The organism is Saccharopolyspora sp. NFXS83 (genome assembly GCF_026241095.1).
Taxonomy (GTDB): domain Bacteria; phylum Actinomycetota; class Actinomycetes; order Mycobacteriales; family Pseudonocardiaceae; genus Saccharopolyspora_C.
Genome location: NZ_JAPFGB010000004.1, coordinates 105754 through 163424, shown reverse-complemented (window position 1 = coordinate 163424; position 57671 = coordinate 105754). Strand labels below are relative to the sequence as shown.

49 protein-coding genes and 1 tRNA gene (2 of these 50 only partly in view) are annotated in these 57671 nt (G+C 70.4%); 23 read left to right on the top strand and 27 right to left on the bottom strand.

The window, feature by feature from the left end:
- Positions 1-1278, top strand: partial view of a tetratricopeptide repeat protein gene (locus tag OOZ19_RS06065; protein ID WP_266088998.1) — the 3' portion only. Its footprint begins 825 nt before the window's first position; only the last 1278 of its 2103 coding nucleotides appear in the window; its start codon lies off the left edge, out of view; its stop codon occupies positions 1276-1278.
- 9 nt (positions 1279-1287) lie between these two features.
- On the opposite strand, the gene OOZ19_RS06060 is transcribed toward OOZ19_RS06065, so the two are convergent.
- Positions 1288-2952, bottom strand: coding sequence for a hypothetical protein (locus OOZ19_RS06060; protein ID WP_266088997.1), 1665 nt, complete (start codon positions 2950-2952; stop codon positions 1288-1290).
- 226 nt (positions 2953-3178) lie between these two features.
- On the opposite strand from OOZ19_RS06060, the gene OOZ19_RS06055 reads away from it, so the two are divergent.
- The 5 genes from OOZ19_RS06055 (at position 3179) to OOZ19_RS06035 (ending at position 7067) form a co-directional block, all read left to right on the top strand.
- Positions 3179-3928 (top strand): thaumatin family protein, encoded by a 750-nt coding sequence (locus OOZ19_RS06055; protein WP_266088996.1) that lies wholly within the window; start codon positions 3179-3181, stop codon positions 3926-3928.
- On the top strand, positions 3928-4746 hold the full coding sequence (locus OOZ19_RS06050; RefSeq protein WP_266088995.1) for a glycoside hydrolase family protein: 819 nt from the start codon (positions 3928-3930) through the stop codon (positions 4744-4746). The genes OOZ19_RS06055 and OOZ19_RS06050 overlap by 1 nt, the downstream gene beginning before the upstream one ends.
- A gap of 207 nt (positions 4747-4953) precedes the next feature.
- Positions 4954-5124, top strand: a complete 171-nt coding sequence (locus OOZ19_RS06045) for a hypothetical protein (RefSeq protein ID WP_266088994.1) — start codon at positions 4954-4956, stop codon at positions 5122-5124.
- Between the two features lie 189 nt (positions 5125-5313).
- Positions 5314-5895 (top strand): chorismate mutase, encoded by a 582-nt coding sequence (locus OOZ19_RS06040; RefSeq protein ID WP_266088993.1) that lies wholly within the window; start codon positions 5314-5316, stop codon positions 5893-5895.
- Positions 5896-6194: 299 nt separating this feature from the next.
- On the top strand, positions 6195-7067 hold the full coding sequence (locus tag OOZ19_RS06035; RefSeq protein WP_266088992.1) for an SAM-dependent methyltransferase: 873 nt from the start codon (positions 6195-6197) through the stop codon (positions 7065-7067).
- Positions 7068-7733: 666 nt separating this feature from the next.
- On the opposite strand, the gene OOZ19_RS06030 is transcribed toward OOZ19_RS06035, so the two are convergent.
- A tRNA-Leu gene (locus tag OOZ19_RS06030) sits at positions 7734-7807 on the bottom strand.
- Between the two features lie 226 nt (positions 7808-8033).
- Between OOZ19_RS06030 and OOZ19_RS06025 the strand changes: the two genes are divergently transcribed.
- A complete protein-coding gene (locus OOZ19_RS06025) occupies positions 8034-8645 on the top strand; it encodes an ANTAR domain-containing response regulator (protein WP_184480794.1) in 612 nt (203 codons plus the stop codon).
- Here the strand turns inward: OOZ19_RS06025 and OOZ19_RS06020 are convergent, their stop codons facing one another.
- Positions 8646-8999, bottom strand: coding sequence for a PaaI family thioesterase (locus tag OOZ19_RS06020; RefSeq protein ID WP_416309403.1), 354 nt, complete (start codon positions 8997-8999; stop codon positions 8646-8648).
- A gap of 150 nt (positions 9000-9149) precedes the next feature.
- Here OOZ19_RS06020 and polA point away from each other — a divergent pair, with 150 nt between their 5' ends.
- Both polA and OOZ19_RS06010 read left to right on the top strand, forming a co-directional pair.
- Complete coding sequence (polA, locus tag OOZ19_RS06015) at positions 9150-11840, top strand: DNA polymerase I (RefSeq protein ID WP_266089148.1); 2691 nt, start codon at positions 9150-9152, stop codon at positions 11838-11840.
- Positions 11841-12171: 331 nt separating this feature from the next.
- Complete coding sequence (locus OOZ19_RS06010) at positions 12172-12585, top strand: VOC family protein (protein WP_266088991.1); 414 nt, start codon at positions 12172-12174, stop codon at positions 12583-12585.
- 174 nt (positions 12586-12759) lie between these two features.
- Here the strand turns inward: OOZ19_RS06010 and OOZ19_RS06005 are convergent, their stop codons facing one another.
- The 4 genes from OOZ19_RS06005 to OOZ19_RS05990 form a co-directional block, all read right to left on the bottom strand.
- Positions 12760-14826 carry a YhgE/Pip domain-containing protein gene (locus tag OOZ19_RS06005; RefSeq protein WP_266088990.1) on the bottom strand — a complete coding sequence of 689 codons (2067 nt, stop codon included), beginning with the start codon at positions 14824-14826 and terminating at the stop codon, positions 12760-12762.
- Entirely contained in the window at positions 14823-15461 is a 639-nt protein-coding gene (locus OOZ19_RS06000) for an ATP-binding cassette domain-containing protein (protein ID WP_266088989.1), read from the bottom strand. Before OOZ19_RS06000 ends, OOZ19_RS06005 begins: the two co-directional genes overlap by 4 nt.
- Before the next feature lie 29 nt (positions 15462-15490).
- On the bottom strand, positions 15491-16441 hold the full coding sequence (locus OOZ19_RS05995) for a GNAT family N-acetyltransferase (RefSeq protein WP_266088988.1): 951 nt from the start codon (positions 16439-16441) through the stop codon (positions 15491-15493).
- Between the two features lie 135 nt (positions 16442-16576).
- Entirely contained in the window at positions 16577-17365 is a 789-nt protein-coding gene (locus OOZ19_RS05990; RefSeq protein WP_266089147.1) for a class I SAM-dependent methyltransferase, read from the bottom strand.
- A 634-nt stretch (positions 17366-17999) separates the two neighbouring features.
- Here OOZ19_RS05990 and rpsA point away from each other — a divergent pair.
- Together rpsA and coaE are read left to right on the top strand one after the other, a co-directional pair.
- Entirely contained in the window at positions 18000-19508 is a 1509-nt protein-coding gene (gene rpsA / locus OOZ19_RS05985) for a 30S ribosomal protein S1 (protein ID WP_266088987.1), read from the top strand.
- A gap of 110 nt (positions 19509-19618) precedes the next feature.
- Positions 19619-20821, top strand: a complete 1203-nt coding sequence (gene coaE, locus OOZ19_RS05980) for a dephospho-CoA kinase (RefSeq protein WP_266088986.1) — start codon at positions 19619-19621, stop codon at positions 20819-20821.
- A gap of 72 nt (positions 20822-20893) precedes the next feature.
- On the opposite strand, the gene OOZ19_RS05975 is transcribed toward coaE, so the two are convergent.
- Positions 20894-21319 (bottom strand): DUF402 domain-containing protein, encoded by a 426-nt coding sequence (locus tag OOZ19_RS05975; protein ID WP_266088985.1) that lies wholly within the window; start codon positions 21317-21319, stop codon positions 20894-20896.
- Between the two features lie 187 nt (positions 21320-21506).
- A complete protein-coding gene (locus OOZ19_RS05970; protein ID WP_266088984.1) occupies positions 21507-22103 on the bottom strand; it encodes a ribonuclease FAU-1 family protein in 597 nt (198 codons plus the stop codon).
- A 166-nt stretch (positions 22104-22269) separates the two neighbouring features.
- Between OOZ19_RS05970 and uvrB the strand changes: the two genes are divergently transcribed.
- The gene (gene uvrB, locus OOZ19_RS05965) at positions 22270-24426 is read left to right on the top strand and encodes an excinuclease ABC subunit UvrB (RefSeq protein WP_266088983.1); all 2157 of its coding nucleotides are present in this window, start codon (positions 22270-22272) and stop codon (positions 24424-24426) included.
- 48 nt (positions 24427-24474) lie between these two features.
- On the opposite strand, the gene OOZ19_RS05960 is transcribed toward uvrB, so the two are convergent.
- Positions 24475-25278 (bottom strand): nucleotidyltransferase domain-containing protein, encoded by an 804-nt coding sequence (locus OOZ19_RS05960; protein ID WP_266088982.1) that lies wholly within the window; start codon positions 25276-25278, stop codon positions 24475-24477.
- 177 nt (positions 25279-25455) lie between these two features.
- On the opposite strand from OOZ19_RS05960, the gene OOZ19_RS05955 reads away from it, so the two are divergent.
- From OOZ19_RS05955 to OOZ19_RS05940, 4 genes are all read left to right on the top strand, one after another.
- Positions 25456-26013: a dihydrofolate reductase family protein gene (locus OOZ19_RS05955; RefSeq protein ID WP_266088981.1), complete on the top strand. Its 558-nt coding sequence runs from the start codon at positions 25456-25458 to the stop codon at positions 26011-26013.
- A gap of 365 nt (positions 26014-26378) precedes the next feature.
- The gene (locus tag OOZ19_RS05950) at positions 26379-28355 is read left to right on the top strand and encodes an ATP-binding protein (protein ID WP_266088980.1); all 1977 of its coding nucleotides are present in this window, start codon (positions 26379-26381) and stop codon (positions 28353-28355) included.
- Between the two features lie 18 nt (positions 28356-28373).
- Positions 28374-29870 carry an ABC transporter substrate-binding protein gene (locus tag OOZ19_RS05945; RefSeq protein WP_266088979.1) on the top strand — a complete coding sequence of 499 codons (1497 nt, stop codon included), beginning with the start codon at positions 28374-28376 and terminating at the stop codon, positions 29868-29870.
- A 367-nt stretch (positions 29871-30237) separates the two neighbouring features.
- On the top strand, positions 30238-30675 hold the full coding sequence (locus tag OOZ19_RS05940) for a hypothetical protein (protein WP_266088978.1): 438 nt from the start codon (positions 30238-30240) through the stop codon (positions 30673-30675).
- Between the two features lie 74 nt (positions 30676-30749).
- On the opposite strand, the gene OOZ19_RS05935 is transcribed toward OOZ19_RS05940, so the two are convergent.
- The 7 genes from OOZ19_RS05935 to OOZ19_RS05905 all read right to left on the bottom strand — a co-directional run bounded on the left by OOZ19_RS05935 (position 30750) and on the right by OOZ19_RS05905 (position 40679).
- Entirely contained in the window at positions 30750-31934 is a 1185-nt protein-coding gene (locus OOZ19_RS05935) for an acyl-CoA dehydrogenase family protein (protein WP_266088977.1), read from the bottom strand.
- Between the two features lie 43 nt (positions 31935-31977).
- A complete protein-coding gene (locus OOZ19_RS05930; RefSeq protein ID WP_266088976.1) occupies positions 31978-32964 on the bottom strand; it encodes a 3-hydroxyacyl-CoA dehydrogenase NAD-binding domain-containing protein in 987 nt (328 codons plus the stop codon).
- A 13-nt stretch (positions 32965-32977) separates the two neighbouring features.
- Complete coding sequence (locus OOZ19_RS05925; protein WP_266088975.1) at positions 32978-33715, bottom strand: acetoacetate decarboxylase; 738 nt, start codon at positions 33713-33715, stop codon at positions 32978-32980.
- Between the two features lie 56 nt (positions 33716-33771).
- Positions 33772-34968, bottom strand: a complete 1197-nt coding sequence (locus OOZ19_RS05920) for a CaiB/BaiF CoA transferase family protein (protein WP_266088974.1) — start codon at positions 34966-34968, stop codon at positions 33772-33774.
- 141 nt (positions 34969-35109) lie between these two features.
- Positions 35110-36003 (bottom strand): LysR family transcriptional regulator, encoded by an 894-nt coding sequence (locus OOZ19_RS05915; protein WP_266088973.1) that lies wholly within the window; start codon positions 36001-36003, stop codon positions 35110-35112.
- A 486-nt stretch (positions 36004-36489) separates the two neighbouring features.
- Entirely contained in the window at positions 36490-37467 is a 978-nt protein-coding gene (locus tag OOZ19_RS05910) for an ABC transporter permease (RefSeq protein WP_266089146.1), read from the bottom strand.
- 446 nt (positions 37468-37913) lie between these two features.
- Positions 37914-40679, bottom strand: coding sequence for an alpha/beta fold hydrolase (locus tag OOZ19_RS05905; RefSeq protein WP_266088972.1), 2766 nt, complete (start codon positions 40677-40679; stop codon positions 37914-37916).
- A gap of 593 nt (positions 40680-41272) precedes the next feature.
- Between OOZ19_RS05905 and OOZ19_RS05900 the strand changes: the two genes are divergently transcribed.
- Positions 41273-42244, top strand: coding sequence for a TerC family protein (locus tag OOZ19_RS05900; protein ID WP_266089145.1), 972 nt, complete (start codon positions 41273-41275; stop codon positions 42242-42244).
- Between the two features lie 75 nt (positions 42245-42319).
- Here OOZ19_RS05900 and OOZ19_RS05895 read toward each other — a convergent pair whose 3' ends face one another.
- The gene (locus OOZ19_RS05895; RefSeq protein WP_184480752.1) at positions 42320-42976 is read right to left on the bottom strand and encodes an RES family NAD+ phosphorylase; all 657 of its coding nucleotides are present in this window, start codon (positions 42974-42976) and stop codon (positions 42320-42322) included.
- 34 nt (positions 42977-43010) lie between these two features.
- Positions 43011-43595 carry a DNA-binding protein gene (locus tag OOZ19_RS05890; protein ID WP_266088971.1) on the bottom strand — a complete coding sequence of 195 codons (585 nt, stop codon included), beginning with the start codon at positions 43593-43595 and terminating at the stop codon, positions 43011-43013.
- A gap of 437 nt (positions 43596-44032) precedes the next feature.
- Here OOZ19_RS05890 and OOZ19_RS05885 point away from each other — a divergent pair, with 437 nt between their 5' ends.
- The 5 genes from OOZ19_RS05885 (at position 44033) to OOZ19_RS05865 (ending at position 49159) form a co-directional block, all read left to right on the top strand.
- Positions 44033-44785, top strand: a complete 753-nt coding sequence (locus OOZ19_RS05885) for an SDR family oxidoreductase (protein WP_266088970.1) — start codon at positions 44033-44035, stop codon at positions 44783-44785.
- Complete coding sequence (locus OOZ19_RS05880; RefSeq protein ID WP_266088969.1) at positions 44785-45549, top strand: SDR family NAD(P)-dependent oxidoreductase; 765 nt, start codon at positions 44785-44787, stop codon at positions 45547-45549. The genes OOZ19_RS05885 and OOZ19_RS05880 overlap by 1 nt, the downstream gene beginning before the upstream one ends.
- Before the next feature lie 175 nt (positions 45550-45724).
- Positions 45725-46324 (top strand): TetR/AcrR family transcriptional regulator, encoded by a 600-nt coding sequence (locus tag OOZ19_RS05875; RefSeq protein WP_266088968.1) that lies wholly within the window; start codon positions 45725-45727, stop codon positions 46322-46324.
- A gap of 52 nt (positions 46325-46376) precedes the next feature.
- Entirely contained in the window at positions 46377-47366 is a 990-nt protein-coding gene (locus tag OOZ19_RS05870) for an NADPH:quinone oxidoreductase family protein (RefSeq protein ID WP_266088967.1), read from the top strand.
- A 197-nt stretch (positions 47367-47563) separates the two neighbouring features.
- Positions 47564-49159 carry an AbgT family transporter gene (locus tag OOZ19_RS05865; protein ID WP_266088966.1) on the top strand — a complete coding sequence of 532 codons (1596 nt, stop codon included), beginning with the start codon at positions 47564-47566 and terminating at the stop codon, positions 49157-49159.
- Between the two features lie 147 nt (positions 49160-49306).
- On the opposite strand, the gene OOZ19_RS05860 is transcribed toward OOZ19_RS05865, so the two are convergent.
- The 4 genes from OOZ19_RS05860 to OOZ19_RS05845 all read right to left on the bottom strand — a co-directional run bounded on the left by OOZ19_RS05860 (position 49307) and on the right by OOZ19_RS05845 (position 53092).
- Positions 49307-50824: a sodium:solute symporter family protein gene (locus OOZ19_RS05860; protein ID WP_266088965.1), complete on the bottom strand. Its 1518-nt coding sequence runs from the start codon at positions 50822-50824 to the stop codon at positions 49307-49309.
- Positions 50821-51099: a hypothetical protein gene (locus OOZ19_RS05855; protein ID WP_266088964.1), complete on the bottom strand. Its 279-nt coding sequence runs from the start codon at positions 51097-51099 to the stop codon at positions 50821-50823. Before OOZ19_RS05855 ends, OOZ19_RS05860 begins: the two co-directional genes overlap by 4 nt.
- A gap of 83 nt (positions 51100-51182) precedes the next feature.
- On the bottom strand, positions 51183-52385 hold the full coding sequence (locus tag OOZ19_RS05850) for a CaiB/BaiF CoA transferase family protein (RefSeq protein ID WP_266088963.1): 1203 nt from the start codon (positions 52383-52385) through the stop codon (positions 51183-51185).
- The gene (locus OOZ19_RS05845; protein ID WP_266088962.1) at positions 52382-53092 is read right to left on the bottom strand and encodes a GntR family transcriptional regulator; all 711 of its coding nucleotides are present in this window, start codon (positions 53090-53092) and stop codon (positions 52382-52384) included. Before OOZ19_RS05845 ends, OOZ19_RS05850 begins: the two co-directional genes overlap by 4 nt.
- 298 nt (positions 53093-53390) lie before the next feature.
- On the opposite strand from OOZ19_RS05845, the gene OOZ19_RS05840 reads away from it, so the two are divergent.
- A complete protein-coding gene (locus OOZ19_RS05840; protein WP_266088961.1) occupies positions 53391-54299 on the top strand; it encodes a hydroxymethylglutaryl-CoA lyase in 909 nt (302 codons plus the stop codon).
- A 48-nt stretch (positions 54300-54347) separates the two neighbouring features.
- Here the strand turns inward: OOZ19_RS05840 and OOZ19_RS05835 are convergent, their stop codons facing one another.
- The 4 genes from OOZ19_RS05835 to fabG form a co-directional block, all read right to left on the bottom strand.
- Complete coding sequence (locus OOZ19_RS05835) at positions 54348-54800, bottom strand: MaoC family dehydratase (RefSeq protein WP_266088960.1); 453 nt, start codon at positions 54798-54800, stop codon at positions 54348-54350.
- Between the two features lie 44 nt (positions 54801-54844).
- The gene (locus OOZ19_RS05830) at positions 54845-55948 is read right to left on the bottom strand and encodes an acyl-CoA dehydrogenase family protein (protein ID WP_266088959.1); all 1104 of its coding nucleotides are present in this window, start codon (positions 55946-55948) and stop codon (positions 54845-54847) included.
- A complete protein-coding gene (locus OOZ19_RS05825) occupies positions 55945-57123 on the bottom strand; it encodes an acyl-CoA dehydrogenase family protein (RefSeq protein WP_266088958.1) in 1179 nt (392 codons plus the stop codon). Before OOZ19_RS05825 ends, OOZ19_RS05830 begins: the two co-directional genes overlap by 4 nt.
- 279 nt (positions 57124-57402) lie before the next feature.
- A protein-coding gene (gene fabG, locus OOZ19_RS05820) for a 3-oxoacyl-ACP reductase FabG (RefSeq protein ID WP_266088957.1) crosses the window boundary here: on the bottom strand, positions 57403-57671 show its end. The gene runs 484 nt beyond the window's last position; 269 of the gene's 753 nt are visible here — the last part of the coding sequence; its start codon lies beyond the right edge, outside the window — the gene reads right to left on this strand; the stop codon is at positions 57403-57405.

The window sequence follows — 57671 nt, the reverse complement described above, 5'->3', positions numbered from 1 at the left end:
GAACTGGCGCGCGAGGACCGGCGCCTGGCCGTGCTGTCCCGCGACGAGTCCCTGTCGATGACCGCCGTGCTCAACACCGCCGTCGACCGGCTCGACGAGCGCGCCCGCCTGCTATACGCGGCGTTCGGCCAGCACCCCGGTTCCGGTGACGTGGGCGTGCCCGCGTTCGTCGCGGCGCTCGGGGAGGGCGAGGACGACGTCCGCGACGGGCTGGACCGGTTGGTGGACGCGCGGTTGGTGCAGGAAGGCGCCCAGGGCCGGTTCTTCGTGGACGGGCTGGTGCGCGCCCACGCGCGTCGACTCGGCGCCGACCCCGCCGTGCGCGCGGGATTCCTGCGGTTCTACCTGGACATGGCGCTCCCGGCGGGCAACGCGGTGATGCCGCAACGCGGCTGGCTGGAACGGATCTGGCCGGACCTGGACTTGACCGGGTCGGTGTCCGCCCCGGAGGCGTGGCTGGAGGCCGAACGCGCCAACCTCCGCGCGGTGGCCGGACTGCTGCGGGAGGACGGCGACGCCGAGGTGTGCCGGTTGGCGGTGGCGTTGTGGCCGTTCCACGAGCGGGCCAAGCACCTCGACGACATGGACGCCGTCAACGAGCACGCCGTCGCCGTCGCCGACCACGGGCACCCGTTCGCGGCCGGACTCGCGCTCGTGCAACGAGGTTTCGCGTTCCGCCACCGCGGCGAGTGGGACAAGGCGGCGGAGCTGTTCGCCCGCGCCGAACGGATCGCGCACGAGCAGGAGCTGCCGGACCTGCGGGCGACCGCGGTCGAATCGCTCGGAATCGCCCGTCGCGAGCAAGGGGACCGCGAGGCGTCGCGGGAACTGCTCCGGCGCAACCTCGACATGGCCGCGGAGATCGACGATCAGCGCCGCACGGCGCTGGCGAAGATGCACCTCGGTGCGGTGGAGCACCCGGAGGCGGCCGTCGCGCTGCTCGACGAGGCGATCGAAGGATTCCGCTCGCTGTCGAAGCCGGACGTGCACAACGAGCACAAGTCATTGCTGTGGCGCGGAATCCGCTCGGTGGAGCTGCACCGACTGGAGCAGGCGAACACCGATCTCCGCGCGGCGCTGCGGCACATGACCGAGGAGAACCGCCAGTTCGAGATCGCGCAGATCCATCACGCGCTCGGCGTCCGCGCCGTCGCCGCAGGTGCCCAGGCCGAGGCGCGCGAGCACCTCGAACTCGCCGAGTCGATCCACCGCAGCTGGGGATTCCTGGACCAGGCCGAGCGAATCCTCGCCGAGCTGGGAGAACTTCGTTCGGAGTGATCCGCGGGCTCAGCCCACCTCGACCCCCGCGGACACGACGCGTCGGCCCAGCCGGAAGGACACGGTCGAGGGCAGGACGCGCGCCTCCGCGGCGATCCGGTGGTGCACGAACGCGGCGAACACCGGGCCGAGATCGTCCGGGCCGGTGAAGCGCACGAGGGGCGTGTCGCGACCGCCCACCACCCAGCGCCCCGCCTCGTCCCGCGTCACCGCGAGCGTCGCGGCCGGCAGCCGGGCGAGCGTGGCGCGGATCCACTGCTGCGGATCGGCGCAGCGATCGTCGTGGAGCAGGATCTCGGCCCACTCCAGCCAGCGCCGGGTCGGTTCGGACGTGGTGGCGACGAGCACCGCGTCAGCGGGGAGCCGCGCCGCCTCCCGCAGCGATTCGGCGGGCAACCGCGTCGCCACGGCCTGGTGCTCGTCGACTTTGAGGTGCACGACCTGGCTGCTCGGCTCGGTCGGCGCCGCGGGCGGGACGGGCACGGCGATCGTCTCGGCCTCGAAGAACGGTTCGTCGAGCTTGAGCCGCTCGTACACGGTGGACCGCAGCAGTCGAGCCGATTCGCCCGGGACCGACGTGGTGTGCTCGACGATGGAGTCGTAGCGATCCGGTTGGTGCGCGGTGATCGCCGACTCGATCTGGGTGGGCAGGTCGCCGTCCGGATCGAGCCGCGGTGCGGCACGCAGGAAGCGGGCGATCGGCGACACGGCGTCGACGGCCTCCACCGGAGCCGAGGCCAGCAGCACCGGCACGCCGAGCGCCGCCGAGTAGAAGGTGACCGAGCCGTGGTCGCCGATGGTGACGTCCGCGGCGACCAGCGCGGCCCGCCACCCCTCGTGCGGCGGCAGGACGGTGGCACCGGCGCGCGTCCACTCCTCGGTCCAGCCGCGGACCTGCCACGGCGTGTGCGCGGACCAGATGTTCGGGTGCAGCGCCACGACGATCCGGTACTCGTCGAGCGGCAGGCGCCGCGCGAGCCGGGCGACGAGCGTCGGGCAGCGGGCGAGCAGCGATTCCCCGCCCCACGTCGAGGAGACCACGACGACGCGGCGGTCCGGGTCGGCGGCGAACCGCTGCCGGTAGGTCTCGCGCAGCGGACGGCTCGCCAGCATCCGGTCGAAGCACGGGTCACCGGCGATCAGCGCGACGTCGAGGGCTTCCGGGCAGTACTCCCGCAGCCGCTCCCGCTGCTCGGCGTGGGACAGGACCGCAACGGACGGAACGAGCCGCCCGTCGTGCACCAGAGTGGATTCGGAGAGGCCGAAAACGGGATTCCGAGCCGATTCCCGGTGCCTGGCCCCGGGTGCGAACTTGTTGTACCCCATTCCGTGCGGGAGGACGATCAACGGAGCTCGGAGCGCGTGCAGCGGACCGCCGTAGCTCGCGGCGACGGCGAGGTCGAATTCGCGTTCCACCGCCTGTTCCCACGGGATCGGCTCAATTCCCCGCTCCCGCAGCAATTCTTCCGTCCCGGTGGTGAAAGCACTGGTCCGGGTGCAGGTGAAGGCGGTCTGCACCCGGTGGTCGCCGGACCAGAGCCCGAGCACGTCGAACAGCCGGGTCGCCGCGGTCACGGTGTGCACCACCACGAGCACCGATCGCTCCTGCGGAACGGTCCGCCATGACCGCCCCTGCCCGCCCACCAGCACATCGGCCCACGGCAACGACCACATGGCCGCGATCTTAACGTCTCATGATCGCCGGAGCCGCTGTTCAGCGGAGTCCGGGGAAAGCCCGGCGCGATCAAGGCGAAACCGGCACCCGGATTCCACGACACCGCCGCCCGGATGAATTCCGGTGCGGCTTCCGGCGCGAAATACGTGAAAACATTGGGCGAATCGACGGGTCGCACGCGTTTTACGATGAGATCGACATCCCCGGACCACTCCGAGAGGGCTCATGCGGAAAACAGCGTCCTTGCTCGCCGTCGCACTCCTGCTGCTGCTCGGCGGAGGCGCGGCGACGGCTCGGGGAACGTCGGCCGCCGACCGCACGATCACGTTCGCGAACCGCTCCGGCGAGACGGTGTGGATCGGCAGCAACGTGAACGCGGACGGCTCGCAGCAGCTCACCGACCTGCCGGTGCTGGCCGACGGCGAAACGGCGACGATCACCGTCCCGGAATCCGGCGAGCCGCAGCACTGGCGCGGCAAGTTCTTCGCCCGCCAGGACTGCTCCGGCGAACCGGGCGAGTCGTTCCACTGCGCCGTGGGGGATTGCGGCCCCGAAACCGGCACTTGCACCACGGGTGAGCAGCCGACCGGCCTGGCCGAGTTCAACTTCGACCCGAACGACTCCGGGGCGCCCTGGTACAACGTCAGCTACGTCAACGCGGTGGCCCTGCCGATCACGATCGAACCCACCGGCGCCGCGCCGCCGCCCGACTCCGGCCAGTGCGAACAGGTCGGCTGCTCCGAACCGCTGCTGCAGCACTGCCCGCCGGAGAACCTCACCGACGGCGCGGACGGGCAGCCGCAGCTGTGCACCAACCCCAGCCGGGACGAGCAGACGCCCTACAGCGACGCGGTGAAGGCCCACTGCCCGCGCGCGTACGCGTGGTCCAAGCACGACCAGGAACCCGGCAACGACGTCATGCGCAACTGCCCGTCCTGCAGCGGCTTCACCGTCACCTTCCACAAGGGGATCTGATGGTCACCCGGAAATCGCTGCTGCCCGCGCTGGCGGCGGTCGTGGCCCTGCTGCTCGTCCCCGCGGCCTCCGCGGCCGACGACGCCGAGAAGAAGGGCGTCAGCGTCACCGACGTCGCCGGCGTCGACGAAGCGCTCGGCGACGCCGGGGTGAGCTGGTTCTACGACTGGTCCGTCGACGATCAGGACATCACCCCGCCCGAAGGCGCCGAATTCGTCCCGATGATCTGGGGAGCCGACGAGGTGAACCAGCAATCCCTGGACGCGGCGAAGGCATCCGGCTCCACCCTGCTGGCGTTCAACGAACCGGACATGGCCGAACAGGCGAACATGGCCGTCGAGCAGGCCCTCGACCTGTGGCCGGAGCTGCAGGAGACCGGGATGCGGCTGGGTGCCCCCGGCGTCGCCACCGGAGCGGACCTGGAGGGCGGCTGGCTCGACCGGTTCATGCGGGGCGCGGCCGAACGCGGCCACCAGGTCGACTTCATCCCGCTGCACTGGTACGGCGCGGACTTCTCCCCGGAGGCGACCGAGCACCTCCGCAGCTACGTCCAAGCCGTCCACGACCGCTACGGGAAACCGGTTTGGGTCACCGAATACGCGCTCATCGACTTCTCCGGCGGGCAACCGCGCTACCCGAGCGAGCAGGAGCAGGCCGACTTCATCCGGACCTCCACCGAGATACTCGAAGGACTCCCGTTCGTGGAGCGCTACTCCTGGTTCACGCTCTCCACCGAAACCAGCCCCACCGGCCTCTACGAGGGCGCGCAACCCAACCTCAGCGGCACCACCTACCGCGACGCGGCGGCGGGCCGCTAGGGCCGTTCGCATCAGGACCCTCGCCCAGCAGCCGCGGAGCGCTTCGAGATCGCCTCGCGACGCAACCCGCGGCGGATCGAGGCGTCTTCCGGGGAGGAGCGCCATCGCAGCGCCCGGCCGCGGGAGTGAGGCGGCCTGGGCAGCACCGTGTCCGGGTGAAGATCTCCCGCGATTCGGCGATGGCCGTCGTCGTGAGGGAGGGAAAACGTGGACACCGGGTCCCTTGTGGACGGCGTCATGCACGTCGTCGCCATGGTGGGTTTCGTCCTCGTGATGGTGATCGGCGCGGCGGTCGCGTCGGTGCTGCAGCCGAAGAAGAAGCGGCGCAGCCGGTGGTGGGGCGGGGGCGGTGGTGATGACGGTGGCGACGGCGGCTGAGCGGCGGCCGGCCCCGGCGCGCCACCCGCACCCGGATGCGCGGGGCGACTCCGCCGGGCGAGGGTTGTCCCGAAAGAGATCGATCCGCGGCACTGAAACCCCGCTGGAACAGCGATGATCGCGGTCGCCGGGAGAGCGCGGATCACGCCCGCGCCCCGCCGTGGCGTGATGCCCCAGAGGAGGAAGAACGTGAAGCGAGTCGAGATCCCCATCGCCGCCGTTGTCGCCGCGGGACTGCTGCTGACGGGCTGCGGAGCACCGGCGGCACCCCCTGCGGACACTCCCGTGGCAGGCGCGGACGGCGTCGCCGACCTCGTGCGGCTGGCGGAGGAGCGGGCGGTGCTCTCCGACCAGGTCGCGGCCTCGAAGTTCGGCACCGGCAAGGCCGTCACCGACCCGGCCCGCGAAGCCGCCGTCATCGACGGCGCCCGCGCCGACGCCACCCGCGGCGGAGTGGACCCGGAGTGGGCTGCGCAGGTCTTCCAGGACCAGATCGCCGCGAGCACCCAGGTCCAGAACGACCTCCTGCGCCAGTGGTCCGAGCAACCCGCCCTTCGGCCATCGGAGAAACCGGACCTCACCGCGATCCGCCCCGAACTCGACCGCATCGGCACCGCGATCATCGCCGCCCTCAAAACGGCGGAACCCTCGCGTGCGACCCCCGGCTGCGCCAAGACCCTCGACCAAGCGTTAGCGACGGAGTCAGCGGACCTCGACCAGACCCACCGCGCGGCCCTGGACAAGGCCCTCGACTCGATCTGCGCTCGCTGACCCGACGTGAGCGGAGCCGCAGCAGTGCAGCGTCGGCGCGAGAACCCCCTTCCACGGTCGTCGCAGGGGACGCGCCCAGAAGCGGTGTTCGCCGACCGGCGGGGTTCGTCGCGTCGTCGGGTGACACCTGGCCGTGAACGCGCGGAGAGGCGCACGACCATCGGGAACGTCCCGGCACCGCTTGCTGGAGATTCACTGACCAGGTCGCACGCACGACCGCCATGCATCGTTCACCGAGGATGATCACAAGGCTACGATGCGTTGCAGATCACCCGGCCGGGACACAAAGGATCATGCGAATGAGCAAGATGGACGAGGATCCGTTTCCTCCTCAGAGCGTGGATCTGAGCAAGCCCAGCGTCGCGCGTGTCTACGACTTCTACCTCGGTGGCAAGGCGAACTGGGCCATCGACCGGGGCTTCGGGCAGAGCGTGCTCGACGAGTATCCGGTGCTGCGCCCGATCGCCATCAGCAACCGGTTGTTCCTGCACCGAGCGGTGCGCCGCCTGGTCGCGCACGGCGTCCGGCAGTTCATCGACATCGGATCGGGCGTGCCGACCATGGGCAACACGCATTCGATCGCCGATGAGCTCGAACTCGACTCGCGGGTCGTCTACGTCGATCACGAACCGGTCGCCGTGGCGCACTCGCAGACGCTGTTGGAGAGGCACGGCGATCCGGACCGCCACGCAGCGATCAACGCCGATTTCCGGAACCCGAACAAGTTGTGGCAGCGCGCCATCGAGACCGGCGTGCTGGACATGGACCAGCCCATCGCCGTCCTGCTGATCGCGGTGCTGCACGTGCAGCAGCCCGGCCCGGACGGCGTCGACATCTCACCGCTCGTGATGAAGCGCTACCGCGAACTGCTGTCACCGGGGTCCTACCTGGCGATCTCGCACCTGACCGACGACGGTTTGCCCCCCGGCATGGATGAGAACCTCGCCGGGATCAAACGCATGTACGACGCTTCGTCGAGCCCGGTGATCTGGCGGACGCGCGACCAGATCCGCGAACTGTTCGGTGATTTCGAGATGATGGATCCCGGGATGGCCTGGACCTGGGAGTGGCATCCCGAGGACTACAGCCCGAACCACTCGGCGAAGCTGAAGTTCTCGGAACCGGCGCAGTCGTCGATCTGGGCCGGCGTCGGCCGCAGACCGCAGCCCTGACCGACGAGCCGGGCTCCAGCGGGGCGAAGGCGTTCGGCGGTCGGACCGCGACGCGCTGCGAGCTCCGGATCTTCGACGCGCTCCTGCGCTCTGCCAGCGCGGTGGAGAGGTCTGTCCGTCCGTAGCCGCGCGGAGTTGAGCACCGAACCGGTCCACGTCGTAGGGGAGCCGGAGCACGGAGGCGACGCCGGGTCCGTACTCGTCCGCACGTCGACGCAGGCGTCCCGATCCTCCCGTGCGACCGCAACCCCGAGCAGGTCGGATCGTTCCGCGGAGTCCATTCCCCGTGCGGGGTCAACCAGACCAGCGCATCGGCATCGAGCAGATCGGTGCGCTCGCGGCTGATGGTGCCCCCGAACCGGTCACCGACCATCTGGCCGACCCAGGATCGGTCCGGTTCCTGCGTCGCGATGTGCTCGAACGGAAGGCCGTCGCCTCGCCTGAGCGAAACCTCAAGCCATGTCGCGTCCAGCCGGAAGAGCACCCAGCTGCCCGGCCGAGGGCGTGGAGAACGAAGGTCAACGCGAAGACCACCGTCAGTGAACGCAGAACCGCGTCGCGAACAGCGGCCATGTCGCCAGCTCGAGAACGTCGCCGCCGAACGATGGCGAATCGCGCTGAAAATTGCAGCTCACGGGCCGAATGCCATCGTGACGATGCTGTACGTGCCCCCGGTCAGAGTCGAACTGACACTGTACGGATTTTGAGTCCGCCGCCTCTGCCGATTGGGCTACGGGGGCTGAGCGTGGAGTCAGTTTACGGGACTGGTGATCACCGTGTTCGGGTGGGGGTGCGGTGCTGGGCGTGGGGGTGAACCCTGCTGGTAGCACGGGTGTGACGTGTTGGAAATCGGTGTCAGGATGGTCACCCTCCCTGGTCATCTCAGCGCGCGGTGGTGGCCGGTAAGCTGGATTTTCCCGGTGCTGACCGCACTGGACCGTGTCAGAACTACCCCAGGAGGACCCGGTGACCACGCCGGCTGCCGAGGACCCAGGCGAGGCCAAGCCCGTCGAACGTCGCGTACTCGTGGCCGAGGACGAGGCGTTGATCAGGCTCGATCTGGTTGAGATGCTCAAAGAAGAGGGATACCAGGTCGTCGGTGAGGCCGGGGACGGGCAAGAAGCCGTGCGGCTGGCCGAGGAGCTGCGGCCCGACCTGGTGATCCTGGACATCAAGATGCCGAAGATGGACGGCATCGAAGCCGCTTCGAACATCGCGGGCGAGCGCATCGCGCCCGTGGTGATCCTCACCGCCTTCAGCCAGCGCGATCTGGTGGAACGTGCGCGGGACGCGGGGGCGATGGCCTACCTGGTCAAGCCGTTCGCGAAGCGCGACCTGGTGCCGGCCGTGGAACTCGCGGTGTCCCGGTTCACCGAGGTGCAGGCGTTGGAGGCGGAAGTCGCGGACCTCAGCGAGCGGCTGGAGGCGCGCAAGACGATCGAACGCGCCAAGGGCCTGCTCATGAGCAAGCACAACCTCTCCGAGCCCGAGTCGTTCCGCTGGCTGCAGCGGACCGCGATGGACCGCCGGACCACGATGAAGGCCGTGGCCCAGGCGGTGCTCGAGAACTTGGAGTGATCAGCCCTTCGGCTGGTCGCGGATGACGCAGGTCAGGCGTGCCGTGCAGGTGCGCCTGCCCTGCTCATCGGTGACGACGATTTCGTACGTCGCGGTGCTGCGGCCCCGGTGCAGGGGCAGGGCGACACCGGTGACGACGCCTTCCGTGGTCGAGCGGTGATGCGTGCAGGACAGTTCCAGCCCCACCGCGATCCGGCCCTCTCCCGCGTGCAGCGCCGAGGCGATGGAGCCGACCGATTCGGCCAGCACCGCGTTCGCGCCCCCGTGCAGCAGTCCGTAGGGCTGCTTGTTGCCTTCGACCGGCATCGTTGCGACCACACGTTCGGGTGACCATTCGACGTATTCGATGCCCATCCGGTGCTGCAACTGGTCCGGATCCGGGTTCAAGACCTTGGCCATCGCATCGTTCACGGGCTGCTCGTTCTCGGTCGCCGTCACGGTCCACCCCTCCTCGTGCCTCGCCGCACGCGCTGTCGGGGGGTCAGCCTAGACTCCCGCGACGTGATGGCTTCCGAAGACCGACGTCTGCTGTTGATCGACGGCCATTCCATGGCCTATCGAGCGTTCTACGCCCTGCCGAAGGAGAACTTCCAAACCGGCACGGGCCAGCACACGAATGCGGTCTACGGCTTCACCTCGATGCTGATCAACCTGCTGCGCGATGAGCAGCCCACTCACTTCGCGGTCGCGTTCGACGTGTCCCGCAAGACGTTCCGCAGCGAGAAGTTCACCGAGTACAAGGCCAACCGCAGCGCCAGCCCGGACGAGTTCAAGGGTCAGGTGAGCCTGATCCAGGACGTGCTCGGGGCGCTGTCGGTGCCGGTGCTCAGCAAGGACAACTACGAGGCCGACGACGTCATCGCGACGCTCACCACGCAGGCCACCGGCGAAGGCTTCTCCGTGGCGATCTGTACCGGGGACCGCGACGCGCTGCAGCTGGTCACCGACAAGGTCACCGTGCTGTACCCGACGAAGGGCGTCTCCGAGCTCACCCGGTTCACGCCGCAGGCGGTCGAGGACAAGTACGGCCTCTCGCCCGAGCAGTACCCGGACTTCGCGGCGCTGCGCGGCGACCCGTCGGACAACCTGCCGAAGATCCCCGGTGTCGGGGAGAAGACCGTCACCAAGTGGATCCAGCAGTTCGGCTCGCTGGCGGGGCTCATCGACCGCGCCGACGAGGTCAAGGGCAAGGCCGGTGAGGCGTTGCGGGCGAACCTGGCCTCGGTGCAGCTCAACCGCGAGCTCACCCAGCTCGAGCACGAAGTCCCGCTGGGGGTCGTGCCGGACGACCTGGTGATGGCCCAGTGGGACCGGGACGCGGTGCACAAGCTGTTCGACGACCTGGAGTTCCGGGTGCTGCGGGAACGGCTGTTCTCGACGCTGTCCGCGGCGGAACCCGAAGTGGAAGAGGGCTTCGAGGTCACCGGTGGCGCGGTCGCACAGGGCGAGCTCGCCGGGTGGCTGGACCGGCACGCCCGAGATGGGCGGCGGACCGGGTTGGCGTTCAGCGGGACCTGGACGACCGGTGCCGGTGATCTGCAGGGCATCGCCTTGGTGAACGCGGACGGCGCGGGCAGCTACGCCGACGTCACCGAGCTGAGCCCCGAAGACGACAAGGCGCTGGGGGAGTGGCTGGCCGACCCGGCGCTGCCGAAGGCCGCGCACGACGTGAAAGGCCCGCTGCACGCCTTGCGCGGTCGCGGCTGGGCGTTGGCGGGGCTGACCAGCGACACCGCGCTCGCCGCCTACCTGGTGCGGCCGGGGCAGCGCTCCTTCGACCTGCCCGACCTGGTGGTGCGCTACCTGCAGCGGGAGCTGCGCGCCGAGCAGGACAGCGGTGACGGGCAGCTTTCCCTGCTCGCAGACGAGGAGCAGGACAAGGCCGACGCGGCCAACGCGGAGCTGGTCAAGGCCCGAGCGGTGGGCGAACTCGCCGACGCGCTCGACGCGGAACTGGACCGCATCGACAGCCGGAGCCTGCTCACCGACCTCGAACTGCCGCTGCTCGCGGTGATCGACGAGCTGGAGGCGGCGGGCATCGCCGTGGACTCCGACCTGCTCGACGAGCTCGGCGCGCACTTCGCGGGCCGCGTCAAGCAGGCCGCGCAGGAGGCCTACGAGGTCATCGGCAAGGAGATCAACCTCGGTTCGCCGAAGCAGCTCCAGGTGGTGCTGTTCGAGGAACTGGGCATGCCGAAGACGAAGCGCACCAAGACCGGCTACACCACCGACGCGGACGCGCTGCAGGGGCTTTACGAGAAGACCGAGCACCCGTTCCTGCAGCACCTGCTGGAACACCGCGACGCGACCCGGCTCAAGACGACCGTCGAAGGGCTGGTGAAGTCCGTCGCCGACGACGGGCGGATCCACACCACGCTGAACCAGACCATCGCGGCGACCGGCCGGTTGTCCTCGACCGACCCGAACCTGCAGAACATCCCGATCCGGACCGAGGAAGGCCGCCGGATCCGGGAGGTGTTCGTCGTCGGCTCCGGTTACTCCGAGCTGCTGACCGCCGACTACAGCCAGATCGAGATGCGGATCATGGCCCACCTGTCCGGCGACGAGGGCTTGATCGAGGCGTTCCGGTCCGGGGAGGACCTGCACAACTTCGTGGCCTCCCAGGCGTTCGGCGTGCCGATCGACCAGGTGGACCAGGAGCTGCGGCGCCGGGTGAAGGCCATGTCCTACGGCCTGGCCTACGGGCTCTCCGCGTTCGGCCTGGCTCAGCAGCTTCGGATCTCGGCCGAGGACGCGAAGGCGCAGATGGACGCGTACTTCGCCCGCTTCGGCCGCGTGCGCGACTACCTGCACGAGGTCGTGTCGAAGGCGCGCGAGGACGGCTACACCTCGACGATCCTCGGTCGTCGCCGCTACCTGCCGGACCTGCTCAGCGACAACCGGCAGCGCCGCGAGATGGCGGAGCGGATGGCGCTCAACGCGCCCATCCAGGGCAGCGCGGCCGACATCATCAAGGTCGCGATGCTCGGTGCGCACCAGGCGTTGCGCGAGGCGGGGCTGCGGTCCCGGATCCTGCTGCAGGTGCACGACGAACTGATCATCGAACTGGTCGAGGGGGAGCGCGCCGAGGTCGAGCGGATCGTGCGGGAGCAGATGGGCTCGGCGTACCCGCTGGACGTGCCGCTGGAGGTCTCGGTGGGCGCGGGCCGTTCCTGGGACTCCGCCGCCCACTGAGGGGCCGCACACTGGGGGAGCCGCACACCGAGTGCGGAGCGGTCGCCAGCGGGTGCGGCCGGGGGTGACCGTCCGGCCACCGGGTGTTGGCATATGCCGAGGACATGGTCTCCGAGCTGCGGAGATTGCGGCTTGATCACGATGAGATCATTTCGCGGCGCCGAGGTCGTCTCAGCCACTGAGATGACCGGAACGTGAGCGAGGCGGGGCCCCAGTTGGACCTTTCGGGTGATAGCCGGGATAGCCTGCCTACTTCGCGGAACAGCGGATGCCGACGAGCCGGCGCGCGGCGCGCACGGCGGACCCGGGACGGAGATCCCGGAGGAGGAAAATGATCAACATCGACAGAGTGGACCACTTGGTGCTCACCGTGGCCGATGTCGATCGGGCGGCTGAGTTCTACGAGCGCATCCTCGGGATGCGCACGGTGACCTTCCCCGGTGACCGGCGGGCCGTGAGCTTCGGGCAGCAGACCATCAAACTGCACGCCGCCAGCGAGCTCGTGGAGCCCACCGCGACGCACCCGGTGCCGGGCTCGGCCAACCTGTGCTTCGTGACCGAACAGCCCATCAGCGAGGTGCAGGAGCACCTGCGGGCCAACGACGTCCGCATCGAGGAAGGCCCGGTGGGCCGCACCGGCACCTTCGGCCCGATCACCTCGCTGTACCTGCGCGACCCCGACGGCAACCTGATCGAGGTCGCTCGATACGACGAAGAGGCCGAGGCCGCGACCAGCGCGGAGTGATCCCGAGCGGGAGCACTCCCGCACCGGGGACGAAGAACGGGGCCGTCGAGCACACGCTCGACGGCCCCGATTCGTTCTCTCAGGAACCCTTGGCCGACGATTCCGGTCGTCGTCCTGCCAGCGGCGGAGCCGCTGAGGTTCCGCTGGGTGACCGGCTGGGGAACGCCCCTCCGGTCACAAGGCCAGTTCCGGCTTGAGCCTGCCCGGCGTCCACACGCGCTGCCGCCACGCGGCGATGGTGCTCAGCATCAAACCGGCCGCCAGGTAGGCGAGCAGCACCAGGGCGGAGGTGCCCGCGGCTTCCAGGCCGGGCCCGCCGTAGAGCAGGTGCCGCAGCGCGGTCACGACGTAGCTCAGCGGCAGCACCTGGTGCAGCGGGTGCAGCGGTGCCGGGATGGTCTGCCACGGGAACGTGCCGCCCGCGGTGACCAGCTGCAGCACCAGCACGATCAGTGCGATGAACTTGCCCTTCGGCCCGAACGCCGCGTTCAGCGAGTGCACCACGGACGTGAACGCGAACGAGGTGAGCACCAGGAACCCGAGCGTCAGCCACGGGTGCGCCGGGTGCACGCCCACGCCGAACACGACCACGAGGTACAGCAGCACCGCTTGCGCGATGCCCACCAGTGCGGCCGGGAGCCATCCGCCGAGCGCCACCTTCCAGGCCGCCACGCCCGAGGCCAGCGCTCGCTGCGACAGCGGACGCATGATCAGGAACAGCACGAACCCGCCGATCCACAGCGCCAGGCCCATGAAGAACGGGGCCAGGCCCGCGCCGTAGGTGGCGGCCTTGACCTGCGCGTCGTTGTTCACGGCCACTGGATCGCCGATGGTGCGGGCGGTGTCCTCCCGCGTGGCGTCGTCGAGGTTCGGGATGTCCTGGGCGCCCTTTCCGAGTTCGTCGGCCAAGGTGTGCGAGCCGTCGGCGAGCTGCCCCGAACCGTCCGCGAGCTGGTGCGAGCCGTCGGCCAACCGGTCGGCGCCGTCGACGAGCTTGGTGGTGCCGGTGACGGCCTGCTGTTCGCCCTGGTGCAGCTGCCGGGCGCCCGAGTCCAGTTCGCCCGCGCCGTTGGCGAGCGTTCCGGCACCGTCGTTGAGCTGGCCGATGGCACTGGTCAGCGCGGGTGTGGAGTCGGCGAGCTTGCGGTTGCCGTCCGCGACCTGGCGGGCTCCGTCGGCGAGGGTGTCGAGCTGGCCGATCTGGCCCTGCACCTTGTCGTTGGCGTCGTTGATGGGCTGGTTGAGCTCGTCCAGCCCGTCGAGCACCTTCTGCACGGTCGCCTCGTCGGCGCCGGTGGCGCGCAGCTGCTCGGCGATGCGGGTCTTGGTCTGCTCCAGGTCGTCGACGAAGCCCTGCGAGACGTCGCCGAGCCTGCCCGCGGTGTCGGCGAGCTTCTCGTTGCCCTGCGCGACCTGCTCGGCGCCGTCCGCGAGCTTCTCCGACTGCTCCGGCAACGGCGCGGTGCGCTCCTGCAGCTGCTGCAGACCGCCGCTGAGCTGGTCGGCGCCGGAGCTGAGCCGTCCTGTGCCGTCCACGAGCCTGCCGGAGCCGTCCAGCAGCGCCTGTTGCCCGTCGAGCAGCTGGTGGGCGCCGGAGGAGAGCTGCCCGGTGCCGTCCTCGGCGGTGCCGATGCCGTCCCGCAGCTTGCCCGCCCCGTCGGCGAGCTTGCCCGCCCCGTCAGCGGCCTGGATCGTCTTCTCGTGCACCGTGCCGAAGCCCATCAGCAGCTGGTCGGCGGCTTCGGTTCCGGCGTCGGCGGCGACGGCCTTGCGGACCTCGCCCGCGACCTTGTCGGCGATGGTGGAGATCAAGTAGTTGTTCGTGTCGTTGGTGACCAGCCGCAGCTGCGCCTGCCTGGGTTCGAAGTCGCCAGGCGACATCAGCGCGGCCGAGAAGTCCTTCGGCACGACCAGCGCGAACGTGTACTTCCCCTGCGCGACGCCCTGCTCGGCGTCTTGGGCGCTGGTGCGCTCCCAGTCGAACGAACCGGAGTTCTCCAGCTCGTCGTAGACCTTGTCCCCGGCGTCGAGCCTGCTGCCGTCGTCGCGGGCCGCTCCTTCGTCGTCGACCACGACGGCGGCGGGCACCGAGCCGAGCCGGTTGTACGGGTCCCAGTTGGCGTAGAGGTACATCGCGCCGTAGAGCAGCGGCACGAGAGTGATCGCCACCAGGGCGAGCCGGGGGAGCTTGCCGGAGGTCAGCCTGCGCAGTTCGGTCAGGGCCAGGCGGAACGTGGTCATCGGGCACCTTCTTCGGCGCGGTTGTCCGCGCCCACTCGGGCATGGGGGACGGCGAGCCGGTCGGCGGAGTGCGGGGTGCACAGCACGATCACCGCGCGCTCCCTGCGGCATTCCCGGCGGGCCAGCCGGTGCCAGACGTGCGGGTCGCCGCCGTGCCGGTCGGGGGTGTCGAGCACCAGCGCTTCGGTCGTCTTCGCCGCGCACGCCAGGTCGACCAGCAGCCGGGTCCGCTCGGCCGCGGGGAGGTTCTCCACGCGGGTCGCGGCGTGCTCGGCGAGGTCGTGGTCGGTGAGCCAGGCGCGGACGGCGGAGCGTCCGGAGCGGCGTCCGGCGATGCTCAGGGCCTCGGCGACCATCGTGCGCACCGGCACGCTCGGTTCGGGTTCGGTGATGTCGGGGCCGTCGACGATCGCGACCCGGCGCCGCAGCGCCTTCGGGTCGTCGGCGCCGTCGATCAGGACCCGGCCGCCGCCGGGCTTGAGCCGGCCGGACAGGGCGAGGGCCAGCGCGGTGTGCCCGGAGTTCGGTTCCCCGGTCACCACCAGCAGGTCTCCGCTGCTCACGTGCAGCGAGGTGGGGGCGAGCAGGGTGCTGTGCGCTCCGTTGACCTCGACTGCGTCAGCGACGATCTCCACGCGTCGTCTCGACTCCTTCACGTGGGAGATCAGCGCAGCGCCGTTGCCGGGCGCACCTCCCACATCGTCCACAGCGGCCGGTAGCCCTGGCGGGGCCAGAACACCGACGACAGCGGGTTGGGCGGGTTGTAGTACAGGAAGCTGCCGACGACGCCGGCGCGGGCGAACTCGTCGTGCGCGGTGGCCATCAGCTGCTGTCCGACGCCGCCGCCGCGGGCCTGCTCGTGCACCGACACGCAGTTCACGTAGGCCCACCGCCCGGATCGGAGCCGGTGGCCGCCTGCTTGGCGGTCCGGGTCGATCCAGCCGCATTCGGCGAGCGCGATCGGTGTCCCGTCCTGTTCGGCCAGCCACACCGGATCACCTCCGGGGCCGCTGCCCGCGGCGAGCCGGAGCCGTGCGGCGATGCGTTTGAGCTCGGCTGCCTCAGGGCGGTGCACCGATGCGCCGACCAGGGCGGCGTAGGCGTGCTCGGCGAGTGCGAGCTCGACCACGGAGTCCAGATCGGCCGGTCCGGCGCGACGCACCTTTACGGTACCAGACAGTTTCGTATCTTCGTCGGGAGACGGTCCCGGCGGGCGGATCGCCAGGCAGGAGAGCGGGACGAAACCGTGGTCCAGCAGCGCGCGCGTCGCTCGCGCGTCCCGGCTCGGCCAGGTCACCACGCACGACGAATCCGCTGCGGGGGCCTCCTGCGCGGAGAGTCGGCGCCGCCACTCGCTCAGCAGGCCGTCCATGCCCTCCTGCGGCCGGTCGCCGAGCAGCGGGAACAGCTCGAACGTGTCGGTGGCCTGCCACAGGCTCTGGCTGGAGCCGCGCGGAACGCGGTTGTGCACGACCAGCCCGGCGACGGTCCCGCCGCCGGGGAGTCGCGCCATCAGCGGATCGCCCTTCGGCAACAGGTATCGATCCGGCAGGTCCCGGTCCAGCTCGGCGAACCGCGCGCACTGCCGGTCCACCAGTTCCTGCGCGTCACCCATGGCCGCTGAACCCCTCTCCGCGCCGCCCGGCGTCCCGGATTCTGGCAGCTCCGGGGTGATCACCGCGTCAGGTTCGGCCGGACAGGGGGCCGGAGCACGTCAGCGCCCCGGGGGGCGGGTCCGCTCCGGGGCGGATCAGTCCAGCGTGCAGCAGAAGATCGACGTGCCGGGGAACAGCCTGCCGCGCAGGCGGCTCCACTGTCCCCAGGTGTGGTCGGCGCCTTCGGGCCACTCCGGCTCGATCAGGTCCACCAGCCGCATGCCCGCCGCCGTGAGCTGGCGGACGTAGTCGCCCAGCGTCCGGTGGTGCTCCACGTAGGTCGCCTCGCCGAACGCGTTGATCTCCACGTACGGCGACCGGTCGAAGTACGACTGCGCGACGGTGAGGCCGCCCGGCCCGGGGTCGTCGGGGAAGATCCACCGCATCGGGTGAGTCACCGCGAACACCCAGCGCCCGCCCGGCCGCAGCACGCGCGCGACCTCCTGGAAGACGGCGCCGGAGTCGGACACGAACGGCACCCCGCCGAACGCCGAGCAGGCCAGGTCGAAGCTGTTCGCCGCGAATGGCAAGGTGTCCGCGCTGGCCTGCACCAGCGGCACCTCGATACCGCTGGCCGCCGCGCCTTCGGCGGCGTGGCGCAGCATCCCCTCGGAGATGTCCAGGGCCACCGGCTCCGCGCCCTGCGCCGCCAGCCACCGCGAGCACGAGGCCGAACCGGACCCGACTTCCAGCACCCGCTTGCCCGCCACGTCGCCGAGCAGCCGGACGTCGGCCTCGCGCACCCGCTCCGGGCACCAGACGAAGTCGCTGACACCGAGGAACTCGCCGTGCTCGGCCTGGTAGTCGTCGGCGTCGGCGTCCCACCACAACCGGCTCGCCTCCCGGGACTCCACGGCTCCCGCAGTGCGTTTGCTCACACCCATCGTGCCGAGCGCGCGCTCCGCTGAGGCGTGCGCGGAACCGCCGTCCAGCTGTTCTCCTGTCGCCGAGTCGGGTGAAATTTCGGTGGGCGCCGAGTGGTCGTGCGACATGAGAAGTCCTGTGGTTCGGTGTTGCGCCGGTAAGTGGTTTGCTCCGCGATCGCGCGAACGCGTACGATACCGCCCGCGCCGTGGGTCTTAACGTGTCCGTGCATTCTGGCTGGGGAAAGACGCCCGGGACCGGTTCCGCCGGTCGGCTTCGCCGACCGCCGCCGCCGGAGCCGAGCTGCCCGACCGGTTGCCGTGCCCCGATCGGGATTAGCGATGGGGGGTCCAGCGTTCGACCGTGGTGCGGCTTCGCCGAGTCGGCAGACGCGGGGCGGCCGTACCGGCCGGGGATCGCCGACGGGAGACCGTCGGGCCGGGAACCGGGAGTCGTGCGCCGCTGGTCCGGACCTGTTACACCGGGTTCCGCTCGCAGAGGTGTCGGTCCCGGAGGCTAAGATCCAGGGTGCAACCCTCAGCGGGTCGTGCGCGGATGCGTGCTGGGACTTCCGTCCAGCCGTCTCGGCGCGGGCCGAAGCGGGGGAGAACCGTAGGCAACCGACAAACTATCCGTACCGGAGCAACCCACCTGATGTCCACCGACACCACCACCGTTCCGACCACCGCCACCAAGCCGCAGGTCGCGGTCAACGACGTCGGGACGGAGGAGGACTTCCTCGCCGCCGTCGACCTAACCATCAAGTACTTCAACGACGGCGACATCGTTGAGGGCACCATCGTCAAGGTCGATCGTGACGAGGTGCTGCTTGACATCGGTTACAAGACCGAGGGCGTCATCCCGTCCCGGGAGCTGTCCATCAAGCACGATGTCGACCCGGCTGAGGTCGTCACCGTTGGCGACTTCGTCGAGGCCCTCGTCCTCCAGAAGGAGGACAAGGAAGGCCGGCTGATCCTGTCCAAGAAGCGCGCCCAGTACGAGCGCGCCTGGGGCACCATCGAGGAGCTCAAGGACAAGGACGAGCCCGTCAAGGGCACCGTCATCGAGGTCGTCAAGGGCGGCCTCATCCTCGACATCGGCCTGCGCGGCTTCCTGCCCGCGTCGCTGGTCGAGATGCGCCGTGTCCGCGACCTCCAGCCGTACGTCGGCCGCGAGCTCGAAGCCAAGATCATCGAGCTGGACAAGAACCGCAACAACGTGGTCCTGTCCCGTCGCGCCTGGCTGGAGCAGACCCAGTCCGAGGTCCGCAGCGAGTTCCTCAACCAGCTGCAGAACGGCCAGGTCCGCAAGGGTGTCGTGTCCTCGATCGTCAACTTCGGTGCGTTCGTGGACCTCGGTGGTGTCGACGGCCTGGTGCACGTCTCCGAGCTGTCCTGGAAGCACATCGACCACCCGAGCGAGGTCGTCGAGGTCGGCCAGGAGGTCACGGTCGAGGTCCTCAACGTCGAGATGGACCGCGAGCGCGTCTCGCTGTCGCTGAAGGCGACGCAGGAAGACCCGTGGCGTCAGTTCGCCCGCACCCACGCGATCGGCCAGATCGTGCCGGGCAAGGTCACCAAGCTGGTGCCGTTCGGCGCGTTCGTCCGCGTCGACGAGGGCATCGAGGGCCTGGTGCACATCTCCGAGCTGGCCGAGCGCCACGTGGAGATCCCGGAGCAGGTCGTTCAGGTCGGCGACGACGTGATGATCAAGGTCATCGACATCGACCTCGAGCGTCGCCGGATCTCGCTGTCGCTGAAGCAGGCCAACGAGGGCTTCACGCCGGACTCCGAGTTCGACCCCACTCAGTACGGTATGGCCGCCGAGTACGACAACAACGGCGACTACATCTACCCCGAGGGCTTCGACCCGGAGACCCAGGAGTGGCAGGACGGCTACGAGACCCAGCGCGAGGAGTGGGAGCGCCAGTACGCCGACGCGCTGTCCCGCTACGAGCAGCACATGAAGCAGGTCGCGAAGGCCGCCGAGGCCGACGCCGAAGCCGCTGCCGCGGGTGCCGCTGGCGCCACCTCCGAGTCCCAGGGCGGTGGAGGCGGGAACTACTCCTCCTCCGGTTCGTCCGAGCAGCAGGAGGACGCGGGCTCGCTGGCCAGCGATGCACAGCTGGCCGCGCTGCGGGAGAAGCTCTCCGGCGGAGCGTGAACGCAGGGTTGACCGTCCCGGTCTGATCCGGCACGGATAGCCGCGCACGGCCCCGCACCTGTTCGCAGGTGCGGGGCCGTCGTGCGTTCCAGGCCTGGCAAGATGGCCGCATGTTGCGCGTGGGGCTCAGTGGCGGGATCGGATCGGGCAAGTCGACGGTGGCCGCGCGCCTGGCGGAGCTGGGCGCGGTGCTCATCGACGCGGACGTCCTGGCCCGCGAGGTCGTGCAGCCGGGCAGCGCCGGTCTGGCCGAGCTCGCCGAGCGGTTCGGTCCCGAGATCCTCACCGCCGAGGGCGCGCTGGACCGCCCGGCGATGGCGCGCACCGTGTTCGGCGACGATCAGGCGCGAGCAGACCTGAACGCGATCACGCACCCGAAGATCGGTGCGTTGACCGCGCAGCGCATGGCTCAGGCCCCGGCGGACGCGATCGTGGTGCACGACGTCCCGCTGCTGGTGGAGAACGACTACGCGCCGAACTACCACCTGGTGCTCATCGTGGACGCTCCGGAGCAGGAGCGGGTCCGGCGGCTCACCGGTCGCGGCCTGGACGCCGAGGACGCGCGGGCGCGGATCCGGTCGCAGGCCACCGACGAGCAGCGCCGCGAGGCGGCGGACGTGTGGCTGGACAACACCGGCGCGGTCGAGGCCCTGACCGCCGAGGTGGATCGGCTGTGGTCGGAGCGGTTGGTCCCGTTCGAGGCGAACGTGCGGGCGGCACGACGGGCCCCGAAGTGCGCGCCGCGGATCGTGGAGCCGGATCCGGAGTGGCCGCGGGCGGCGCGGCGGCTGAGCGCCAGGGTGCTGTCGGCGGCGGGTGAGGAGGGGCTTCGGGTCGACCACATCGGCTCGACCTCGGTGCCGGGGCTGCCCGCGAAGAACGTCATCGACCTCCAGCTGGCCGTGTGGTCGATGGAGCACGCGGACGCGGTGGCCGCCTCCTTGGGCGAGGCCGGATTTCCGGCGTACCACGGGATTCAGCACGACAACGTGCACGGCACCATCGATCCCGACCCGGCGGGCTGGCTGAAGCGCTTCCACACCTCGGCCGATCCCGGTCGTTACGTGAACTTGCACGTGCGGGTGCTGGGCTCGCCGGGGTGGCGGGTGGCGCTGCTGTTCCGCGATTGGTTGCGCGCCGATGCGGACGCCCGTGCCGGGTACGTGGCGGTGAAGCGGGAGCTGGCGCAGCGCTATGGAACGGATCCCGATCACGAGCGGTACGCGGAGGCGAAGGAGCCGTGGTTCCTCGCCGCGCTGCCGAGGGCGCAGGAGTGGGCCGACCGCACGGGGTGGACGCCCGAGGAGAGCTGATCGCGCGATCAGGTGGTGGTGAGGATTCCCGTGGTCCGGGGCGGAGCGTCCGGTCCGCGGGGACGCCGCGGATCACCAGAGTTCGAAGATGCCGCGGTAGGCGAGCCACTGGTTGATGTCGCGGTGCCGGGACAGCTCCTCGAAGGTGCGGTGCACGGTGCGCAGCGCGTAGTCGGCCTCGCTGAGCCGGATGATGCCGCCGGAGATGGCGGTGGCGAACTCCTCGGCCTGCACGATCCGAGCGGAGCCGTGGTCGGGCACCTGCAACCCGAGCAGCAGGTCCGTGGTGGTCCACGATCGGGTGTCGCGTTCGATGTGCACCACGGTCAGGCTGCTGGGCTCCCGCCGGGAGTGCCTGCGGCGGGACCGGCGCCGGGTGAGCCGCAGCCCGAGGTCCGGCATCAGCCAGGTGACCTCGCCTTCGTGGGTGGGGTCCTCCGGCGTGGAGCATTCGATGGACAAGCCCCAGCGTTCCACCTGGCATCGGTCCAAGGGCACTACCGCACCAGAAGAATGCGAACGCTGCGCAGCGAACAAGTCGACGGTGTCCACCAGCTGAGGTGTGATAACGGTGCCCACGACTCCAGACCGTAGCGCTGTTTCGGGGTCAAGTGATCGTCAGTACCGTTTTTTAACGTAACTTTCCCGTGCTGTCCGGATATCGATTCGAGTCGTGCCCGGGGCATCACCGCTTCGGCGGTACAAGGGAAGATCGCACTGCGGGATCGTGAGCGGATTGTCCGGGCCAGGACAGTTCGATTCCCAGTTCGCGCAACCAGCCGTCGAGCCGGTAGCCGTGCCTGGCGAGCCCGTCCAGCGCGGTGCACGCCGACCGCATCGCGCGTTCCGCGGTCGCCTCGTCGAGCAGTTCAGCGTGCACGGCCTGCGTGAACTCGTCGACGTCGAGCAGCTCGGTGCGCACGCCGTCGGTGACCAGGACGTCCAGGTAGTGGTCCACCGTCCGCCACCGGGCGGGTCCGGGTTCGATCCGCGCGATGTCGACGTAAAAATCCCAGTCGTCGGAATGGCCGGGGTGCAGCTTCCAGCGCGTGATGCGCAGATCGTGCTCGGGCAGCAGCCACGATTCCAGCGCGCGCAGTTTCGGATGCCCAGGCATCGCGCGGCGCAGGTAGAGCCCGAACGGTTCCAGCCGGTATTCACCGACCTGCCGCACGATGCCCTTCGGATCGGTGTTGGTCTTCGCGTCCAGGTCGAAGATCTCGACCTTGGGCGGGTGCACGGGCAGTCCGAGGCGCTCTGCGATCTCGCGTTGCGTGGTCACGACGCCACTGTAGGGCGGAGGGGGCCGTGAACGGCAGGGCCGATGAGGGCCCGATCGGTCCGCAATGCTCCCGTCGCGGACACGCTGGGTGTCCGGCCGGGCGCGCCGAGTCCGTCGGGTGCCGGTCCGGGGCACGCTGTCGGTGGAGGCTCGTACCCTCGGGGACGTGGCTTTCGCGACTGAGTACCCGACCCCGGCCGACACCACCTTCCGGCCGGTCAGCGACATCCCGCGCACCGGTGGCCGCTTCCGCATGGTCAGCGACTACGACCCGTCCGGCGACCAGCCGGCGGCGATCGACGACCTGGAGCGGCGGATAAAGGCCAACGAGGCCAACGTGGTGCTGCTGGGTGCGACGGGCACCGGCAAGTCGGCGACGACCGCGTGGCTCATCGAGCGCCTGCAGCGCCCCACGCTGGTGCTGGAGCCGAACAAGACGCTCGCCGCGCAGATGGCCAACGAGATGCGCGAGTTCTTCCCGGACAACGCGGTCGAGTACTTCGTCAGCTACTACGACTACTACCAACCCGAGGCCTACGTCCCGCAGACCGACACCTACATCGAGAAGGACTCCTCGATCAACGAGGACGTGGAGCGGCTGCGGCACTCGGCGACCTCGAACCTGCTGAGCAGGCGGGACTGCGTGGTCGTGTCCTCGGTGTCGTGCATCTACGGCTTGGGCACGCCGCAGTCGTACCTGGACCGCTCGGTGCAGCTCGACGTCGGCGGCGAGGTCGACCGGGACATGCTGCTGCGCGCGCTGGTGGACATCCAGTACACGCGCAACGACATCGCCTTCGCCCGCGGCACGTTCCGGGTGCGCGGGGACACCGTCGAGGTGATCCCGGCTTACGAGGAGCTGGCGGTGCGCATCGAGCTGTTCGGCGACGAGATCGAGCGGCTCTACTACCTGCACCCGCTGACCGGGGAGATCGTCCGCGAGGTGGACAGCGTGCGGATCTTCCCCGCCACGCACTATGTCGCGGGCCCGGAGCGGATGGAGAAGGCCATCCGCGGCATCGAGGCGGAGCTCGAAGAGCAGCTGGCGAAGATGGAGAAGCAGAACAAGCTGCTGGAAGCGCAGCGGCTTCGGATGCGGACCCAGTACGACGTGGAGATGATGCGCCAAGTCGGCTTCTGCTCGGGCATCGAGAACTATTCGCGGCACATCGACGGCCGCGAGGCGGGGACGGCGCCCGCGACGCTGCTGGACTACTTCCCGGACGACTTCCTGCTGGTCATCGACGAGTCGCACCAGACCGTCCCGCAGGTCGGCGGCATGTACGAGGGCGACACGTCCCGCAAGCGCACCTTGGTCGAGCACGGGTTCCGGTTGCCGAGCGCGATGGACAACCGCCCGCTGACCTGGGAGGAGTTCGCGGACCGGATCGGGCAGACGGTGTACCTGTCGGCGACGCCCGGCCCGTACGAGATGGGCCAGGCCGGCGGTGAGTTCGTCGAGCAGGTCATCCGCCCGACGGGCCTGGTCGATCCGGAGGTCGTGGTGAAGCCGACCGAGGGCCAGATCGACGACCTGGTCGGCGAGATCCGCGAACGCGCGGAGCGCGACGAGCGGGTGCTGGTGACGACGCTGACGAAGAAGATGGCCGAGGACCTCACCGACTACTTCCTGGAGCTCGGGGTGCGGGTGCGGTACCTGCACTCCGAGGTGGACACGCTGCGCCGGGTGGAGTTGCTGCGGCAGCTGCGGCTCGGCGAGTTCGACGTGCTGGTCGGCATCAACCTGCTGCGGGAGGGCTTGGACCTGCCGGAGGTCTCGCTGGTGTCGATCTTGGACGCGGACAAGGAAGGTTTCCTGCGCTCGGGCACGAGCCTGGTGCAGACGATCGGCCGCGCGGCGCGCAACGTCTCCGGGCAGGTGCACATGTACGCGGATCGGATCACCGATTCGATGCAGCACGCGATCGACGAGACGAATCGCCGCCGGGCCAAGCAGATCGCCTACAACACCGAACGCGGCATCGATCCGCAGCCGCTGCGCAAGAAGATCGCCGACATCCTGGACCGGGTGTACACCGAGTCCGAGGACACCGCGGAAGCGGTGTCGGTGGGCGGCTCCGGGCGCAACTCCTCGCGGGGCAAGAAGCCCAGCGGCGAGGCGGTCGCCTCCTCCGGCGTGCTGGAGGGCCGGGACACGAGCTCGATGCCGCGTGCCGAGCTGGCGGACTTGGTGCAGCAGCTCAACGACCAGATGATGAACGCGGCCCGCGAGCTGCAGTTCGAGCTCGCGGCACGGCTGCGCGACGAGATCCACGACCTGAAGAAGGAACTGCGCGGCATGGACGCCGCGGGGATCAAGTAGGTCGTCCGCGCCCCGCACCCGGCTTGGGCACGGGGCGCGGACGCCCGATCAGGCCAGTCGTGCCGCGATCAGTTCGAACAGCTCCTGGTCGAGGGGCATTTCCCAGCGCCGCGCCGCCTCGTCGGACAGCGATCGGGTCCACTGCCAGCTTTCGCGTGCGGCGAGGGTGACTTCGTCCGGCACGAGCCGCGAGGTGGTGGCGGCGTGACGGGCGTAGTCCTCGGTGGTGAGGTCGTGTTCCAGGCGGCGGCTCGGGGTGAGCCAGTTGTCGACGGTGCCGCGCAGCAGGCGGCACAGGCGCAGCTGGAACGGTGCGACGACGCCGGTGAGCAGGGCGTGGCCGCGCGCCGTTTCGCCGCGGGCGAGCAGGTTCGCGGCCATCAGGGTCCAGTTGGTCAGGTCGTCGACGAGTTGCCGTGCGGTGGCGGCCGGCTCGGGGCGGTGCGGCTCGGTGAGCACCGCGGCGGCGTCGGTGAGCCCGCCGGTGCGGTCGAGCAGCACGGCGCGGTCCGGATCCGGCAGGTGGATCATGCCGCGCCAGGAGCGGACCTGGTCCACGGAGCTCGCGGCCTCGGCGTGGAATTCACCGCGCATCAGGTCGTCGAAGATGACCGCGTTGACTCCGTGCTGGTTCACGGAGGCCAGGCGGATCTCGGCGACGGTGCCGAGGAACGCGGCCACGTCGAAGTCGGGCAGCGATTCGTCGTCGATGAACAGGTACGCCTCGATGTCCGAGAACTCGTCGGCTTCGGCGATGGTGTACGAGCCGTACAGCAGCACCGCTTCGATGCGCGGGTCGGCTTCGGCGCGGGCGCGCAGCGCGTTGACCCGCTGTTCCAGGGGAAATGGCAAGATTTCTCTCCAAAGTGACGCGGCCCGCCTCGTTGGGCGGGCTGCGGAATCTGCGTTCACGGGGCGGGTGCTCGTCGGAGCACGAACCTCGTCACCTCGAGAAGACGGCCATGTGCCGGACGATATCGGACGCCCCTCCCGATTCGGGTGCGGGCGGGAGGAACGGGGAGGCCCCGCATGGGCAGGTTGATCTACTCGGCCATCACGTCGCTGGACGGCTGCGTCGCTGACGAGCACGGCGGCTACGACTGGGCCGCGCCGAGCGAGCCGGTGCACGCGTTCCTGAACGATCTGGAGCGGGAGATCGGGACTTACCTGCTGGGGCGCCGGACCTACGCGGAGATGATCGTGTGGGACGCGTTGCCGTTGGCGGACCAGCCGCGGGTGATGCGTGACTTCGCGGGGATCTGGCTGGCGGCGGACAAGGTGGTGTACTCCGGAACGCTGGAATCGGTGTCCACCGGCCGGACTCGGCTGGAGCGCGATTTCGACCCGGCCGAGGTCCGGCGGTTGAAGGAGTCCTCCGCCGCCGACCTCACGGTCGGCGGACCGGGTCTCGCGGCTGCGGCGTTCCGGGCCGGGCTGGTCGACGAGTGCCAGTTGTTCGTGAAGCCCGTGCTGGTCGGCGGCGGTCTGCGGGCGTTCCCGGACGGGGTCGGGGTGGGACTGGACCTGCGGGCGCAGCGCCGATTCGAGGACGGCACCGTGCACCTGCGCTACGACGTGCGGAGCTGAACGGTCCTCTCGCGCCGTTCCGGATCGCGCGAATCGCGGGCGCCGAACGGCTGGAAAGAACGTATCGGAAACCGCCGTTGCAGGAACGGGGATTTCGAGCCGGACATTGTTTCGATCTTGTTCGCGGATCGGTGGCGCAGACGCGTGCGCGGAATCCGGATCGTGCGCTGCTGCGGGTTGGTGCAGCGCGTTCTCCCGTAGGATTCGGTCGTCCGGTCTGATCGAGGTCGTCGTTTCGGCGATACCTCATTTCCCGGGAAGCGATGTCGACCGCGGAGACCGGTCGTTCATGCTCTTCCCTTTCTCGCTCCATCGGAACGGTTGGGGGAACCGAGCCGACCGGAGTTTCCATCGCTGATCGGGGGATGGCAGTGGTGCGGAATGCTCAGGCATCGTCGGATCCGGAGCCGGTTCTCTTCGGCCGGAGCCGGGAGCTGCTGCTGGTCCGGGAATTCATGCGGCGCCCGGAGCACGACGGAGTTCCGGTGAGCAGGCCGGTTCCGATGCTCACGTTCACCGGTCCCCCCGGCAGCGGGAAGACCGCGCTGCTCGACGAGCTCGCCGCCGGTCTGGAGCAGAACGTGCCGTTCGCCCGACTGGACTGCGCGCGGCTCGGCCCGAGTTCGCCGCAGAAGGCGTTGGCAGCGCTGGCCTTCCAGCTCAGCAGGCCGTGCAGGGGCTACGGGACGCTGGAGTTCCCGCGGCTCATCACCGGGCAGCTGGCGCTCGGCGCGGACCTGGACGTCACCCGCTGGAAGCTCGCTCGCAGGCAGGTCGAGGACGAGCTGGTGGCCTACCCGAAGATCAGCGACCCGCCGCAGTTCCTCGCCACGCTCGCGGCCGAAGTGCTCTCCGCGGTGCCTGCCTTGGGAAACGTGCCGGGAGTCGTCACGTTGGGCCAGCACCTGCCCGGCCTGGTCGTCGGCGGGATCAACGCGCTGCTGGGCGGCCGGCGGGATCGCGGCGACGGCAGGAAGTGGTTCGGACACCAGGACAAGGGGCTCGCCCGCGACCCGATCGACGTGCTGGTGGAGCTGAACCACAAGGCGCGGTCGGCCGGGGGGAGCCAGGAGGTGGGCGAGGTGCTGTGGGCGGCGTTCCTAGCGGACCTGCGCGACGGCTTCCGGCGCGGCAGGCAGGCAGATCGGCGGACCCTCAACTGCGCGGTGCTGTTCGACGACGTCGACGCCGGACTCGAACTGGTCTCCGGGCTGGGGATCGCGCACCGGCAGCGGGGCCCGCTGGCCGTCGATGATCCAGATCCGCTGACCGTGGTCGCGACCAGCAGCAGGAGCGCACTGGTGCGGCGGCTGTCGGCCGCCGGCGAGGACCCCGTGGCGATCGAGAGCGCGGGGTACGAGGACTACGCCCAGCGCGGTTCCGGGCGCCACCGCGCCGGTCCTTACCTGGTGCGGCTCGACGATCTGAGCCCGGAAGCGGTCGGCACCCTCGTTTCGGCGCTCGGGCCGCGGCTGAGCGACAACCGCCGCATCAGCGCGATGGTGCACGGGTTCGCCCACGGTCACCCGGGCGCGACCCGGATGTTGCTGGACGCGATAGCCGAGCACCGGCTGGACCCGGTGAGCCTTGACGCCGTGCTCGACGCGGCCGTGCCGGGCGACGGCGAGGTCCGGGTGGCGGACAACATGGTGACCACGTTCCTCGTCGACGTCGCGCCGGACGTGGTGGAGGACCTGGTGACCTGCTCGGCGGCTCGCAACATCGACCAGGCGCTGCGGCTGGCCCGCTACCGCCCGCTGCTGCTGGGCACGGGCGATCGCAATTCCGCGGTCTTCGACGGGACGGTGTGGAGCCGCGTCGACGACGCGGGCGCGCGCACCATGATCCCGGTGCTGCGCAGGCTGCTGCTGCGGCGGCTCGCCGCCCGGACCGAGCACGACCGCGCCGATTGGGCCTCGGTGCACGGGTGGTTGCGGCGCCGGTGTGAGCAGGACCAGGACCGGGCGGGGGAGCTGCACCACGCGCTGGCGCTCGGCGAGGTCGAGTTCGTCACCAGGAAGCTCGCAGACTTGCTCGACCAGGTTCCCGCCCGCGCCTGGCTGGTGCTGCTGCGGGAGGTCTGCGCGGCACCGGACGCCGGTGGCCACGCGCTCTCCCCGGTCGAGCGGGTGCGCGAGCTGACGCGCTGGGCGCCGCCGCGCGACCTGCCGATTGCGCCGCTGGCTCGGCTAATCGTCGCGCTGTGGACGGTCGCCGATCCGTTCCACGGCGCCCGGTACCGCGACCTGGACGGTGAGATCGCCGCTGATCTCGACGACATCGCACCGTACGCCGGTGACGGGCTCGCCGTGCTGCGCGCGGAAGCGGACAAGTACCGGTAGGTGCTCGGAGGAGGGGCAGTGAACACACCGACGAGGTTCGATTTCCACCCGCCGCAGTACGCCAAGAGGGCCGCGCGGGACAGGCGGGTGCGGGTGCTGCGCAACGTCGGTGCGCTGGTCGCCGTCGTGCTGCTGCTGACCGGGGCGTGGGTCGGGGCGGGGTGGTGGCTGAGCGGCTGCTCCGCGGGCATGTGGCGCGGGGTCGACGACGAGTGCGTCGGTGTCAGCGACGGCTCGGCGAGCCTGCACCACGGGCTGCGCGACATCGAGGAGAAGATCGAGGACGAGAACGACCGGATCGCGGGCCTCGGCAGGAAGGTCGTCACGGTCGCGGTGCTCACCCCGGTTCCCGAGCCCGGTGGTGATCGGGGCAGCGTGTCCCTCGACCAGGCCCGTTCGAAGATCATCGGCGCGTATCTGGCGCAGCGGCAGGCCAACTCCGTCGAGGGCGCCTACCCGTTGTTCCGGCTCGTAGTGGCCGACGAGGGCAGCGACGAGCAGGACTGGGAGGAGGTGGTGGACGAGTTGATCGGACTGATCGACGACGAGCGGCCGCTGGTCGCCGTGACGGGCATGGGCGTCAGCGTCGGGGAGACGATCAGCGCCGCGCACCGGCTGGCGGACCACCAGATCCCGATGGTCGGCGCGGTGCTCACCGCGGACGGCCTCAACATGACCGGGGCGGTGCGCCCAGAGGACGGGCCGATCAGAGGGTTGTACCGGGTGAGCCCCAGCAACCGCACCGAAGCCTTGGCGCTGCACGAGTTCCTGGTCCAGCGGCCGCGCGAGTACATGCTGGTGCGGGATCAGAACTTCAACGACTTCTACACCACCGGGTTGCGGGACGACTTCGCCGAGGTGTTCTCCGCTGAGCTCGCGGCAGGGGTGCAGCGGTCCTTCGACGGCACGCCGGGCATCAACGGCACGACCAACCAGTTCAACGAGATCGTGGCCGAGCTGTGCAGTCCGGGCACTCCGGACACGGTGCTCTACGCGGGACGCGCCTCGCTGCTGGACGCGTTCGTCGAGAAGCTCCGCGTCGAGCACTGCGGTAAGACGGTCACCGTGGTGACGGGTTCCGACGCGGCGAAGTTGAACGAGACGGAGCTGCCGGGGCACGTGCAGGTGGTGTACGCGGCGTTGGCCGACCCGAAGGCCTTGAGCGACGCGAGGTTCAACGAGTACGCCGAGGACTACAACGTCAACTTCGACGCGTTCCGGCAGCGGGAGAAGATCGGCTCGAGCGATCTCGCCAACGGCTGGGCGATCATGGAGTTCGACGCGATGACCGCTGTCGTGGACGCGGCGCAGAAGGCCCTGCTGAACGAGACCGAGATCGGCCCGGCCGAGGTCAGGACGGCGTTGGTGAGCTTGACCAGCGAGCGCAACGACATCGACGGAGCGGGGGACCGGTTCCACTTCGACGCCGACACGGGGGATCCGGTCGGCAGGACGATCCACATCATCCACCAGGTCGGGCTCGAATCGAGGCCGGTGCACAAGTACACGTCCTGACGAGATTCTGCGTGCGCAGCGGAAGAATCACACCGAAAGGCGGAGGAGCCGCCGGTGGGCGGGAGTGGTGTCGTTCGGGCGGCCGACGGCGTTAGCAGGTGATCGGGACGGCGAGGGGAGATCACCCTGACGGCGGCGCCGGTGCTCGGCGCTGGTGGCACTGGGTGAGCAGAGGTGCGGCGGTGTTCCCGGAATTGCGCCGCAGGTGGGATCCTGCTGCGGCGATCCGGGGATCTTCGGAATTGTCCGGAATTTCCCCCGGGATCGCTGGGTAATGTCTGCCTCGTCCTGATCGAGGGACGATTTCCGGACCGGCGACAAGGCCGGTTCTCGGTTCGAAACTTGGGGGTTTCGGATGAAACGGCGAATGATGGTGTGGCTCGGCGCGCTCGCGTTGGCAATGGGGACCGGGGGCGTTGCTCAAGCGGGCACGAATTCGGATGGAATGCCGCTGAACGCGCCGACGGCCACGGTGGAGGTGCAGTCCGAAGGCGGCGCCTCCGCGCAGGCCACCTGCTACTACCCGGTGGCATCCGGTGGTGCGCTGGTCTGTTTCAACCCGACCGGCGAGCACCTCTACATCTGCGATCGGGCGGCGGACGGGCATCACCCGGTCGCGCGCTACTACCGCAGTGACAAGTCCGGGTTGAAGACGAAGCACGCGAACGTCGGCAACGGCAAGTGCCTGGATTGGAACCTGTCGATTCCAGAATCCGGGTGGGTCGACTACAGGGCCTGCAATTATGAGGGCAGCACGGCGCTGAGTTGCAGCTCGTTCTCGGGTCGCATTTCGGCGAAGGGCTGATCGTCGGCTGAAAGCGGGCGTCGGAATCCGTTCCCGCGCCCGCTTTCAGCGTCGTCCTCACCTGAAGGCCGTCCTCACGCGAAGGCGCTCAGTCCCGTGATGGACTTGCCGACGATGAGGGTGTTCATCTCGCGGCTGCCCTCGAACGAGTAGACGGCCTCGGCGTCGGCGAAGAACTTCGCCACGTCGTAGTCGAGCACGATCCCGTTGCCGCCGAACAGCTCCCGCGCCCACGCGACGACCTCGCGCATGCGGGTGGTGGTGAAGGCCTTGGCGAGCGCGGCCTGGTCGGCGCCGGCCTTGCCTTCGGCGGTGAGCTGGTTGAGCCGCACCACCATCCCGAACATGGCGGTGATGTTGCCGAGCATCTTCACCAGCAGGTCCTGGATCATCTGGAACCCGCCGATGGGCTTGCCGAACTGCTCGCGGCTCACCGCGTACTCGCGGGCGAGTTCGTAGGCGCGCATCGCCACGCCCAGCGCCTGCCAGGCCACGCCGCCGCGGGTGCGGGCGAGGACCTTCGCGGTGTCGCGGAAGCTGTTGATGTTCTGCAGCCGGTCGGATTCCGGGATCCGCGCCTGGTCGAAGACGATGTCGGCGTTCTGCACGCTGCGCAGCGCGATCTTGCCTTCGATCTTGGTGGCGGTGACGCCGGGAGTGTCCTTGCCGACGACGAAGCCCTTCACCTGGTCGTCGGCCTCGTCGCGGGCCCACACGACGATCAGGTCGGCGAAGGTGCCGTTGCCGATCCAGCGCTTGGCGCCGTTGAGCACCCACTCGTCGCCTTCGCGGCGCGCGGTGGTGCGCATGCCGCCGGCCACGTCGGAACCGCCCTCGGGTTCGGTGAGCGCGAACGCGCCGATCTTGTTCATGTCGACCATGTCCGGCAGCCAGCGGTCCCGCTGCTCCTGGTCGCCGCCGCCGAGGATGCTGCCCATCGCGAGTCCGGTGTGGACACCGGAGAACACGGCCAGCGACGGGTCGATGCGGTTGAGCTCGATGCTGAGGAACCCGGCGAACAGCTCGCTGCGCTGCTCGCCGTCGCCGTACTCGGGGTACTGGTAGCCGGCCAGCCGCAGCTTCGCGAACTTCTCGATCGCCTCGAACGGGAACTCCGCCTTGTCCCACGCCGGGTTCGCCAGCGGGGCGATCTCGCGCTGCAGGTAGTCGCGGATGTCGGCGAGCTCCGCGCGCTCGGAGTCGCTGAGCAGTTCGGCGTAGCCGAAGAAGTCCGGGTCGGTGTTGACCTTCTTGGCCATGGTGGCCTCGCTTTCTCCGTGGTGGCCGGGAATGCCCGGCCGGTCAGTTCCGGTGGTGGCGGCCCTGGCCCGCACCGTCGTCGCGCGCTTCGGAGTCCAGGGCGGCGCTGATGGCGTTGTGCCTGCGGTCGCGGGACCGCGTGCGGTCGACGTAGGCGTCCGCACCGAAGCCGTAGGCGGACTCGGTCTGCGTCGTGAGCTCGTCGATCGCGGCGGGGGTGAGCGCGGGGTCGCCGAGCTCCTTCCAGCGTTCGGCCATGCCGACGCCGAGGTGGCGCATCATGTGCCGGATGCCGCCGGGGCCGCCGCCGAGGTGGAAGCTCTCGAACGGGCCGATCGTGGCGTAGCGGCCACCGAGGGACGCCTTCATCACGGTGTCCAGTTCGGGCACGCTGACCACGCCGTCGAGCACGAGGCTGATGGCCTCCCGCATGATCGCGCTCTGCAGGCGGTTCGCGACGAAGCCGTCCACTTCCTTGCGCAGCCGCACGGGCGTCTTGCCGATCTCCCGGTAGAAGTCGAACGCGCCGGTCACGACCGGCTCGGCGGTGCGCGCGCCGGGGACGACCTCGACCAGCGGCACCACGTGCGGCGGGTTGAACGGGTGCGCGATCAGCAACCGGGCCGCGGCCTCGTCGGGAAGGTCCTCGGCGATGTCGGAGGCCACGATGCCGGAGCTCGACGAGGCCAGCACCGCCTCCCGCGGGGCGTGCGCGGCGATCTCGGCGAACAGATCCTGCTTGAAGCTCAGCCGTTCCGGGCCGTTCTCCTGCACGAGGTCGACGTCGCGCACCGCCTCGGGCAGGGACGGGACGACCTCGATCCGGCTCAGCAGATCGGCGGGGGTGGTGCCGGGAATTCCGGCCGACAGCGCGGGGATCGCTTCGGTGAGCACCTGCGCCAGGTCCTCGCGCGGGTCGGTCAGCCGCACCCGCAAGCCGCGGGCCGCCAACAGCGCGGCCCAGGACAGGCCGATGGTGCCCGCGCCGACCACCGCCACCGTCGTCCACTGCGGATCTTGTCGTGTCATCGGGATGTCTCCTTCACTCGGCGAGGTAGTCGTGGACCGGGGTCGCCGCGCCCAGCGTGAGATCGGTGATGACGTGGCTGGCGGAGACGACCTCGCGCACCGGGAGGTCGGCCAGCGGCGCCAGCACGTGCTCGAACAGCTGGAGCCGCGCCGGGCCGGTGTGGGCTTCCTTCACCGCGATGTCGGTGATCTGCGACCGCACCAGCTCGCACACCCGGGGCTTCCCGCGGTAGCCCGGAACGATCTTGAGCATGAACGAGGGAACGGTGATCTCGGCGCGCGCGTCGGCCGGGTCCAGCGGGTGGTGCTTGTAGCCCATCGTCGCGGTCGCCACCCGCTGCGAGCCGTAGTCGAGGGTTCCCACCAGCGCACCGTGGTCGGCGAACAGCGCGGGGGAGCCCAGCACCTTCGGGTAGGCGCTCGCCTCCCGTCCGGCCGCGGTGGCGGGGAAGTTGTCCAGGTACATGGCGTGCAGGTACTCGCCGCGTTCCGCGCCGAGGCGCACCGGGATCGCCTGGCCCGCCTCCACGTACGGACCGAACGAGGTCACCTCGCCCATCTTCATGATCTCGAACCGCACCAGCGGTTCGTCGACCTCCAGCGGCTCCGGGACGACCGCCCGCAACGCCTCCTGATCGGTCCGGTACACGATGTTGAGGTACTCGCGGTCGGTGAACCGGGGCACCGCCGCGGCGAACGCGGGCGCGGTGAGCGGGGTGGTGGGGCTGCGCAGGACCTGTTCGCGATTCACGACACGTCTCCTCGATGTTCTGAATGCGGATTTCGCGGTGAGCGCGGGGAAAGCGCTCAGGCGACCCCGAGCTCGCGGAGCACCTCGTCGGTGTGCTGGCCGGGAAGCGGCGCGTGGCCGCGGATCGAGGCAGGGGTGGCGGAGAAGTTCACCGGCACCCCGACCATCCGGTAGGCGCCCTCGGTGGGGTGCTCGGTGAGGTCGAGCAGGTGGCCTTCGCGGACGTAGTCGTCGTCGGCGGCCTCGTCGAGCTTGAGCACCGGGCCGACGGGGATGCTGTGCTCGGTGCACACGTCGATCCACTCGGCCGTGGTCAGGTTCGGCGTCACCGACTCGATCATCTCGGCGATCGCCTCGCCGTCGCTGAGGGCGTCCAGGATCTCGCCGTTGACCCGCGGGTCCTCCGCCAGCTCGGGGCGACCGCCTGCGTGGAACAGGTCGCGGCAGTTCTGCGGGCTGTACGGGATGATCATCGCGAGGCCGTCCTTGGTCGGGCGAGCCCGATGCCCCTTCGTCAGCGACGGGGCGAATCCGGTCGGGCCCATCGGCGGCTCGAACGCGGCGCCCTGCAGGTGTTCGACCAGGTTGAACGCGAGCATGGTGTCGGCCATCGGCACCTCCACCAGCTGTCCCTGCCCGGTGGCGCGCTGGTGGTGCAGCGCGGCGAGCGCGGTGTAGGCGATGGTCAGCGCTGCGACCTTGTCCGCGAAGATGCTCGGCAGCACCACGGGTGCGCCGATGTCCCCGGCCCGATCGGCCAGGTCGAGCAGCCCCGAGGCGGCCTGCACCGTCTCGTCGTAGGCGGCGAGGTCCGCCCGGTCGGAATCCGGCCGGAACCCCTGCGCGTGCGCGTAGATCAGGTGCGGGAAGGACTCGGCGAGGCTCTGGTGGTCCATGCCGAGCCTGCGCAGCGCGCCGATGCGCATGTTCGTGATCAGGATGTCGGCGCCGCCGATGAGCCGGAGCGCCTTCGCGTGGTCGGCTTCGTCCTTGAGGTTCAGCGCCACGCTGCGCTTGTTGCGGTTGACGTTGAGGTTCAGCGGCGTCATGCCGGGAGTGCGGTGCAGCGTGCCGTTGCGGACGGTGTCCTTCGGCGACTCGATCTTGATCACGTCCGCGCCGAGGTCACCGAGGATCTGGGCCGCGTACGGCCCCATCACGACGGTGGCCATGTCGATGACGCGGACGCCCGCCAAGGGGCCTGTCCGGCCTGCGTCCGAGGTGCCGGCGGCAGGGCCTGCGGGAGCTGTCATGGCTGCGGAGTTCCTCCTCGCGCGAATCCTTTTGCTTCGCTAACGACGCTACGAGGAGGCTTTCGGCGGCGGCAATCGATCGGTGCGCCCGATCGGCGAACATTGGCGTGACCGCAGCGGTCACGCGGTCGTCAGTGCAGGTCAGGAGAGCGCGTGGCGGGCTTCGGAGATCAGGTCGGCGAGGTCCGCGCCCGGTTCCGCGCGATCGGTGCGCCAGATCAAGCCGGTCACCAGCACCGGGTCGAAATCGGCGAACGGCAGCAGCACGACCCGGTCGTGCTCCGACGGGCGGCCCATCTGGTTGCGCGGATCCAGCATCGAGATGCCGAACGCGCCGCCGTTGGCCACGAACTCGCCGATGCCCGAGTAGTCCCGCGTGCTCAGCGTCGTGCGCCGGTGCACGCCCGCGGCGGCCAGCCGGACCTCCAGCTGGTCGAAGTAGGTCGGTGACAAGCCCGAACCCGGGCGGGCGTAGACGTGCCCGGTCAGCTCCGAGAGCGACACCGACTCCCGGTCGGCGAACTCGGCGGCCGGCAGCACCGCCCCTAGCGGTTCGCGCAGCACCTCGCAGGACTCCACGCCCTCCGCGTGCGCGGGCAGGTGCACCAGCGCGAGTTCCAGCTCGCGGCGGCGCACCTGGTCGAGCAGGTCCTGGCTGCCGCCCGGCCAGCGCCGCACCTCGCAGCCCGCGGTGCGGTCGAACTCCCGCAGCCGCTCCCGCACCGTCGGGTGCAGTCCCGGCGGCACGCCCACGTGGACCACGCGCTGCCGGGTGTCGACCTGCTGGCGCAGCCTGCCGGGGAGGTCGTCGAAGCGGCTCAGCACATCGGTGGCCAGCGGCAGCAGCGCGGCGCCCGCCGGGGTGAGGTTCACGCTGTGCGAGTCGCGGTCGAACAACCGCACGCCCAGCTCGCGTTCCAGGTCGCGCACCCGCCTGCTCAGCGGGGACACCGCCATGTGCAGCTGACGCGCCGCCTTGGAGAAGCTCAGGTTCTCGGCGACGGCCGCGAAGTACCGCAGGTGGAACACCTCCATACGCCGCAGCCTATTACCCCGAAAGCCGCAGACGTCCAGAGCGGCTGTCTTTGAACTTGGTCCGCGCAGGTGTCCGGGTAGCGGAACCTCAGCGGCTTCCTCGCTGCGGGATCGATTCCTCATGCACCCGAGAGCCCGACGATGAGCTCCACCGTGACCCGAGCAGACTTCGAACCTCCACGTTCCAGCGGCGAAGCCGTGCCTTTGCGGCGAAGCCGTGCCTTTGCGGCGAAGCCGTGCAGTAGGGCGGCGAAGCCGTGCAGTAGGGCGGCGAAGCCTGCCTGCCTTGCGGCCGAAGGCCGTGCCTGTATGCGCGAAGCGCATAGCCCACGTAGAAAAGCCGCTCACCCGCGGGTTCTCAGCGTCCTTCTCGCGAGGACAGCTTTTTCCCTCGTGGCGGAGCCACTTGGGAAAAAGATCCCGCAGCGAGAAGGACGCTGAGGTTCCGCTGAACGACCACCCAAGCAGAACGAGCCCAGCCCCCCATCAACTAGTGATGTCCTTGCGGTGGAAGTGCCAGTGGGCCAAGGTCACGAACACCGTCGCGTAGATCAGCGCCGAGCACGTGCCGTTGGCCATCCCGGTCCAGTCGACGTCTTCGGCGAGCAGGTCCGACCAGGCGCTCGCGTAGTGCGTCGGGAGGAACGACCGCAGCGACCCCAGCGCGGAGATCTGGTCGAGGATCTGCGAGAGGATCGAGACCAGGACCGCGCCGCCCACCGCTCCCAGCGGCGCGTCCGTGCTGACGCCCAGCCAGAGGGCGAGCCCGGCGACCCAGCTCAGCTGCACCGCCAGGTACGCCACCGCCAGCGCCAGGTGCACCGCGCCCGCGGCGAACGAGAGCACGCTGCCGTTCGGCGTCGCCAGCTCACCCGGCCCGTACCAGAACAGCCCCACCGCGAGCGCGACGGCGGGCAGCAGCACCGTCCCGAGCAGCGACAGCAGCGCGGCCACGATCGCCTTCTGCCGCAGCAACCGGCCGCGTGGCACCGGCGCCGCGAGCAGGTAGCGCAGGCTGCACCAGGACGCCTCGCTGGCCACGGTGTCGCCGAAGAACAACGCGACGACCAGGACCAGCAGGAATCCCGCCGAGGACGACACGGCGAACGCGGCGAAGTTCAACCCGCTGGAGGTCGCCATCCCGGCGAGGTCCCCGGTCCGCGGGGTGGAACCGTCGTCGCCGATCTCGAACGCGGCGAGCAGCAGCAGCGGCAGCAGCATCAGGAACCCCAGCGCCAGCCGGGTGCGCCTGCGCCCCAGCTGGCGGGCCAGCTCCACCCGCACCGGCAGCGTCCGGCCCGCTCGGTAGCCCTGCACGCTGCCGTCGGCCTGGGTGGGGTCCTGCGCGCTCACCGGCAGGGCCGCCGCCGTCTCCGCCGCCGGGTCGGCGACCGAGACCTGGCCGGTCTCGACGATTCCGGAGCGTCCCGTGGAGTCGGTGAAGCGGGGGTGATCGGAGGCGATGCCGGTCGAGCGGCCCGCCGGGATCACGTCGTCGGCGGTCGCGGCCCGTTCGTCGGCGTGGTCGCCGGTCGCCACCTCCGAACCTCCGCGTTCGGCTTCCCACGTCGGCGAGGTCCAATCGGGCCGTTCCGGGTCCCGCACGTCCGCCCGGTCGGCGCCGAGCTCGTCGGCGCGCGGCTGCTCGTCCTCGGGTTCGGGGTCGTCGGCGAGCATCGCGTCGGCTCCCCACATCGGTGACGGCCGCCGCTGTGCCGGGTCCAGGTCGGGGAAACCGCCGGACTCCAGCGCGCGGGCGATCGCCGCCCGGTGCAGCTCGGACTCCGTCGACAGCGGCTGAGTCTCCCGCCCCGACTGCTCACCGTGCTCCGGAGCCGCCGCGCCGGTCGGCGCGGACCACGGGTCCGGTGCCGGGATTTCGGTGGATTCGCCGTTCGACCGCGCCGCCATCAGCGCTGCTCCTCTCCGACCAGGTTCAGGAAGGCGTCCTCGAGCCTGCGGCGCGGCCCGACTTGGCTGACCGCCACCCCGGAGGCGACCAGCGCGTTCACCGCGATCGACCGGCTGTGCCCGGCCAGGTCCGCGTGCACCAGGTCCCCGTCGACCTGCACCGCGCCCAGTCCCTCCAGCGAGCGCAACGCCGCGGCGGCCTGCTCCGGGTCGTCGACGCGGAACGTCGCCTGCCCGTCGACGGAGACGATCTCCTCCACGCTGCCCGTCGTGATCACCTTGCCGCGGTGCATCACGATCACGTGCGTGCAGGTCTGCTCCACTTCGGACAGCAGGTGGCTCGACAGCAGCACGCACCGCCCGGTCGCCGCGTAGCGGCGCAGGATCTCGCGCATCTGGTGGATCTGCGGCGGGTCCAGCCGGTTCGTCGGCTCGTCGAGCACCAGCAGGTCGGGCAGCCCCAGCATGGCCTGCGCGATCGCCAGCCGTTGCTGGGTTCCTTGGCTGAACGTGGCGGTACGGCGGTGCGCGTGGTCACCGAGTCCGGCGATGTGCACGACCTCGTCGAACCGCGCCTGCAACATCGGCCGGCCGGTGGCCGCCCAGTAGTGCTTGAGGCTGTCCAGCCCGGTCAGGTGCGGCGGAAAGCCGGGCGATTCGACGAGCGAACCGATTCGCGAGAGCACCGGTGCGCCCGGTTCGACGCGGTGCCCGAAGACCCGGATCTGCCCGGCGCTCGGGTGCAGCAACCCCAGCAGCAGGCGCAGCGTCGTCGTCTTGCCCGCGCCGTTCGGCCCGAGCAGGCCCACGATCTGCCCGCGCTCCACGCGCAGCGACACCCCGTCGACCGCGGTCACCTTGTGCGGGTACGTCTTGGTCAGGTCGGTGATCTCCAGCGGCGGCCCGTTCGCCTCCGGCTCCTCGGGCCGCGCGTAGCGGCGTCGCAGCCGGGAGAGCAGCCAGGTCGCCCCGAGCAGCGCGAGGACCCCGGCGATGGCCGCCACCGGCGCCGCCGGGAACGTGCCGCCGGTGATGCCGGTGGCCTTCACCGACGGCACCGACAACGCCCGGTCCCCGGTCACGTCCACCCGGTGCACCGCCGATTCGACCGGCACCGCGTAGGCCTGATCGGTGGTCGTCACCGCCAGCTCCAAGCGGTGCCCGGTCTCCACCGAATGCACCACGCCCGGCAGCGCCACGTTCACCTCCACGGGCCTGCCGTCGGGGCGGAGCCCCGTGACGTGCATCGGAGCGACCGCGTCTCCCACCAGTTCCTTGCGGCCCTCGCGGTCGACGTCGTAGAGCTTGGCGAACAGCACCGCGTCGCCGGTCGTGGGCTGGCCGGGGACCGCGGCCACCGACAACCGCGTCTGCGGCACGCCGGAGACCAGCAGCTGCGAGGACACCGGTTCGGTGCGGAAGTTCGCGACCTGCCCCGGCAGGTCCCGCGGTTCGGGCCGATCCCCCCGATCCGAGGAACCGGGCAGCGAGCTCAGCGCGGCGGGGGAGCCGCCCGGCGGGTTGACCACGGTGGTGGCCGGGCCGGTGAGGTCCAGCGAGAACCGCGGCGTGCGATCCGACCGCACCCCCGGGTAGTCGGGCGAGGCCATCGTGCGCACCGGCACGTCGCCGTCCCGGCGCGCGGTTCCGGCGATGTCGTACTCGAAGCGGTTGCCCGGTGCTCCCGCTCCGCGCAGGTGGGCGGAGAACCAGTCGGCGATGCGCGCTTGGACGCGGGCCTGCGGGCCGGAGCCGTCGTGGCCGCCCGCGAACCACAGCATGCTGACGTCGCCGCCCGCCGCGGCGATCTGGCGGGCGTTGGCATCGGCCTGGTCCAAGCCGAACAACGTGTCCTGCGTGCCCTGGACCAGCAGCGTCGGAATCCGGATGTTCCCGTTCTTCGAACTGGGCGAGACCGACGCCAGCAGCTTGCGGGTGTCCGCCGACGCGCGACCGGTGCGGGCGAGCTCGCTGTAGGCGGCGCACACCTCGGCGGTGAAGTTCCCGCAGGTCGCGGGTGGCGGCGTGCGGGTCCGGTCGTCGGCTCGCACCGGAGCTCCGGCGCCGCCCGTGGTGGGACCGCCGGTGGCGAACAGCAGCCCTGCCCACGCGCGCCGGAACACGCCGGCCGGCCCGAACGCGCCGTGCGCGGGGGTGTCGGCGGGCGGCGGCGCGGTGCCCGCCGCGTTCGGCAGCAGCGCTTGCCCGAGGTCGTTGTAGGTCATCACCGGCGCGATCGCGTCCACCCGCTCGTCGCTTCCCGCCAGCAGCAGGCTCAGCGCGCCCCCGTAGGAGCTGCCGGTCACGCCGACGCGCGGATCGCCGTCGCGGTCGCGCTGCACCTCCGGCTGCCGCGCGAGCCAGTCCACGAGCTGGCGGGCGTCGGAGACCTCGTAGTCCGGCGAGTTCAGCGCGATCCGGCCGGTGCTCCCGCCGAATCCGCGCGCCGAGTACGTCAGCACCGCGAACCCGCGCCGGGCCAGGTCCCGCGCCTGCCCGTCCGCGTCGGTCTTGTCGCCGCCCATGCCGTGCGCGATCACCACCGCCGGCGCCGGGGTGGTGGCGGGCGCGTAGAGGGTGGCGTCGATCTGGATGCGCTCCAGCCCGTCCGGGCCGTCCTGGACGTCGATGAGCGCTTCGCGCGGCGCCGGTGGCGCCGGTTGCTCGCGCTCACCGGACCAGAGCGCCGCCACGCCGCTGACCAGGAGTACGGCGATCACGATGAGCAGCAGGAAACGCCTGCCGTGGCGGAGGAGCTTGGGCACGGGGCCGACAGTAGGGGAAAGAGGCGGCAACGGATTCATCCTGAGGCGGGCCAGGGCGAAGACGCTATGAAGCAGCAACCGAACAGAAATCCGGTCGCTTCCTGCGGCGTCACCCTCGCGATTCGTCGAGTCGTTCGGTGCACGGCCGCATCCCCGAGTGCGGGCGCGGCGATCATAACCGGACGTCGAACCGGTGCGATCGCCCATTCGTTCGAGTGAAGTTGGTGCGATCGATGGGATTGGTCACACGGTGGCACCGGTACCCCGCAACGGGTGATGCTTTGACCAGGGCATTGTGGCTTCAGGTAGCTCGCCGTAGTCTTCCGTGCGCATTCGGGTCGATCAACCCGGGCTGGTGTTCGAAGCAGTGCATAAGTGACAATCTTGGCAACGTTGTGGAGGGGAGTATTCCTTCGCGGCGGCATCGTCATCACGGCCTCGTCGGCTGCCTCTAGGCTGCTGCCGGGACCCGGTGCCGTCGACCGGTACGCCGGTGGAAGAGACCTCCGGTCCCGGCGCATGCCCTGAACCGGAGGTGATCGATGGGTGCCAGGATGATGGCGGCCCAGCAGGCTCAAGCAGCGGTCGATTCGTTGCACGTTCCTTGGTGGATCTGGGCGGCGACGCTGGGCGGGCTCGCCCTGCTGCTGCTGATCGACCTCGTGATCGTGGACCGCAAGCCGCACGAGGTGACCACTGGCGAGGCCGCTCGCTGGGTCGTCTTCTACATCGCGTGCGCCGTCGCGTTCGGCATCGGAGTGTGGATCTTCGGTGATCAGCACTTCGCGATCGAGTACTTCACCGGTTACATCACCGAGTACTCCCTGAGCGTGGACAACCTGTTCATCTTCATGGTGATCATGTCCAGCTTCGCGGTCCCGGCGATCCACCAGCACCGCGTGCTGCTGATCGGCATCTTGCTGGCCCTGGTCATGCGCGGTGCGTTCATCGCGGTCGGCGCGGCGCTGATCGAGCGCTTCGTGTGGGTGTTCTTCGTGTTCGGCGCGTTCCTGATCTGGACCGCGATCGGCATGATCCGGAACAAGGACGAGGACGAGGAGTACAAGGAGAACGTCGTCGTCCGCTGGGTCCGCAAGGTGTTCCCGGTGACCGAGGAGTACCACGAGACCAAGTCGATCGTGAAGATCGACGGCAAGCGCTGGCTCACCCCGATGTTCGTGGTGATCGTCGCCATCGGCAGCGCGGACCTGCTGTTCGCCGTCGACTCCATCCCGGCGATCTTCGGCATCACCCAGGACCCGTTCCTGGTGTTCGCGGCGAACGCCTTCGCCCTGATGGGGCTGCGGCAGCTGTACTTCCTGCTCGGCGGGCTGGTCGACAAGCTGGTCTACCTGAACGTGGGGCTGTCGATCATCCTCGGGTTCATCGGCATCAAGCTGGTGATCCACGCGCTGCACGAGTACCACGCGGTGCCCGAGTGGCTGGAGATCAACAACTGGATGTCCCTCGGCGTGATCATCGGCGTGCTGGCGATCACGACGGTCGCGAGCCTGGCGAAGTCCCGCAAGGACGAGGCGGCTCAGCCGGAGCCCGAGAAGTCCTGACCTGAACGAGGAGAACCGCGCGGCACCCGACCGGGGTGCCGCGCGGTTCTCTTTTCGTTGGTCTGCCGAAGTCCGTCAGTCGAGCAGCGTGTAGTTGAGCTCCTTGCACACGCGGCCCAGTGGGACGTCCAGTCCGGGGTGGTCCAGCGGCAGTAGCACGTCGGGGGCGTCCGGCAGGGCCGTCGCCGACGGCGGGTCCCACAGGCACAGCGACGGGTTGCCCCCGTCCATCGCCGAGCGGTACCAGAGCCCGTCGAGTTCCGGGTAGGCCGCGCGGATGCTGCGCGCCCACGCCTGGGTGCGCTCCTTCGGGCCGTTGCTGATCGCCTGCGAGGCGCCCGCGCGGGTCGCCCACAGCCCGGCCAGGTCCAGCAGCCGCAGCGTCCGGCGCGGGCGGAACAGCACCAGGTGCGGTTTGCGGGTGCGGCGGTCCACGGTGGACGTCGCCTGGAAGACCTCGGCGACGCAGGTGCGCACGGACAGCGAGAAGTACAGCACCCCGTGCTCGCGGGTGACCGTCGGACCGCCTTGGGTGTTGGGCAGGTGCGGGTCGAAGCGCGCGTGCGGCAGCGGCCCGGCGTAGCGGAAGCTGTCCCACTGCTGCGGGTGGTTGCCGCCGGAGGTGAACACGCGGGCGAGCCGAGTTCCCGCGGGTACCGCGATCACGTCCTCGGTACGTCGCAGCATGGCTTGCAGTACCGCCGGCGCCGGCGGCTGGGGGAGTCTTGCCAACGGATGTCCTGGTGGGTTCGCGGTCCGGGTCGGATCAGGCCGGGGTGCCGATCGCGGACGCGAGGTCGGCGACGCGTCGCGCGCTGCCGCCCGCGAGCAGCCATTCCCGCGGGCTGACCGGCCGGTCGCCGAGTTCCAGGTCGTCCTGAGCCGTCGTCATGAACTTCGCGAGCACCAGCGCGGGCTGGTCCTGCGGCATGCCGGTGAGCACCGTTTCCAAGCCGGGCAGCACGTCGTTGTCGCTGAACTGCCAGGCGGGCAGCCGCCAGCCGCCGCGGTCCTTCCACCCGATGAGCCGTCCGTCGCCGATGCGGTGCCGGATGCGGCTGGAATCGACGCCGATGCGCTCCGCCGCCTGGTTGACCGACAGCGCGGTGTCGCGCAGCACCGCCTGCTCGGCTACCGTCCGGGCGCGCGGATCCGTCTCGTTCGCGGCGAGCGGCGCGAGGTCCAGCCCGGCTTCGCCGAGGGCTTCGCGTTCGGAGCCGGTGAAGTGCGCTGCTGGGTCGACCTGCGGCGTGATGAGCCTCTTCGCCGCGTCCTCGACGAGCGAGAGGAATTCGTTGGCGGTGACCCGCAATCCTGCTCGGGCCAGGATGGTCTCCAGCGCGACTGTCATGTCCCCAGCGTAGCGCGTTCTGGGCCAAACGTGTGCGCGATCGTGCGCTCCGCAATGGTGAATCACTGGATGTAGCAATCGTGTCGCACAGCGTGCCGCGTCCGTCCGACTGACGGAGGACCCGGCCTAATCTTTCGGGCGATGCGTCCGTTTGCGTTGAAAATCGCCACCCGCCCGAGTAAACGATCTTCGTTTTTGCTGGCGAGCCCAGTGGGGAGCAATTTTCGGCCGCCGCGGCCCCCGGAGGCGGGACAGCTGCACGACGTGAGGTCAAGGGCCTGATGGGTGGTCCGGTGGTGTGGATTGCCGGTCGGGTGGGCCGTGCCGGGTGAGTCCGCCGCGCCACCGGCGAGGTGGTCCCGAGGCTTGACGCGACCCTGGGGCAGCCCGTTGACTGGTCCGTACCGACTGGTCGGTCTTTCGAGTGGGAGCATCGCATGAGCAAGCGTTTCGACGGCCGGGTGGCGATCGTGACCGGTGCCAGCCGCGGCATCGGCCTCGGCATCGCCGAACGGCTGGTCTCCGAGGGCGCCAAGGTGATCATCACCGCCCGCAATCCGGAGCCCCTGGCGGAGGCGGTGGCGACGCTCGGCGAGGGCAACGCGCAGGGCGTCGCGGGCAAGGCCGACGACGTCGAGCACCAAGCCGAGGTCGTCGACCGCGCGCTGAGCGACCACGGCCGGATCGACATCCTGGTCAACAACACCGGCATCAACCCGGCCTACGGCCCGGTCATCGACGTGGACCACGCGGTCGCGCGCAAGACCTTCGAGGTCAACGTGCTCGCCGCGCTGTCGTGGACCCAGCAGGTGTACCGGGCGTGGATGAAGGAGCACGGCGGTTCGATCCTCAACGTCTCTTCCGTAGCCGGGCAGCGCCCCTCGCCGGGCATCGGCTACTACGGCGGGACCAAGGCGATGCTGTCGCTGCTGACCCAGCAGCTCGGCGTGGAGCTGGCGCCGAACGTGCGGGTCAACGCGGTGGCACCGGCCGTGGTGAAGACGAAGTTCGCCACCGCCCTCTACGCCGAGGACGAGGACGGCGTCTCGGCGGGCTACCCGCTCAAGCGCCTCGGCGTACCGGACGACATCGGCGGCGCGGCGGCGTACCTGCTCTCCGACGAGGCGTCCTGGGTGACCGGGCAGATCCTCACCCTCGACGGTGGACTGACGCTCACCGGAGGTGTGTGATGCGGCTGGCGGAATCGGTGGCGGTGGTCACCGGAGGCGGTAACGGCATCGGCGCCGCGCTGAGCCGCCGGTTCGCCGAGCAGGGCGCGTCGGTCGTGGTCAACGACCTCGACGCGGACGCGGCGCGGGCGGTGGCCGCCGAGGTCGGCGGGCTGGCCGTGCCGGGCGACGCCGCGAGCGAGCAGGGCGTGGCCGACCTGGTCGGTGCCGCGACCGAGCGCCACGGGCGGATCGACCTGTTCTGCGCCAACGCCGGAGTCGCCGACGGCGGCGGCCCGGAGGCGGACGAGTCCGCGTGGGCGCGGTCGCTGGAGGTCAACGTGATGGCCCACGTGCGCGCGGCTCGAGCGGTGCTGCCGCAGTGGCTGGAACGCGGCGAGGGCCGGTTCCTGGCGACCGTCTCGGCCGCCGGGCTGCTCACGATGCTGGGCTCGGCGCCGTACTCGGTGAGCAAGCACGCGGCGCTGGCGTTCGCGGAGTGGATGTCGATCACCTACGCCGACCGCGGCATCACCGTGCAGGCGCTGTGCCCGCAGGGCGTGCGCACCAACCTGCTCGACGGCACCGGTGAAACGGGCAAGAAGCTGCTGGCCGACGCCGCGATCGAACCGGACCAGGTCGCCGACGAGGTGCTGGCGGCGTTGCGGGACGACAGGTTCCTGATCCTCCCGCACCCCGAGGTGGCGCAGTACTACGCGCTGCGCGCGACCGATCCCGCCAAGTGGCACGGCGGCATGCGCAAGCTGCAACGCGGGCTGGCGTGATCTCCCGGTCGCTAGCCTGATGGGGGCAGGGGCCATGCGGAACGTTCTTGTTCTGTGTCGTGCCGGCGGCGGAGCCGCTGAGCAGTGACCAGCCAGCGGAAGATGACCACCGCTGAGGTTCCGCCACCCGACCCGTTACGCAGGTCATTCCGAAGACCCCGAGAGGGAGGCGCACATGGCGGAGGTTCGTACGGCGCCGGAGGCCGCCGGAACGGTGCCGCAGCGACTGCTGGCGGCGGCGACGCGGTTGTTCGCCGAGCACGGGTTCGAGACGACCTCGGTGCAGCAGATCGTGGACGCCGCCGGGGTCACCAAGGGCGCGATGTACCACTACTTCGGCTCCAAGGACGACCTGCTCTACGAGATCTACGCGCGGGTGCTGCGCGTCCAGACGGCTCGGATGGAACGGGACGCGGGCGGCGGTGCCCCGGTCGCGGAGCGGCTGCACGCGGTGGCCTCGGACGTGGTGGCCACGACGGCGGCGAACCTGGACGACACGGTGATCTTCTTCCGGTCGATGCACCTGCTGCACCCGGACAAGCGCACCGAGGTGCGGGCGCAGCGCCGCCGCTACCACGAGCGGGTGCGGGCGCTGATCGAGGAAGGCCAGGAGGCGGGCGTGTTCCGCACCGACAAGCCGGCGGAGCTCGTCGTGGACTTCTTCTTCGGCTCGGTGCACCACCTGGGCACCTGGTTCCGGCGCGACGGTGAGCTGACCGGCGAGCAGATCGGCGAGCACTTCGCGGATCTGCTGCTGACATCCCTGCGGCCATGACCGGTCGCGGGCGGTAACGAGGAGCGGCGGAGCTCCCTTTCGGAGGTGGCGTGTGAAGGCGTGGCAGCTCAGCGAGAACGGTGAACCGCAGGACGTGCTGCGGCTCGACGAGGTGGCTGATCCGCGACCGGGCGAGGGGCAGCTGGTGGTGCGGGTGCTGGCGACCCCGGTGAACTTCCCGGACGTGCTGTTGTGCCGCGGCCAGTACCAGATCAAGCCGCCGCTGCCGTTCACGCCGGGCGTGGAGCTGTGCGGTGAGGTCGTGGAGGTCGGCGAGGGTGTGACCGGGTTCGCGCCGGGCGACCGGGTGCTCGGCTCGGCGGCGCTGCCCACCGGTGGGTTCGCGGAACTGGCGCTGATGGACGCGCCGCGAACCTTCCCGGCACCGGAGTCGTTGTCGGACGCGGAGGCCGCCTCCCTGTTCATCGGTTACCAGACCGGCCACTTCGGACTCCACCGGCGCGCGGGCCTGCGCGAAGGCGAAACGCTGCTGGTGCACGCGGCGGCGGGCGGTGTCGGCAGCGCGGCGGTGCAGCTCGGCAAGGCGGCCGGGGCGAAGGTGATCGGCGTCGTCGGCGGGCCGAAGAAGGCCGAGGTGGCGAAGGAGCTCGGAGCCGACCTGGTGGTGGACCGGCAGAGCGAGGACTTCGTGCCGGTCGTCAAGGAGTTCACCGGCGGCAAGGGTGCCGACGTGGTGTACGACCCGGTGGGCGGCGACACCTACACGCGTTCCACGAAGTGCATCGCCTTCGAAGGTCGCATCCTGATCATCGGCTTCGCGGGCGGCACGATCCCCACACCCGGCCTGAACCACGCGCTGATCAAGAACTACTCGATCGTGGGCCTGCACTGGGGCCTGTACAACGAGCGCGACCCGCAGCTGGTGGTGGACGCGCACCGGGAGCTCGCCCGGCTGGCCGACGAAGGCCTGATCCGCCCGCTGATCAGCGAGCGGCTCCCGCTGGGCGCGGTCGCCGACGGCGTCCGCCGCGTCGGCGAGGGCAGCACCGTCGGCCGCGTCGTCTACGACCGCTCGGTGTGATCGGCGAGCCGGTCGGGGCGCTGCGGCGCGGCTGACCGGGCGCGCGGGAGGCGTTCGCGCCGCCCGCGCGCCCGTCCCGCCCTGCGGGAGGTCGGGCTCGCACCTTCACCGCCGCCGGTCGGAGGACTAGGTTCCTCCCAGCGCCCGCCGGCGGTGCCGGGGGCGTGGCCGACCGCCGCACCGCAGCAGGAGTTCGCATGGCCGACACCGCCGCACCCGCGAAGCAGAGCAGGCTTGATCGGGTGCTGAACCTGGTCGAGCGGGCGGGCAACAAGCTGCCCGATCCGTTCCTGCTGTTCGGTTTTTTGCTGCTGCTGGTGGCCGTGGTGTCCACTGCGGTCGCCGCGTTCGGGGTGTCGGTGCGGATTCCCGGCGCGGAGCAGGAGACCCCGGTGCGGGCGGCGTTGTCCGGTGCGGGGCTGGAGTTCCTGTTCACCGAGATGCCCGCGAACTTCATCGGCTTCCCACCGCTGGAGACCGTCATCACGATCATGCTCGGGGTGGGGCTGGCGGAGCGGACCGGGCTGCTCACGGCGTTGATCAGGGCCTCGTTCGGCGGTGCGCCGCGCTGGGTGCTGCCGTACGCGGTGGGGTTCGTCGGCATCACCTCCAGCGTGATGGCCGACTCCGCGATGATCATCCTGCCGCCGTTGGCGGCGATGGTGTTCAAGGCCGCGGGCAGGCATCCGGTCGCGGGCCTGCTCGGCGGGTTCGCGGCGGCGGGCGCCGGGTATTCGACGGCGCCGGTGGTGACGAGCCTCGACGCGTTGTTCTCCGGGATCAGCAACGAGGTCGCCTCGATCCTGCCGGATCCGGGGGCCGCGGTGACGCCGGTGTCGAACTACTACTTCAACGTGGCGTCCTCGGTGCTGCTGGCCCTGCTGGCGGGGTTCCTGATCGACCGGGTCATCGAGCCGCGGATGGTCCGCGGAGGTGTTCCTCGCGAAGAGGCGGTGCCCGAGTCCGATGTGGACGTGTCCGTGCAGCGGGAGGGCGGCCCGGAGGTGGGCGAGCGGCTCACCGTCGTGCTCAGCGCCGCGGAACGGCGCGGTCTGCGGTGGGCCGGGGTCGCGGCGGCCGTCCTGCTCGCGGCGGTGCTGGCCCTGGTGCTGTGGCCCGGTTCGCCGCTGCGCAACGACTCCGGCGGGTTCCTGCCGGAGTCGCCGCTGCTGGACTCCGTCACGACGCTGATCTTCCTCGCGTTCATCGTGCCCGGCATCGCGTTCGGCGTGCAGGTGGGTGCGGTCGCGCGCGCCGCGGACGTGCCGAAGCTGATGGCGGGCGCGTTGCGGGACCTGACGGGATTCCTGGTGCTGGCGTTCATGCTCGGCCAGTTCATCGCGCTGTTCAACTGGACGAACCTGGGCGCGGCGCTGGCCGTGGGCGGCGCGAACCTGCTGACCGCGCTGGGACTGGCGGGGTATCCGGCGTTCCTCGGGTTCATGGTGCTGGCCTCGGTGCTGAACCTGTTCATCATCTCCGGGTCGAGCCTGTGGACGTTGATGGCCTCGGTGTTCGTGCCGATGTTCGCGCTGCTCGGCTTCGAGCCGGGTTTCGCGCAGGCGGCGTTCCGGGTGGGCGACTCGGCGACGCAGATCATGACTCCGCTCAACCCGTACATGATCATCATCTTGGGGTACCTGCGCCGCTACGAGCCGAACGCCGGGCTGGGCACGCTGGTCGCGCGGATGACGCCGTTCGTCGTGCCGTTCTGGTTGCTGTGGGCCCTGATCCTCACCGCGTTCTACTTCGCGGACCTGCCGCTCGGGCCGGGCATGGGCATCAGGTTGTGAACGCGAGCCCAGCAGAGCCCTTCCGTGCGACCTGCGCAGGTGTCCGGGTGGTGGAACCTCAGCGGCTTCCCCGCTGCGGGACCGTTCGATCGCGGTCCTCACGAGGAAGCCGCTGAGAACCAGCGGGTGGTCGCCTTGCTCCGGTGCTCACTGCTCAGCGGCTCCGCCGCTGACGAGAGGGGGAGCGAACCCGCGCGGAACGGACTCCTCCGTCGGCGCGGGCACTAGCAGCGAGCCGACGGTGCAGATCGCCACGTTGAGCCCGAGCCCGACCAGCCCGCCGGGCACCCCGTAGAACGGGCCCAGGTCGAGCACGGTCAGCAGTCCCGCCAGCCCGGCGCCGGCGATCATGCCCCAGAACGCGGGCGCTGCCGCCATCCGCCGCCAGTACAGGCCGAGGATGAACACCGGCGCGAGCTGCACGATCAGCTCGAACTTGAGCACGAAGATGTTGTACAGCGTGCTCGGCGGGTTCCAGGCCAGCGCCAGCAGCAGCGCGACGGCGACGATCCCGGCGACCTTGCCGACCAGCACCTGCTTGTACTCGGAGGCGCGCGGGTTCAGGTAGCGGCCGTAGACGTCCCGCGAGATCACCGCGGAGAAGCTCAGCAGCGCCGAGTCCGCGGTGGACACGATCGCCGCGATCACGCCGCCGAACAGCAGGATCATGGTGATGTAGAAGAACAGGTTGATCCCGGCGACCTCGTTGGCGATCACGCCGACGAGCTGCTCGGAGCCGGTTTCGGACAGTCCGGGGAACAGCTGGATGCCGATGATGCCGACGAGGAAGACGACTCCGGTGGTCACCAGCGGCATCCACGCCATGATCGCCAGCGAGCGCTTGAGGGTGCGTTCGGAGCGCGCGGCGTAGATCCGCTGGATGGCGTGCGGGTACACCGCGGCGCCCAGCCCGATCATGATGATCATCGACAGCCAGTTCACCGAGTCCTCGCGGGCGGGCACGCCGGCCTTCTCCGGGGCGGTCTCCACCAGGTGCCGGGTGACCCCGGCGACGTCGCCGTCGACCAGGTACAGCGCGCCGCCGAGTAGCACCGCGGTCCCGATCAGCAGGGCGATCCCCTGCATGACGTCGGTGAACGCGACCGCGCGCATCCCGCCGGTCCACGAGTAGATCAGCATGACGAGCACGAACACGACCACGCCGAGCTGGTACGGCACCGTCTCCCCGGTGAGCCCGGCGATGCCCTGGCCCATCGCGACCAGCTGCTCCAGCAGGTAGTTCGCCAGGCCCCACAGCATCAGCAGCGCCACCAGCACCGAGAGCTTCGTCGAGCGGAAGCGGTGGCGCACCCAGTCGGTCGGCGTGACGAAGCCTTCGCGCTTGGCGATGACGTAGAGCCGGGGAGCGAACAGCAGGTACCCGCCGATGACGGCGATCATGAACGGAACCGACTGCCACCACAGGAATCCAGACCGGTAGGCCTCCGGCGCGTACCCCACGATGGAGTTGCCGCTGTACTGCGTCGCGTAGAGCGTGAAGAACAGCGCGGTGAAGCCGAGCCCGCCGCCACCGAGGTAGTAGCCGCGCACGCTCTTGCCCGCTTCGGCGCCCTTGCCCGCGAAGAACCCGATGACCAGCATGACCACCGCGTAGGTGATCAGCACGATGATGCCGCTGAGCCCGGCGAAGCTGAGTCCGGTCATGCCGCGCTCCGATCCTCGGCGCGGGCGGCTTCCTCCGCGGGTTCCGCGAGGTTCCACCAGCGCAGGCACATCCAGCTGGTCAGCGCGGCGAACACCAGCGTCGCGAGCACCGAGATCGCCAGCCACGCGGGTATGCCGAACACGAGCGGCCGAACCAGGCCGGGCGCGAGGTAGAGCGGGATGCCGGCCAGCACGCTGACCGCGAGCGCGACCCACAACCAGGGGTGGCGGATCGGTTCGCGCAGCGGGCGGTCGGCGGATCGTCGTTGATCCATCGTGGTCTCTCCTGTTCGCGGAGGAGTGGTCCGGTCGGCCGGGTCAGATCACCTTCGCCTCGCGCCAGCGCGCGAGCTGCGGGTCAGATCACCTTCGCCTCGCGCCAGCGCGCGAGCTGCCGGGCGTCGGCGCCGAGCAGCGCGCCGTACACCTCGTCGTTGTGCTCACCGAGTTCCGGTCCGAGGCCGCGCACCTCGCCGGGCGTGTCGGACAGCCGCGGCACCACGTTCTGCATCGGGAACTCGCCCAGCTCGGGGTGCATCAGCCGCACGATCGCCTTGCGCGCGGCGAAGTGCGGGTCCTCGGCCATGTCGGCGGCCGTGTAGACCCGGCCCGCGGGCACGCCCGCCTCGTGCAGCCGGTCCAGCAGCTCGTCCGTCGGCAGCGTGCGGGTCCACGCGGAGATCAGCTCGTCGAGTTCGCGCTGCCGCTCGCCGCGCGCGCTGTGGGTGCCGAGCTCGTCCTCGGCGGCCAGCTCCGGGCGGTCCATCGCCGCGCACAGGCGGGTGAACACGGTGTCCCGGTTCGCGCCGATGATCACTTCGGCGCCGTCGGCGGTGGGGTAGGCGTTGCTGGGGGCGATGCCCGGCAGGATCGCGCCGGTGCGTTCGCGGCGGTGCCCGGCGAGCTGCCACTCCGGCAGTAGCGACTCCATGAACGCCAGCACCGCCTCGTAGATCGCGGTGTCCACGACCTGCCCGCGGCCGGTGCGCTGGCGCGCGTGCAGCGCCATCATCGCGCCCAGCGCGGAGAACGTGCCCGCCAACGAGTCGCCGAGCGAGATCCCGGTGCGGCTCGGCGGCCGGTCCGCCTCACCGGTGACGTGGCGCAGGCCGCCCATGGCCTCGCCGATGGAACCGAACCCGGCGCGTCCCGAGTACGGCCCGTCTTGGCCGTAGCCGGTGACGCGCACCAGCACCAACCCGGGGTTGATCTCGTGCAGCGCCTCCGGGGACAGGCCCCAGCGCTCCAGCGTGCCGGGGCGGAAGTTCTCCACCAGCACGTCGGCCTGCGCCACCAGCTCGCGCAGGATGCGCTGGCCCTCGGCGGAACGCAGGTCGCACGTCACGGACTTCTTGCCGCGCGCGATGACCGGCCAGGACAGCGACGTGCCTTCGCTGTGCACGCCCCATTCGCGCATCGGGTCGCCGCGGGCGGGATCTTCGACCTTGATGACCTCGGCGCCGAAGTCGGCGAGCAGCTGGCCGCAGAACGGCCCGGCGATCAGCGAACCGGTCTCGACGACGCGCAGGTCGGCCAACGGTCCGGGAGGAGAGGCGGTCACTGGCCCTGCCTTTCGTCGGGAGTGCGCTGTACGGGGGATTCCGCGTCGTGCTCGGGTGCGGAGGTGCCGCCGGGCGGGGTCCGGCCCAGCGAGGAGCGGGCCGCGCGCAGGTGCGACTGCATCACCGCGTTCGCCCAGTCCCCGTCGCCCGCCGCGATGGCGTCGACGAGTTCGCGGTGCTGTGCGAAGCTGCGGTCCAGCTCGGCGGCCGTGTACTGGTGGAAGGTCCGGCGCACTAGCGGCACGTCGATGACGCGGGACAGCAGGTCCGGCAGCAGGCGGCGCCCGCCCGCGCGGTGCACGGCGCGGTGGAACTCCATGTTCAGCCGGGTGATCTGCTCGTAGCCGGAGTCGTCGAGGTCGTGCAGCAGGTGTTCCATCTGCTCGCAGAGCTCGCGCAGCGCGGCGACGTCGGTGTCGCCGCGTTCGGCGGCGCGGCGGGCGGCGTGCGATTCGAGCAGGCAGCGCAGGTCGAACAGCTCGTCCACGTCCTCGTCCTCGAACCGCACGACCTCGGCGCCGCGGTGCGGGACGAGCCGCACCAGCCCGTCGGCCTCCAAGCGGCGCAGCGCTTCCCGCACGGGCGTGCGGCTGAGCCCGAAGGTCTCGGCGAGCTCTTCCTCCCGCAGCCGGGTGCCCGCCGGGCGCGCACCGGTGAGGATCGCCTGGCGCAGATCCGAGTACGCCCGCGTCGCGGCCTGTGACACGGTCCACCTCCTGGCTCGAATTGTGTACAAAGTAGCCACCGGGTCCAGGTGAATCAAGGGGCTGGACGCTTGAATGCAGGGAGGTGCACGATGCGAGGATCAGGATTGTGTACGAAAGTGGGGCGGTGAGCTGCCGCCGCAACCCGGTTGTGGGCGGAGCCGCCACCTGCGGGCTCCCGCGATTTCACGAGAGCTCGGACGATCGAAACGTCGCGACCAGGGGTTCCGCGGGTCGGGTCGTTCGATTTCTCGCGAAATCGCGGAGGGGTCAACGTTGGCGCGAAAGGGAGGCGTGGGGATGCGAGCAGGTTTTCCGGGGCAGGTCGAGGTCGTCGAAGTGGGGCCGCGCGACGGGCTGCAGAACGAGGCGACGTTGCTGCCCGCCGCGATGAAGGTCGAGCTGATCGAACGCGCCATCGCCGCCGGGGTGCGGCGCATCGAAGCGGTGTCCTTCGCGCATCCGCGCCGGGTGCCGCAGATGGCCGACGCCGAGCAGGTGATGGCCGCCGTGCCGCGCCGCGAGGACGTGAGCTACATCGGCCTGGTGCTCAACGGCCGCGGTTTCGACCGGGCGCTGGAGGCCGGCGTCGACGAGGTGAACGTGGTCGTCGTCGCCACCGACACCTTCAGCGAGCGCAACCAGGGGATGAGCACCGAGCAGGGCCTCGCGCTGTGGTCGGAGCTCGCGGCTCGGGCGCACCGGGAGGGGATCCGGCCGACGGTGACGATCGCCGCCTCCTTCGGATGTCCTTTCGAGGGAACGGTTTCCGCCGCGCACGTCGCCGAGCTGGCGCGCCGCATCGCGGACTCGGGTCCCGCCGAGATCGCGCTCGCCGACACCATCGGCGCCGGCGTCCCGACCCAGGTGGTGGACCTGCTGGCGCGCACCCGCGAGGTGGCGCCCGCCGTCCCGTTGCGCTGCCACTTCCACAACACCCGCAACACCGGCTACGCCAACGCCGTCGCCGCGTTCCAGGAAGGCGCCGCGACGCTGGACGCGAGCGTCGGCGGCATCGGCGGGTGTCCGTTCGCGCCGAACGCCACCGGCAACATCGCCACCGAGGACCTGGAGTACCTGCTCGCCGGAATGGGCGTGCGCACCGGCCTGGACGGGCCGGCGCTGGCCGAGACGGGCACGTGGATCGGCGAGCGGCTGGGCAAGGAAGTGCCCGCCCTGCTCGGCAGGGCGGGCACGTTCCCCGGCTGAACACCCGCCCCCCCCGGACCGCTGCGCGATGCGGCCGGGGGAGGGTGCTCAGAACAGCACGCGGGTGAGACCTTGGGCGACGCAGGCGGGTTTGTCCGCGCCCTCGATCTCCACCGTGGACTCGACGGTGAGCTGCAGGCCGCCGTCGATCTCGGTGATCTCGGCGAGCCTCGTGCGCGAGCGGACCCGCGCGCCGACCCGCACCGGGTTCGGGAACCGCACCTTGTTCAGCCCGTAGTTGATGCCCATCTTGACGTTCTCGAACCGGTAGGTCTGCGCGTTGAGCGCCGACAGCAGGCTCAGCGTGAGGAAGCCGTGCGCGATGGTCCCGCCGAACGGGCCCTGCGCCGCGCGGTCGGCGTCCACGTGAATCCACTGGTGGTCCAACGTGGCGTCGGCGAACCCGTCCACCTGCTCCTGGGTGATCGTCAGCCAGTCGCTCGTCCCGAGCTCTGCTCCGAGCGCCTCGTGGACTTCGGTCGGGCTGGTGAAGACTCGCATTCGTACTCCTGTTGCGACGAGGGTCGAGTTGTCCGGGAGGCCGTTCAGGCCGACGGCAGGCCGACGAGCTCGGCGATGCGGGCGCGGTGGTGTTCGGCGGTGCCGAAGGTGAGCTGGGCGCTCTTGGCCCGGCCCAGGTAGAGGTGGATGGGGTGTTCCCAGGTCATGCCGATGCCGCCGTGCAGCTGGAGGGATTCCTCCACGGCCAGCACCGCCAGGTCCGAGCAGTAGGCCTGGGCGAGAGCGACCGCGAGTTCCGCCTCCGCGTCGACATCGCCGCCGGTGAAGGCGTCGGCGGCGTTGCGGGAGGTGGCTCGGGCGGTGCTCACGCCGGACCACAGGTCCGCCAGCCGGTGCTTGACCGCCTGGAACGAGCCGATCTGACGGCCGAACTGGTAGCGGGTCCGCACGTATTCCACTGTGGAATCGAGGTTGTGCTGGGCGAGGCCGACCTGTTCGGCGGCCAGCACTCCGGCCGCGGTGAGCAACGCCCGCCGCAGCACCGGAGCCGCGTCCGCCGCGACCAGCCAGGCCTGGGCCCCGGTCAGCTCCAGCGTGCCGAACCGCCGCGTCAGGTCCAGCGGCGTCACCGGAGTCCGGGCGACTCCGGCGTCGGCGGTGTCCACCAGGTACAGGCCGGTGCCGTCCGCGCCGGTCGCGGGCACCAGCACCCGGTCGGCGACCTCCAGGTCCACAACGGCGGTCGCGGTTCCGGTCAGCGCCCCGCCTTCCACCCGCACGGTGGGCTCGATCCGCGCGGACGGCCGGGTGGCGAGCCCGACGGCGAGGGTCGTCACCAGCGTTCCCGCGCCGATCTCGGCGATCGGCTCGGTCGCATCGGCCGCGGTCAGCGCGGCGGTGGCGAGCACGGTGCCGAGGAACGGCACGGGCGCCACGGAGCGGCCGAGTTCCTCGGCCACCACGGCGAGTTCGCGGACTCCGGCTCCGCCGCCCCCGAGCTCCTCGGGCACCGCGAGCGTGGCCACGCCCAGCTCACCGGCCAGCGTTCGCCACAGCGCCAGGTCGTAGGGCTCGTCGGATTCGCAGCGGGCGAGCACGGTGCTCACCTCGCAGCGGTCCCGCAGCACGCGGCGCACCGCGGCGCGCAGGTCCTCCTCGACCTCGGTGTAGAGCAGGTCGGTGCTCATCGCGGCAGCTCCTTCCACGGCACGTCCTTGTCCGTGCGGATTTCCGGCGGCAGCCCCAGCACCCGCTCGGCGATGACGTTGCGCAGCACCTCGGAGGTGCCGCCCTCGATGGAGTTGCCCTTCGCCCGCAGGTACCGGTAGCCGGGGTCGCGGCCGGTGAAGTCGACGGTCTCCGGGCGGCGCTGCGTCCAGTCCCCGTAGGCGAGGCCCTGCTCGCCGAGCAGTTCCAGTTCGAAGCCGGAGATTTCCTGGTTGAGCCGGGAGAACGCCAGCTTCACCGCGGACCCTTCCGGCCCGGGGGTGCCGACGGCGAGCTGCTGGCGCAGCCGCTGCCCGGTGAGCCGGGTCGCCTCCGCCTCCACCCACAGCCGCAGCAGCCGGTCGTGCGCACCGGGAGTCCGCACCTCGGGGTCGTCGCGCCATTCCCGCGCGACCACGCCGATCATGCCGGACTCGCGCCCGGTGTTGCCGCCGCCGATGGCGACGCGCTCGTTCATCAAGGTGCCCATCGCGACCTGCCAGCCTTGGCCGATCTCGCCGAGCCGCTGGGAATCGGGGATGCGCACCCCGTTGAGGAACACCTCGTTGAACTCGGCCTCGCCGGTGATCTGGCGCAGCGGGCGCACTTCCACGTCGGGGTCGGTCATGTCGCACACGAAGTACGACAGGCCCTTGTGCTTCGGCGCGTCCGGGTCGCTGCGGGCCACCAGGATCGCCCACTTCGCCTTGTGCGCGAACGAGGTCCACACCTTCTGGCCGTCGACGATCCAGTCGTCGCCGTCGCGCACCGCGCGGGTCGCGAGCGCCGCCAGGTCCGAGCCGGCACCCGGTTCGCTGAACAGCTGGCACCAGATCTCCTCGCCCGTCCACAGCGGGCGGAGGTAGCGGGCGCGCTGCTCGTCGGTGCCGAAGCGCAGGATCGTGGGCGCGGCCATGCCGAGCCCGATCCCGTTGCGCGACGGGGCGTTGTCCGGCGCTCCCGCGGCGGCGAACTCCGCGTCGACGACGGTCTGCAACTCGCGCGGCGCGTCCCGGCCGCCGAGCCCGGCCGGGTAGTTCACCCACGCGAGCCCGGCGTCGAACCGGGCCCGCAGGAACTCCAGCCGGTCACCACCGGGATCGTGCTCGGCGAGGAAATCCCGCACTGCGGCGCGCAGTTCGGCTGCGTCGGTCATCTCAGCACTCCTTCGTGCTCGTGCCGGGGTTGCTCTTGCGCTGCTGGGGACGACTCCGAGCACGTCCGCGTTCCAGGCGAGCCGGGTTCCTCGTCCGTGTCTCGTCAGCGGCGGAGCCGCCCAGCAGCGACCGCCAGAGCAAGACGACCACCGGCGGGTACTCAGCGGTTTCCCCGCGAGGACGGCGATGTCCCCCGTGGCGGAGATCGGTCCCGCGGCGAGGAAACCGCTGGAGGTTCCGCCACCCGGACACCTACGCGGATCCTGCAAGAGGAGCAGTCAGTCGCGGGGGCCGCCCGCCACGTACAGGACCTGGCCGGAGACGAAGCCGGAGCGCTCGTCGAGGAAGAAGGAGGCGGCGTTGGCGATGTCGTCCGGCTCACCGGCGCGGGCCACCGGGATGGTCGAGACGGCGGCCTTCGAGAAGTCCTCGAAGGAGGCACCGACGCGCTCGGCGGTCGCCTTGGTCATGTCGGTGGCGATGAAGCCGGGCGCGATGGCGTTCGCGGTGACGCCGAACTTGCCGAGCTCGATCGCGAGCGTCTTGG

Excerpts from the sequence above, each read along its gene's own strand:
- OOZ19_RS06060 (WP_266088997.1), bottom strand. The coding sequence starts at position 2,952 with ATGTGGTCGTTGCCGTGGGCCGATGTGCTGGTGGGCGGGCAGGGGCGG.
- OOZ19_RS06055 (WP_266088996.1), top strand. The coding sequence starts at position 3,179 with ATGCGGAAAACAGCGTCCTTGCTCGCCGTCGCACTCCTGCTGCTGCTC.
- OOZ19_RS06050 (WP_266088995.1), top strand. The coding sequence starts at position 3,928 with ATGGTCACCCGGAAATCGCTGCTGCCCGCGCTGGCGGCGGTCGTGGCC.
- OOZ19_RS06035 (WP_266088992.1), top strand. The coding sequence starts at position 6,195 with ATGAGCAAGATGGACGAGGATCCGTTTCCTCCTCAGAGCGTGGATCTG.
- OOZ19_RS06020 (WP_416309403.1), bottom strand. The coding sequence starts at position 8,999 with ATGGGCATCGAATACGTCGAATGGTCACCCGAACGTGTGGTCGCAACG.
- polA (WP_266089148.1), top strand. The coding sequence starts at position 9,150 with ATGGCTTCCGAAGACCGACGTCTGCTGTTGATCGACGGCCATTCCATG.
- OOZ19_RS06010 (WP_266088991.1), top strand. The coding sequence starts at position 12,172 with ATGATCAACATCGACAGAGTGGACCACTTGGTGCTCACCGTGGCCGAT.
- OOZ19_RS06005 (WP_266088990.1), bottom strand. The coding sequence starts at position 14,826 with ATGACCACGTTCCGCCTGGCCCTGACCGAACTGCGCAGGCTGACCTCC.
- OOZ19_RS05995 (WP_266088988.1), bottom strand. The coding sequence starts at position 16,441 with ATGGGTGACGCGCAGGAACTGGTGGACCGGCAGTGCGCGCGGTTCGCC.
- OOZ19_RS05990 (WP_266089147.1), bottom strand. The coding sequence starts at position 17,365 with ATGGGTGTGAGCAAACGCACTGCGGGAGCCGTGGAGTCCCGGGAGGCG.
- rpsA (WP_266088987.1), top strand. The coding sequence starts at position 18,000 with ATGTCCACCGACACCACCACCGTTCCGACCACCGCCACCAAGCCGCAG.
- coaE (WP_266088986.1), top strand. The coding sequence starts at position 19,619 with ATGTTGCGCGTGGGGCTCAGTGGCGGGATCGGATCGGGCAAGTCGACG.
- OOZ19_RS05955 (WP_266088981.1), top strand. The coding sequence starts at position 25,456 with ATGGGCAGGTTGATCTACTCGGCCATCACGTCGCTGGACGGCTGCGTC.
- OOZ19_RS05950 (WP_266088980.1), top strand. The coding sequence starts at position 26,379 with ATGGCAGTGGTGCGGAATGCTCAGGCATCGTCGGATCCGGAGCCGGTT.
- OOZ19_RS05940 (WP_266088978.1), top strand. The coding sequence starts at position 30,238 with ATGATGGTGTGGCTCGGCGCGCTCGCGTTGGCAATGGGGACCGGGGGC.
- OOZ19_RS05935 (WP_266088977.1), bottom strand. The coding sequence starts at position 31,934 with ATGGCCAAGAAGGTCAACACCGACCCGGACTTCTTCGGCTACGCCGAA.
- OOZ19_RS05930 (WP_266088976.1), bottom strand. The coding sequence starts at position 32,964 with ATGACACGACAAGATCCGCAGTGGACGACGGTGGCGGTGGTCGGCGCG.
- OOZ19_RS05920 (WP_266088974.1), bottom strand. The coding sequence starts at position 34,968 with ATGACAGCTCCCGCAGGCCCTGCCGCCGGCACCTCGGACGCAGGCCGG.
- OOZ19_RS05915 (WP_266088973.1), bottom strand. The coding sequence starts at position 36,003 with ATGGAGGTGTTCCACCTGCGGTACTTCGCGGCCGTCGCCGAGAACCTG.
- OOZ19_RS05890 (WP_266088971.1), bottom strand. The coding sequence starts at position 43,595 with ATGACAGTCGCGCTGGAGACCATCCTGGCCCGAGCAGGATTGCGGGTC.
- OOZ19_RS05885 (WP_266088970.1), top strand. The coding sequence starts at position 44,033 with ATGAGCAAGCGTTTCGACGGCCGGGTGGCGATCGTGACCGGTGCCAGC.
- OOZ19_RS05880 (WP_266088969.1), top strand. The coding sequence starts at position 44,785 with ATGCGGCTGGCGGAATCGGTGGCGGTGGTCACCGGAGGCGGTAACGGC.
- OOZ19_RS05875 (WP_266088968.1), top strand. The coding sequence starts at position 45,725 with ATGGCGGAGGTTCGTACGGCGCCGGAGGCCGCCGGAACGGTGCCGCAG.
- OOZ19_RS05865 (WP_266088966.1), top strand. The coding sequence starts at position 47,564 with ATGGCCGACACCGCCGCACCCGCGAAGCAGAGCAGGCTTGATCGGGTG.
- OOZ19_RS05860 (WP_266088965.1), bottom strand. The coding sequence starts at position 50,824 with ATGACCGGACTCAGCTTCGCCGGGCTCAGCGGCATCATCGTGCTGATC.
- OOZ19_RS05855 (WP_266088964.1), bottom strand. The coding sequence starts at position 51,099 with ATGGATCAACGACGATCCGCCGACCGCCCGCTGCGCGAACCGATCCGC.
- OOZ19_RS05840 (WP_266088961.1), top strand. The coding sequence starts at position 53,391 with ATGCGAGCAGGTTTTCCGGGGCAGGTCGAGGTCGTCGAAGTGGGGCCG.
- OOZ19_RS05835 (WP_266088960.1), bottom strand. The coding sequence starts at position 54,800 with ATGCGAGTCTTCACCAGCCCGACCGAAGTCCACGAGGCGCTCGGAGCA.
- OOZ19_RS05830 (WP_266088959.1), bottom strand. The coding sequence starts at position 55,948 with ATGAGCACCGACCTGCTCTACACCGAGGTCGAGGAGGACCTGCGCGCC.
- OOZ19_RS05825 (WP_266088958.1), bottom strand. The coding sequence starts at position 57,123 with ATGACCGACGCAGCCGAACTGCGCGCCGCAGTGCGGGATTTCCTCGCC.